General features: G+C 69.0%; 63 protein-coding genes and 1 tRNA gene (2 of these 64 running past the window's edge). 23 read left to right on the top strand and 41 right to left on the bottom strand.

What is annotated here, in order from left to right; all coding sequences use genetic code 11:
- Both gatA and gatC read right to left on the bottom strand, forming a co-directional pair.
- Window positions 1-447: the beginning of an Asp-tRNA(Asn)/Glu-tRNA(Gln) amidotransferase subunit GatA gene (gene gatA / locus H6927_04970; protein MCP5217445.1), read on the bottom strand. Its footprint begins 1,020 nt before the window's first position; 447 of the gene's 1,467 nt are visible here — the first part of the coding sequence; it begins with the start codon at window positions 445-447; the stop codon falls past the left edge of the window.
- Complete coding sequence (gene gatC, locus H6927_04965; protein MCP5217444.1) at window positions 444-743, bottom strand: Asp-tRNA(Asn)/Glu-tRNA(Gln) amidotransferase subunit GatC; 300 nt, start codon at window positions 741-743, stop codon at window positions 444-446. The genes gatA and gatC overlap by 4 nt, the downstream gene beginning before the upstream one ends.
- A 213-nt stretch (window positions 744-956) precedes the next feature.
- Here gatC and H6927_04960 point away from each other — a divergent pair, with 213 nt between their 5' ends.
- The 5 genes from H6927_04960 to H6927_04940 all read left to right on the top strand — a co-directional run bounded on the left by H6927_04960 (window position 957) and on the right by H6927_04940 (window position 7,388).
- Window positions 957-2,000, top strand: coding sequence for a rod shape-determining protein (locus tag H6927_04960; protein ID MCP5217443.1), 1,044 nt, complete (start codon window positions 957-959; stop codon window positions 1,998-2,000).
- A 170-nt stretch (window positions 2,001-2,170) separates the two neighbouring features.
- On the top strand, window positions 2,171-3,205 hold the full coding sequence (mreC, locus tag H6927_04955; protein MCP5217442.1) for a rod shape-determining protein MreC: 1,035 nt from the start codon (window positions 2,171-2,173) through the stop codon (window positions 3,203-3,205).
- Window positions 3,202-3,720, top strand: coding sequence for a rod shape-determining protein MreD (gene mreD, locus H6927_04950; GenBank protein MCP5217441.1), 519 nt, complete (start codon window positions 3,202-3,204; stop codon window positions 3,718-3,720). Before mreC ends, mreD begins: the two co-directional genes overlap by 4 nt.
- A gap of 65 nt (window positions 3,721-3,785) precedes the next feature.
- A complete protein-coding gene (gene mrdA, locus H6927_04945) occupies window positions 3,786-5,720 on the top strand; it encodes a penicillin-binding protein 2 (protein ID MCP5217440.1) in 1,935 nt (644 codons plus the stop codon).
- A gap of 138 nt (window positions 5,721-5,858) precedes the next feature.
- Window positions 5,859-7,388, top strand: a complete 1,530-nt coding sequence (locus H6927_04940) for a catalase (GenBank protein MCP5217439.1) — start codon at window positions 5,859-5,861, stop codon at window positions 7,386-7,388.
- Between the two features lie 184 nt (window positions 7,389-7,572).
- Here H6927_04940 and H6927_04935 read toward each other — a convergent pair.
- Window positions 7,573-7,648, bottom strand: a tRNA-Arg gene (locus H6927_04935).
- Window positions 7,649-7,676: 28 nt separating this feature from the next.
- Window positions 7,677-8,309, bottom strand: coding sequence for a TetR family transcriptional regulator (locus H6927_04930; GenBank protein MCP5217438.1), 633 nt, complete (start codon window positions 8,307-8,309; stop codon window positions 7,677-7,679).
- A gap of 225 nt (window positions 8,310-8,534) precedes the next feature.
- Here H6927_04930 and H6927_04925 point away from each other — a divergent pair, with 225 nt between their 5' ends.
- From H6927_04925 to H6927_04910, 4 genes are all read left to right on the top strand, one after another.
- Window positions 8,535-9,821 (top strand): efflux RND transporter periplasmic adaptor subunit, encoded by a 1,287-nt coding sequence (locus H6927_04925; protein MCP5217437.1) that lies wholly within the window; start codon window positions 8,535-8,537, stop codon window positions 9,819-9,821.
- A gap of 18 nt (window positions 9,822-9,839) precedes the next feature.
- Entirely contained in the window at window positions 9,840-13,103 is a 3,264-nt protein-coding gene (locus H6927_04920) for an efflux RND transporter permease subunit (GenBank protein ID MCP5217436.1), read from the top strand.
- Complete coding sequence (locus H6927_04915; GenBank protein ID MCP5217435.1) at window positions 13,100-14,599, top strand: efflux transporter outer membrane subunit; 1,500 nt, start codon at window positions 13,100-13,102, stop codon at window positions 14,597-14,599. Before H6927_04920 ends, H6927_04915 begins: the two co-directional genes overlap by 4 nt.
- Before the next feature lie 102 nt (window positions 14,600-14,701).
- Window positions 14,702-15,577, top strand: a complete 876-nt coding sequence (locus tag H6927_04910) for a cytochrome c5 family protein (GenBank protein MCP5217434.1) — start codon at window positions 14,702-14,704, stop codon at window positions 15,575-15,577.
- Between the two features lie 47 nt (window positions 15,578-15,624).
- Here the strand turns inward: H6927_04910 and H6927_04905 are convergent, their stop codons facing one another.
- Together H6927_04905 and H6927_04900 are read right to left on the bottom strand one after the other, a co-directional pair.
- Window positions 15,625-16,161, bottom strand: a complete 537-nt coding sequence (locus H6927_04905) for a DUF2946 family protein (protein MCP5217433.1) — start codon at window positions 16,159-16,161, stop codon at window positions 15,625-15,627.
- 3 nt (window positions 16,162-16,164) lie between these two features.
- The gene (locus H6927_04900) at window positions 16,165-16,611 is read right to left on the bottom strand and encodes a nuclear transport factor 2 family protein (protein ID MCP5217432.1); all 447 of its coding nucleotides are present in this window, start codon (window positions 16,609-16,611) and stop codon (window positions 16,165-16,167) included.
- Window positions 16,612-16,672: 61 nt separating this feature from the next.
- Here H6927_04900 and H6927_04895 point away from each other — a divergent pair, with 61 nt between their 5' ends.
- Genes H6927_04895 through H6927_04885 form a run of 3 tightly spaced genes read left to right on the top strand, consistent with a single transcriptional unit; the run spans window position 16,673 to window position 18,778 of the window.
- Window positions 16,673-17,311 carry a LemA family protein gene (locus tag H6927_04895; protein MCP5217431.1) on the top strand — a complete coding sequence of 213 codons (639 nt, stop codon included), beginning with the start codon at window positions 16,673-16,675 and terminating at the stop codon, window positions 17,309-17,311.
- A 22-nt stretch (window positions 17,312-17,333) separates the two neighbouring features.
- Window positions 17,334-18,236, top strand: a complete 903-nt coding sequence (locus H6927_04890) for a TPM domain-containing protein (GenBank protein ID MCP5217430.1) — start codon at window positions 17,334-17,336, stop codon at window positions 18,234-18,236.
- Between the two features lie 2 nt (window positions 18,237-18,238).
- Entirely contained in the window at window positions 18,239-18,778 is a 540-nt protein-coding gene (locus H6927_04885; protein ID MCP5217429.1) for a TPM domain-containing protein, read from the top strand.
- A 13-nt stretch (window positions 18,779-18,791) separates the two neighbouring features.
- Here the strand turns inward: H6927_04885 and H6927_04880 are convergent, their stop codons facing one another.
- The 10 genes from H6927_04880 to H6927_04835 form a co-directional block, all read right to left on the bottom strand.
- A complete protein-coding gene (locus H6927_04880) occupies window positions 18,792-19,391 on the bottom strand; it encodes a cyclic nucleotide-binding domain-containing protein (GenBank protein ID MCP5217428.1) in 600 nt (199 codons plus the stop codon).
- Window positions 19,392-19,485: 94 nt separating this feature from the next.
- Window positions 19,486-19,911 carry a F0F1 ATP synthase subunit epsilon gene (locus H6927_04875; protein MCP5217427.1) on the bottom strand — a complete coding sequence of 142 codons (426 nt, stop codon included), beginning with the start codon at window positions 19,909-19,911 and terminating at the stop codon, window positions 19,486-19,488.
- A gap of 96 nt (window positions 19,912-20,007) precedes the next feature.
- On the bottom strand, window positions 20,008-21,411 hold the full coding sequence (atpD, locus tag H6927_04870) for a F0F1 ATP synthase subunit beta (protein MCP5217426.1): 1,404 nt from the start codon (window positions 21,409-21,411) through the stop codon (window positions 20,008-20,010).
- A gap of 44 nt (window positions 21,412-21,455) precedes the next feature.
- The gene (gene atpG / locus H6927_04865) at window positions 21,456-22,334 is read right to left on the bottom strand and encodes a F0F1 ATP synthase subunit gamma (protein MCP5217425.1); all 879 of its coding nucleotides are present in this window, start codon (window positions 22,332-22,334) and stop codon (window positions 21,456-21,458) included.
- 22 nt (window positions 22,335-22,356) lie between these two features.
- The gene (locus H6927_04860) at window positions 22,357-23,916 is read right to left on the bottom strand and encodes a F0F1 ATP synthase subunit alpha (protein MCP5217424.1); all 1,560 of its coding nucleotides are present in this window, start codon (window positions 23,914-23,916) and stop codon (window positions 22,357-22,359) included.
- Window positions 23,917-23,976: 60 nt separating this feature from the next.
- Window positions 23,977-24,507: a F0F1 ATP synthase subunit delta gene (locus tag H6927_04855; protein MCP5217423.1), complete on the bottom strand. Its 531-nt coding sequence runs from the start codon at window positions 24,505-24,507 to the stop codon at window positions 23,977-23,979.
- A gap of 20 nt (window positions 24,508-24,527) precedes the next feature.
- Window positions 24,528-24,998, bottom strand: a complete 471-nt coding sequence (locus H6927_04850) for a F0F1 ATP synthase subunit B (protein MCP5217422.1) — start codon at window positions 24,996-24,998, stop codon at window positions 24,528-24,530.
- 101 nt (window positions 24,999-25,099) lie between these two features.
- Entirely contained in the window at window positions 25,100-25,366 is a 267-nt protein-coding gene (gene atpE / locus H6927_04845; protein MCP5217421.1) for a F0F1 ATP synthase subunit C, read from the bottom strand.
- An 85-nt stretch (window positions 25,367-25,451) separates the two neighbouring features.
- Window positions 25,452-26,351: a F0F1 ATP synthase subunit A gene (atpB, locus tag H6927_04840; protein MCP5217420.1), complete on the bottom strand. Its 900-nt coding sequence runs from the start codon at window positions 26,349-26,351 to the stop codon at window positions 25,452-25,454.
- A 6-nt stretch (window positions 26,352-26,357) separates the two neighbouring features.
- Entirely contained in the window at window positions 26,358-26,909 is a 552-nt protein-coding gene (locus H6927_04835) for an ATP synthase subunit I (protein MCP5217419.1), read from the bottom strand.
- Window positions 26,910-27,062: 153 nt separating this feature from the next.
- Between H6927_04835 and H6927_04830 the strand changes: the two genes are divergently transcribed.
- The 3 genes from H6927_04830 to lipB are packed head-to-tail and all read left to right on the top strand — an operon-like array spanning window position 27,063 to window position 29,048.
- Entirely contained in the window at window positions 27,063-27,971 is a 909-nt protein-coding gene (locus H6927_04830) for a D-amino acid aminotransferase (GenBank protein MCP5217418.1), read from the top strand.
- Window positions 27,972-28,029: 58 nt separating this feature from the next.
- Window positions 28,030-28,320, top strand: a complete 291-nt coding sequence (locus H6927_04825) for a DUF493 family protein (GenBank protein ID MCP5217417.1) — start codon at window positions 28,030-28,032, stop codon at window positions 28,318-28,320.
- Between the two features lie 32 nt (window positions 28,321-28,352).
- Window positions 28,353-29,048 (top strand): lipoyl(octanoyl) transferase LipB, encoded by a 696-nt coding sequence (lipB, locus tag H6927_04820; GenBank protein ID MCP5217416.1) that lies wholly within the window; start codon window positions 28,353-28,355, stop codon window positions 29,046-29,048.
- Window positions 29,049-29,069: 21 nt separating this feature from the next.
- On the opposite strand, the gene H6927_04815 is transcribed toward lipB, so the two are convergent.
- Window positions 29,070-29,957, bottom strand: coding sequence for an amino acid ABC transporter substrate-binding protein (locus tag H6927_04815; protein MCP5217415.1), 888 nt, complete (start codon window positions 29,955-29,957; stop codon window positions 29,070-29,072).
- A 185-nt stretch (window positions 29,958-30,142) separates the two neighbouring features.
- Between H6927_04815 and H6927_04810 the strand changes: the two genes are divergently transcribed.
- On the top strand, window positions 30,143-31,021 hold the full coding sequence (locus H6927_04810) for a DMT family transporter (GenBank protein ID MCP5217414.1): 879 nt from the start codon (window positions 30,143-30,145) through the stop codon (window positions 31,019-31,021).
- Between the two features lie 69 nt (window positions 31,022-31,090).
- On the opposite strand, the gene ptsP is transcribed toward H6927_04810, so the two are convergent.
- The 4 genes from ptsP to H6927_04790 are packed head-to-tail and all read right to left on the bottom strand — an operon-like array spanning window position 31,091 to window position 34,084.
- The gene (gene ptsP / locus H6927_04805; GenBank protein MCP5217413.1) at window positions 31,091-32,815 is read right to left on the bottom strand and encodes a phosphoenolpyruvate--protein phosphotransferase; all 1,725 of its coding nucleotides are present in this window, start codon (window positions 32,813-32,815) and stop codon (window positions 31,091-31,093) included.
- A 7-nt stretch (window positions 32,816-32,822) separates the two neighbouring features.
- Entirely contained in the window at window positions 32,823-33,092 is a 270-nt protein-coding gene (locus tag H6927_04800) for an HPr family phosphocarrier protein (protein ID MCP5217412.1), read from the bottom strand.
- Window positions 33,089-33,511: a PTS fructose transporter subunit IIA gene (locus H6927_04795; protein MCP5217411.1), complete on the bottom strand. Its 423-nt coding sequence runs from the start codon at window positions 33,509-33,511 to the stop codon at window positions 33,089-33,091. Before H6927_04795 ends, H6927_04800 begins: the two co-directional genes overlap by 4 nt.
- Window positions 33,512-33,547: 36 nt before the next feature.
- The gene (locus tag H6927_04790; GenBank protein ID MCP5217410.1) at window positions 33,548-34,084 is read right to left on the bottom strand and encodes a hypothetical protein; all 537 of its coding nucleotides are present in this window, start codon (window positions 34,082-34,084) and stop codon (window positions 33,548-33,550) included.
- Window positions 34,085-34,130: 46 nt separating this feature from the next.
- Between H6927_04790 and H6927_04785 the strand changes: the two genes are divergently transcribed.
- The 3 genes from H6927_04785 (at window position 34,131) to H6927_04775 (ending at window position 36,751) form a co-directional block, all read left to right on the top strand.
- Complete coding sequence (locus H6927_04785; GenBank protein ID MCP5217409.1) at window positions 34,131-35,366, top strand: CoA transferase; 1,236 nt, start codon at window positions 34,131-34,133, stop codon at window positions 35,364-35,366.
- A gap of 86 nt (window positions 35,367-35,452) precedes the next feature.
- The gene (locus H6927_04780; GenBank protein MCP5217408.1) at window positions 35,453-36,184 is read left to right on the top strand and encodes an alpha/beta hydrolase; all 732 of its coding nucleotides are present in this window, start codon (window positions 35,453-35,455) and stop codon (window positions 36,182-36,184) included.
- A gap of 72 nt (window positions 36,185-36,256) precedes the next feature.
- Window positions 36,257-36,751, top strand: coding sequence for a TlpA family protein disulfide reductase (locus H6927_04775; GenBank protein ID MCP5217407.1), 495 nt, complete (start codon window positions 36,257-36,259; stop codon window positions 36,749-36,751).
- Window positions 36,752-36,815: 64 nt separating this feature from the next.
- Here the strand turns inward: H6927_04775 and H6927_04770 are convergent, their stop codons facing one another.
- On the bottom strand, window positions 36,816-37,274 hold the full coding sequence (locus H6927_04770) for a cytochrome c (GenBank protein MCP5217406.1): 459 nt from the start codon (window positions 37,272-37,274) through the stop codon (window positions 36,816-36,818).
- 109 nt (window positions 37,275-37,383) lie between these two features.
- On the opposite strand from H6927_04770, the gene H6927_04765 reads away from it, so the two are divergent.
- Window positions 37,384-38,058 (top strand): cytochrome b/b6 domain-containing protein, encoded by a 675-nt coding sequence (locus H6927_04765; protein ID MCP5217405.1) that lies wholly within the window; start codon window positions 37,384-37,386, stop codon window positions 38,056-38,058.
- A gap of 57 nt (window positions 38,059-38,115) precedes the next feature.
- Window positions 38,116-38,616 (top strand): GNAT family N-acetyltransferase, encoded by a 501-nt coding sequence (locus H6927_04760; GenBank protein ID MCP5217404.1) that lies wholly within the window; start codon window positions 38,116-38,118, stop codon window positions 38,614-38,616.
- Window positions 38,617-38,691: 75 nt separating this feature from the next.
- Here the strand turns inward: H6927_04760 and H6927_04755 are convergent, their stop codons facing one another.
- The 17 genes from H6927_04755 to H6927_04675 form a co-directional block, all read right to left on the bottom strand.
- A complete protein-coding gene (locus H6927_04755; GenBank protein MCP5217403.1) occupies window positions 38,692-39,198 on the bottom strand; it encodes a peroxiredoxin in 507 nt (168 codons plus the stop codon).
- Between the two features lie 91 nt (window positions 39,199-39,289).
- The gene (rpsQ, locus tag H6927_04750) at window positions 39,290-39,559 is read right to left on the bottom strand and encodes a 30S ribosomal protein S17 (GenBank protein ID MCP5217402.1); all 270 of its coding nucleotides are present in this window, start codon (window positions 39,557-39,559) and stop codon (window positions 39,290-39,292) included.
- Between the two features lie 10 nt (window positions 39,560-39,569).
- A complete protein-coding gene (gene rpmC / locus H6927_04745; protein ID MCP5217401.1) occupies window positions 39,570-39,773 on the bottom strand; it encodes a 50S ribosomal protein L29 in 204 nt (67 codons plus the stop codon).
- 10 nt (window positions 39,774-39,783) lie between these two features.
- Entirely contained in the window at window positions 39,784-40,200 is a 417-nt protein-coding gene (gene rplP / locus H6927_04740; GenBank protein MCP5217400.1) for a 50S ribosomal protein L16, read from the bottom strand.
- Window positions 40,201-40,202: 2 nt separating this feature from the next.
- On the bottom strand, window positions 40,203-41,099 hold the full coding sequence (gene rpsC / locus H6927_04735; protein MCP5217399.1) for a 30S ribosomal protein S3: 897 nt from the start codon (window positions 41,097-41,099) through the stop codon (window positions 40,203-40,205).
- A gap of 19 nt (window positions 41,100-41,118) precedes the next feature.
- Window positions 41,119-41,448, bottom strand: coding sequence for a 50S ribosomal protein L22 (gene rplV, locus H6927_04730; protein ID MCP5217398.1), 330 nt, complete (start codon window positions 41,446-41,448; stop codon window positions 41,119-41,121).
- A gap of 11 nt (window positions 41,449-41,459) precedes the next feature.
- Window positions 41,460-41,735, bottom strand: coding sequence for a 30S ribosomal protein S19 (gene rpsS / locus H6927_04725; GenBank protein ID MCP5217397.1), 276 nt, complete (start codon window positions 41,733-41,735; stop codon window positions 41,460-41,462).
- A 12-nt stretch (window positions 41,736-41,747) separates the two neighbouring features.
- Window positions 41,748-42,572: a 50S ribosomal protein L2 gene (gene rplB, locus H6927_04720; protein MCP5217396.1), complete on the bottom strand. Its 825-nt coding sequence runs from the start codon at window positions 42,570-42,572 to the stop codon at window positions 41,748-41,750.
- A gap of 3 nt (window positions 42,573-42,575) precedes the next feature.
- Window positions 42,576-42,911 carry a 50S ribosomal protein L23 gene (gene rplW / locus H6927_04715; GenBank protein MCP5217395.1) on the bottom strand — a complete coding sequence of 112 codons (336 nt, stop codon included), beginning with the start codon at window positions 42,909-42,911 and terminating at the stop codon, window positions 42,576-42,578.
- On the bottom strand, window positions 42,908-43,528 hold the full coding sequence (gene rplD / locus H6927_04710) for a 50S ribosomal protein L4 (GenBank protein ID MCP5217394.1): 621 nt from the start codon (window positions 43,526-43,528) through the stop codon (window positions 42,908-42,910). Before rplD ends, rplW begins: the two co-directional genes overlap by 4 nt.
- A complete protein-coding gene (rplC, locus tag H6927_04705; GenBank protein MCP5217393.1) occupies window positions 43,528-44,205 on the bottom strand; it encodes a 50S ribosomal protein L3 in 678 nt (225 codons plus the stop codon). Before rplC ends, rplD begins: the two co-directional genes overlap by 1 nt.
- 178 nt (window positions 44,206-44,383) lie before the next feature.
- On the bottom strand, window positions 44,384-44,695 hold the full coding sequence (gene rpsJ / locus H6927_04700) for a 30S ribosomal protein S10 (protein ID MCP5217392.1): 312 nt from the start codon (window positions 44,693-44,695) through the stop codon (window positions 44,384-44,386).
- A gap of 11 nt (window positions 44,696-44,706) precedes the next feature.
- The gene (tuf, locus tag H6927_04695) at window positions 44,707-45,897 is read right to left on the bottom strand and encodes an elongation factor Tu (protein ID MCP5217391.1); all 1,191 of its coding nucleotides are present in this window, start codon (window positions 45,895-45,897) and stop codon (window positions 44,707-44,709) included.
- 167 nt (window positions 45,898-46,064) lie between these two features.
- On the bottom strand, window positions 46,065-48,173 hold the full coding sequence (gene fusA, locus H6927_04690; GenBank protein MCP5217390.1) for an elongation factor G: 2,109 nt from the start codon (window positions 48,171-48,173) through the stop codon (window positions 46,065-46,067).
- A gap of 84 nt (window positions 48,174-48,257) precedes the next feature.
- Window positions 48,258-48,728 (bottom strand): 30S ribosomal protein S7, encoded by a 471-nt coding sequence (gene rpsG / locus H6927_04685; GenBank protein MCP5217389.1) that lies wholly within the window; start codon window positions 48,726-48,728, stop codon window positions 48,258-48,260.
- A gap of 168 nt (window positions 48,729-48,896) precedes the next feature.
- The gene (rpsL, locus tag H6927_04680) at window positions 48,897-49,274 is read right to left on the bottom strand and encodes a 30S ribosomal protein S12 (GenBank protein ID MCP5217388.1); all 378 of its coding nucleotides are present in this window, start codon (window positions 49,272-49,274) and stop codon (window positions 48,897-48,899) included.
- A 256-nt stretch (window positions 49,275-49,530) separates the two neighbouring features.
- Entirely contained in the window at window positions 49,531-50,679 is a 1,149-nt protein-coding gene (locus tag H6927_04675) for an ABC transporter substrate-binding protein (GenBank protein MCP5217387.1), read from the bottom strand.
- A gap of 115 nt (window positions 50,680-50,794) precedes the next feature.
- On the opposite strand from H6927_04675, the gene mnmA reads away from it, so the two are divergent.
- Window positions 50,795-51,958, top strand: coding sequence for a tRNA 2-thiouridine(34) synthase MnmA (gene mnmA, locus H6927_04670; protein ID MCP5217386.1), 1,164 nt, complete (start codon window positions 50,795-50,797; stop codon window positions 51,956-51,958).
- 3 nt (window positions 51,959-51,961) lie between these two features.
- Here mnmA and H6927_04665 read toward each other — a convergent pair whose 3' ends face one another.
- Window positions 51,962-52,675: an RNA polymerase sigma factor gene (locus tag H6927_04665; protein ID MCP5217385.1), complete on the bottom strand. Its 714-nt coding sequence runs from the start codon at window positions 52,673-52,675 to the stop codon at window positions 51,962-51,964.
- Between the two features lie 119 nt (window positions 52,676-52,794).
- Window positions 52,795-53,811 carry a C4-dicarboxylate ABC transporter gene (locus H6927_04660; GenBank protein ID MCP5217384.1) on the bottom strand — a complete coding sequence of 339 codons (1,017 nt, stop codon included), beginning with the start codon at window positions 53,809-53,811 and terminating at the stop codon, window positions 52,795-52,797.
- Window positions 53,812-53,981: 170 nt separating this feature from the next.
- On the opposite strand from H6927_04660, the gene H6927_04655 reads away from it, so the two are divergent.
- A protein-coding gene (locus tag H6927_04655) for a hypothetical protein (GenBank protein MCP5217383.1) crosses the window boundary here: on the top strand, window positions 53,982-54,055 show its beginning. Its footprint extends 583 nt past the window's final position; the window shows 74 of its 657 coding nt (coding positions 1-74); its start codon is at window positions 53,982-53,984; the stop codon falls past the right edge of the window.

Here is a 54,055-nt window from a genome sequence, read left to right as displayed (position 1 = left end):
CGCCGGGTTCCAGGGGTTCTTGACCGGGCCGAACGCCGAGTTCTCGTTGGCCGAGCCCATGGCGAACTCATCGCAGTTGAGCTTGCCCAGGCCCACCATGCCGGCCTCGGCCAGGCGGCGCACCACGGTGGCGTCGAACGGCGAGCGGTAGCCCGCCAGCATGCGCGAGCCGGCGGTGGTGGGCCAGTCGCGGGTGACAAAGATGTCCTTGTGCGCCAGCGGCACGCCGGTCAGCAGGGGTGCGTCGCCGGCGGCCAGGCGCGTATCGGCGGCCTGGGCCTGGGCCAGGGTGACGGCCTCGTCCACGGCCAGGAAGGCGCCCAGGTCGGCGTGCCGTTGGATGCGGGCCAGGAAGTGCCGGGCCAGCTCGACGGCCGACACCTGGCGCGCGCGCAGGGCGGTGGCCAGTTGGGCTACGCTGGAGTGATGCAAGGCGGCGCCGCTCATTCGATCACCCGGGGCACCAGGAACAGCCCGTCTTCCACCGCCGGGGCGCTTTGCTGGTTGGCCTGGCGCTGGTCGCTTTCGCTGGCCACGTCCTCGCGCAGGCGCAGCTGCACGTCCTGCACGGCAGCCAGCGGGTGGGCCAGGGGCTCGACGCCGGTGGTGTCGACGGCGCGCATGGCCTCGACGAGGCCGAAGAATCCGTTCAGGCGCTCCAGCAGGGGCTGGCGCTCGCCGTCTTCGAGCGCCAGGCGCGCCAAATGCGCGATGCGGTCGATGTCAGTCAGGGTCAAAGCCATGTAACAAGCCGAAAAATCAGGGAAAAGGTCAGGTGTTTGGCGCCCGCGCACCGGTGACGCGGGCGGAGCGATGAAGTATTATCCCGCCTTCGCCCAAACGGCCTGAAAACGGCTGCTTTTGAGCGCAATCCCCTCCCATTTCGCATCGAACCCATCGCGCAAGGGCGGCGAAGGCTGGTGCCCACCGACGCGCCCCGCCCAAAAGGATATTTCATGTTTGGAGCATTCCGTCGGTACTTCTCCACCGACCTGGCCATCGACCTGGGCACCGCCAACACCCTGATCTACGTGCGGGGCAAGGGCATCGTGCTCAACGAGCCCTCGGTGGTCTCGATCCGCCACGAAGGCGGCCCCCAAGGCAAGAAGGCGATCCAGGCCGTGGGCAGCGAGGCCAAGGCCATGCTGGGCAAGGTACCGGGCAACATCGAGGCCATCCGCCCGATGAAGGACGGCGTGATCGCCGACTTCACCGTCACCGAGCAGATGCTCAAACAGTTCATCCGCATGGTGCACCCGCGCGGCCTGCTCAAGCCCAGCCCGCGCATCATCATCTGCGTGCCCTGCGGCTCCACGCAGGTGGAGCGCCGCGCCATCCGCGAGTCGGCGCTGGGCGCCGGCGCCAGCGAGGTCTACCTGATCGAGGAGCCGATGGCGGCGGCCATCGGCGCCGGCCTGCCCGTCAGCGAGGCCAGCGGCTCGATGGTGGTGGACATCGGCGGCGGCACCACCGAGGTGGGCGTGATCAGCCTGGGCGGCATGGTCTACAAGGGCAGCGCCCGCGTGGGCGGCGACAAGTTCGACGACGCCATCGTCAACTACATCCGCCGCAACTACGGCATGCTGATCGGCGACCCGACGGCCGAGTCCATCAAGAAGCAGATCGGCAGCGCGTTTCCGGGCAGCGAGGTGCGCGAGATGGAGGTCAAGGGCCGCAACCTGTCCGAGGGTGTGCCGCGCAGCTTCACCATCAGCAGCAACGAAATCCTCGAGGCGCTGACCGAGCCGCTCAACTCCATCGTCTCCGAGGTGAAGAAGGCGCTGGAGGAAACCCCGCCCGAGCTGGGCGCCGACATCGCCGAGCGCGGCATGATGCTGACCGGCGGCGGCGCGCTGCTGCGCGACCTGGAGCGCCTGCTGGCCGAGGAAACCGGCCTGCCCGTGCTGGTGGCCGAGGAGCCCCTGACCTGCGTGGTGCGCGGCTGCGGCATGGCGCTGGAGCGCATGGAGCGCCTGGGCAACATCTTCACCAATGAATGACGTCCACCCCTGAGGCGCTGGCGCGCCTTCCCCTCAAGGGGACGCGCCCAGTGGCCGGGGGGACCCCGGCCACGGGCGCACTGGCCTGGCCTGCTCCGCGGCCTTTCGACAGTGGGGTGCCGGTGCGCAGCGCGTGGGGCGACCGCCCCCACCTGGCACGCTGATCCGCCATGCCGCTCGAGACGCTCGACCGCACGCCCCCGCCCTTCTTCAAGCAGGGGCCCTCGGCGCTGTCCAAGCTGGTGCTGCTGAGCGCGCTGGCGCTGTTCCTGATGGTGGCCGACGCGCGCTTTCACCTGGTGCAGCCGCTGCGCGCGGCGATCGCCACCGTGCTGTATCCGGCGCAGTGGCTGGCGCTGCAGCCGGTGCAGGCGGCGCGCGAGTTCGGCGGCTACCTGACCGACCTGAAGACCGCGCGCAAGACCGAGGACGCGGCCCGCCGCAAGCTGGCCGAGCAGTCGCAGCGCGCCGGCCAGGTGGAGCAGCTGCTGCTGGAAAACACCCGCCTGCGTGGCCTGCTGGCGCTGCGCGAGCGCATCCCCGTGCCCTCGCAGGCGGCGCAGGTGCTGTACGACGCCACCGACCCCTACAGCCGCCGCGTGGTGATCGACAAGGGCCAGCTGCAGGGCATCGCCGCCGGCTCGCCGGTGCTCGACGGCGACGGCGTGCTGGGCCAGGTCACGCAGGTCTACCCCTTCGTGAGCGAGGTCACCCTGCTGATCGACCGCGACCAGGTGATCCCCGTGGTCAACACCCGCACCGGCACGCGCGGGGTGGCCTATGGCGACCCGACAGCGCAGGGCGGCCTGCTGGAACTGCGCTACATGCCCGCGGGCGAGGACGTGAAGGAGGGCGACCTGCTCACCACCAGCGGCATCGATGGCGTGTACCCGCCCGGCCTGCCGGTGGCGCGCGTGGCCAGCGTCGACCGGCAAAGCGACAGCAGCTTCGCCCACATCCTGTGCCAGCCCCTGGCGCAGCTGCAGGGCGTCACGCACGTGATGGTGCTGACGCCGATGGCGCAGGCGGCGCAGGCGGCGCAGGCCGCCACGGCCGCCTCCGCCCCCGTTCCTGCGCCCGACACCGCCGCCGCACCGCCCCAGGCCCCCGCCAAGCCCGCGGCCAAGCCCACCGGCAAAGCGGCGGGCAAGGGCCACGCCGCGGCGGCAGGCAAGCCCCCTGCGGCTCGAAGGAGCGCGCCATGATCATGCCCCGCGGCCAGCAACTGCTGCTGCCGGCGCGCCCCGGCTTCATCTGGGGCAGCCTGCTGGTGGCGCTGATGCTGGATTTGCTGCCGCTGGGGCGCGTGCCCTGGATGCCCGACTTCCTGGCGGTGGTGCTGGTGTTCTGGGCCATCCACCAGCCGCGCCGCGTGGGCCTGGTGGCGGCCTTCGTCTTCGGGCTGCTGCTGGACGTGCACCAGGCCGCGCGCCTGGGCCAGCACGCGCTGGCCTACTCGGTGCTGATCTACTTCGCCATCATGCTGCACCGGCGTATCCTGTGGTTCGGGGTGCCCGGCCAGGCGGTGCAGCTGTTTCCCCTGTTCGCGGCGGCGCACGCCATCACCATCGTGCTGCGGCTGATCGGCGGGGCGGCGCTGCCGGGCTGGACGCTGCTGCTGGCCCCCGTGCTGGAGGCCGCGCTGTGGTGGCCGGTGAGCGTGCTGCTGCTGGCGCCCCAGCGCCGCGCGCCCGACCCGGATGAGAACCGGCCCTTGTGAGTTTTCAGGTAAAAAAGCCGCTGGCCCGCATACAACAAGCGCGATAAGCTAGATAATTTATAGCAATGACCGAACTGCGCAACGTCGAAGCCGAGCTGACGCGCTTTCGCCTGCGCCTGCTGGCGCTGGCCGTGGTGATGCTGGGCGCCTTCGGGCTGCTGGGCTGGCGGCTGTACGTGCTGCAGGTGCTGCGCCACGACGACCTGGCGCGCCAGGCCGAGACCAACCGCACGGCGGTGGTGCCCATCGTGCCCAACCGCGGCGAGATCTTCGACCGCAACGGCATCGTGCTGGCCTCCAACTACCGCTCCTACACGCTGGAGATCACGCCCTCGCGCCTGGACCGTCCGGTGGACGAGGCGATCGACGCCATCGGCCAGGTGATCGAAATTTCCCCGCGCGACCGCCGCCGCTTCAAGCGCCTGCGCGAGGATTCGCGCAACTTCGAGTCGCTGCCCATCCGCATGCACCTGACGGACGAGGAGGTGGCGCGCTTTGCCGCGCAGCGCTGGCGCTTTCCGGGCGCGGAGATCAAGGCGCGGCTGTTTCGCACCTACCCGCTGGGCGAGACCGGCGCGCACCTGATCGGCTACATCGGCCGCATCAACCAGAAGGAAAAGGACCGCATCGAGGACTCGGACGACGCCGCCAACTACCGCGGCACCGACTACATCGGCAAGCTGGGCGTGGAGGCCAGCTACGAGAAGCTGCTGCACGGCACCACCGGCGTGCAGCGCATGGAAACCTCGGCCGGCGGCTACGCCGTGCGGCGCCTGGCCACCCAGCCGGCGGTGCCGGGCGAGTCGATCCAGCTGACCATCGACATCCGCCTGCAGAAGATGGTGGAAGACCTGTACGGCAGCCGCCGCGGCGCGCTGGTGGCCATCGACCCGCGCAACGGCGAGGTGCTGGCGCTGGTGAGCAAACCCACGTTCGACCCCAACCTGTTCGTCGACGGCATCGACCAGGAAAGCTGGGACGAGCTCAACGGCTCGCTGAACAAGCCCCTGCTCAACCGCGCGCTGCGCGGCACCTACCCGCCGGGCTCCACCTACAAGCCCTTCATGGGCCTGGCCGCGCTGGAAACCGGCAAGCGCGTGCCCTCCACCGTCGTCATGGACGGCGGCTCCTGGACCTTCGGCGGCCACACCTTCCGCTCGGGCCACGCGCTGGGGCCGGTGGACCTGCACCGCGCCATCGCCAAGTCCAGCAACGTGTACTTCTACCAGCTGGCCAACGACATGGGGGTCAACGCCATCCACGACTTCATGAAGCCGCTGGGCTTTGGCCAGATCACCGGCATCGACCTGCCGGGCGAGATGCGCGGCGTGCTGCCCTCCACCGCCTGGAAGCGCGCCACCTACCACCGCCCGCAGCAGCAGAAGTGGTACGCGGGCGAGACCATCTCGCTGGGCATCGGCCAGGGCTACAACAACTTCACCATGCTGCAGCTGGCCAGCGCCACCGCCACCCTGGCCGGCGGCGGCGTGCGGCACGTGCCGCATCTGCTCAAGGCCGAGCAGGACCCGCGCACCGGCCAGTTCCGGCCCGACGCCGAGCCCGCCGGCCAGCCCATGGGCTACCAGGCCGATCACCTCGCCACCATCCTGCGCGCCATGGTCGCGGTGACGCAGGAGGGCACCTCGCGCGCCGTGTTCGCCGGCGCGCCCTACGCGTCGGGCGGCAAGACCGGCACCGCGCAGGCCGTCACCATCGGGCAGAACAGCCACTACAACGCCGCCCGGCTGGCCGAATACCAGCGCGACCACTCGCTGTACATCGCCTTCGCGCCGGCCGAGCACCCCACCATCGCCGTCGCCGCCATCGTCGAGAACGCCGGCTTCGGCGCCACCGCCGCCGCCCCCATCGTGCGCCGCGTGATGGACTACTGGGTGGCCGGCCTGGTACCCAGCGAGGAAGACATGAAAGCCGTCGAGCGCGGCCAGGCCGGCACACCCATCGGCACGCCGCGCCACGTCACCGACCTGGCCACGCCCTGAGCGACGAAGCTGGCCACCCAATCTATCTATCGATAGGATAGATACGATTGAATTTACAAATCATCGGTCGATCTCCAGAATGGGGTTCATCGGGCGCACCCGCACCCGGTTCTTCCCATTCACGACTCGGAGATCACCATGACCGACACCCCCCGCAAGTGCCCCGTCACGCACCTGACCACCGACTTCGGCGCCCCCGTGCCCAGCAACCGCGACAGCCTGACCGCCGGCCCGCGCGGCCCGCTGCTGGCGCAGGACGTGTGGCTCAACGAAAAGCTGGCCAACTTCGTGCGCGAAGTGATCCCCGAGCGGCGCATGCACGCCAAGGGCTCGGGCGCCTTCGGCACCTTCACCGTCACCCACGACATCACGCGCTACACCCGCGCCCAATTGTTTGACAAGGTGGGCAAGCAGACCGAGCTGTTCGCGCGCTTCACCACCGTGGCCGGCGAGCGCGGCGCGGCCGACGCCGAGCGCGACATCCGCGGCTTCGCGCTCAAGTTCTATACCGAGGAGGGCAACTGGGACCTGGTGGGCAACAACACGCCGGTGTTCTTCATCCGCGACCCGCGCCAGTTCCCCGACCTGAACAAGGCCGTCAAGCGCGACCCGCGCACCAACCTGCGCAGCGCCACCTACAACTGGGACTACTGGACGCTGCTGCCCGAGGCCCTGCACCAGATCACCGTGGTGATGAGCGAGCGCGGCATTCCCGCCAGCTACCGCCACATGCACGGCTTCGGCTCGCACACCTACAGCTTCTGGAACGCGGCGGGCGAGCGCTTCTGGGTCAAGTTCCACTTCAAGACCCAGCAGGGCATCAAGAACCTGACCGACGCCGAGGCCGAGGCGCTGATCGGCCGCGACCGCGAAAGCCACCAGCGCGACCTGTACCAGGCCATCGAGCGCGGCGACTTCCCCAAGTGGACGATGTACGTGCAGGTCATGCCCGAGCAGGACGCCGAGAAGGTGCCCTACCACCCCTTCGACCTGACCAAGGTCTGGCCGCACGCCGACTACCCCTTGATCGAGGTCGGCGTGTTCGAGCTGAACAAGAACCCCGAGAACTTCTTCCTCGACGTGGAGCAAAGCGCCTTCGCCCCGAGCAACCTGGTGCCCGGCATCGGCGTCAGCCCCGACCGCATGCTGCAGGCGCGCCTCGTCAACTACGCCGACGCGCAGCGCTACCGCCTGGGCACCAACTACCAGCAGATCCCGGTGAATGCCGCGCGCTGCCCGGTGCACAGCAACCACCGCGACGGCCAGGGCCGGGTGGACGCCAACTACGGCGCCGCGCCGCACTACGAGCCCAACAGCTTCGGCCAGTGGCAGGCCCGGCCCGAGTTCGCCGAACCGCCGCTCAAAATCCACGGCGACGCCAAATTCTGGTCGTACCACCAGGACGACGCCAACTACTTCGAGCAGCCGCGCAAGCTGTTCCAGCTGATGACGCCCGAGCAGCAGCAGGCCCTGTTCGACAACACCGGCCGCGCCATGGGCGACGCGCCCGAGTTCGTCAAGTTCCGCCACATCCGCAACTGCCACGCGGCCGACCCGGCCTATGGTGCCGGCGTGGCCAGGGCGCTGGGGCTGGACCTGGCGCAGGCGCTGGCCTCGCAAAAAGACGACCCGATGCATGGCAACCCGCTGGTCGCCCTGCCCGTCTGACTTTTCGCGCCACCACCCAGGGACACGCTCATGAACCAGCAAGGCGGCACGGCACGCGAGCCGTGTCCGCTAGCGATCGGATTTGAGTCGAAATCGGACGCCAGCCCGCTTCCATAAAGCCAGAGAAGCTATTAATTTGAAAGCAAAAAGCCTCGATCGGAATCGAGGCTTTTTGTCGGGCGATTGGCGCGGCTGGCGGGGATCGAACCCACGACCCTCGGCTTCGGAGGCCGATACTCTATCCACTGAGCTACAGCCGCCTGGATGGGAGGCGCCGATTATCGCCCATCAGGCGCCGGCGCCCGGCGCCACGGCCAGGCCGATGCCGCGCAGGTAGGCCTCGATGGCCGCCTGGCCCGTGCTCTCCAGGTCGAAGCCGCGGTCGAGCAGCCAGTTGTAGATCAGGCCGCGCACCATGGCATCCAGCCCGTGCGCCAATTGCAGGGCGGGCGCGGGCAGCCGCACGTGCCGCGCGGCGGCGACGCGCTCGAGCAGCTGGCGCAGGCTGTCGATGCTCATGCGATGCCGGGCGACGTGGCGCTCCAGCACCGGCCCCAGGTCCTGCGCGTGCTCGGCCTTCTGCATGACGATCTGCAGCACCCGGCGGGCCCGCGCGTCGTGGGCGATCTGGTGCAGCACGTGGCGCATCTGCACGCACCAGGGCGCCAGCACGTCGCCCTCGCGGTTCAGCAGCTCTTCCAGCTCGGCGCTGAGCGGCAGCGCGACGCGGTCGAGCATGGCGCTGAACAGGGCGGCCTTGTCCTTGAAGTGCCAGTACAGCGCCCCGCGCGTGACGCTGGCGGCCTGGGCGATGTCGGCCAGCGAGGTGCGCGACACGCCCTGCTGCAGGAACACGCGCTCGGCCGCGTCCAGCAGCGCGGTGCGCGTGGCGAGGGCGTCTTCCTTGGTGCGGCGGGCCATGGTCGGAACAGGTGGAAATGAGAATAATCCGCAACAATGCGCGAAAGCGTCGATCGGCTAATTATATACATCTATGAATGTATGTATAATACCCCCGCTGCACATCGCACAATCGACCCTTTCGTCCGGAACCCACCCCAGACCGCGTGCCGTCACGCTGCGCCCACGCCTGGCGCCATCGGCCGATTCGGGTGCGGCCCTCTTTTGACCTTCATTCCAAGCACCATGACGTCCGAACCTCAAGCCGCTCGCCCCCATCCGACGCATCGCCTGGCCGCCGCCGGCGCCCTCGTCGCGCTGGCCGCCCTGCTCGCCGCCTGCGGTGACAAGTCCGCCACCGCGGCCACCGGGCCCGGCGCCGGCGGCGGCATGCCACCGCCCGAGGTGGCGGTGGTGACGGTGCAGCCCGGCACCGTGCACCTGAGCACCGAGCTGCCAGGCCGGCTGGAGGCCTCGCGCGTGGCGCAGGTACGCGCCCGGGCCACCGGCATCCTGCTCAAGCGCAACTTCGTCGAAGGCAGCGACGTCAAGGCCGGGCAGGCGCTCTACCAGATCGACGCGGCGCCCTACGACGCCGCCCTGCAAAGCGCGCAGGCCCAGGTGGCGCAGGCCCAGGCGCAGCTGGCGCAGGCCAGCAGCCTGGCGGCGCGCTACAAGCCGCTGGTGGCCGCCAAGGCCGTGAGCCAGCAGGACTACGACGCCGCGGTGGCGGCCGAAAAGGCCGCCCAGGCGCAGGTGGCCGCCGGCCAGGCGGCCGTGCGCACGGCGCGCATCAACCTGGGCTACGCCAGCGTGACGGCGCCCATCTCGGGGCGCATCGGCCGCTCGCTGGTGACCGAAGGCGCGCTGGTGAGCGCGCAGGAGGCCACGCAGCTGGCCACCATCCAGCAGATCAACCCGTTGTACTTGAACATCACCCAGCCCGCCGCCCAGGTGCTGCAGCTGCGCGAGGCGCTGCAGGCCGGCCAGTTGGAGCGCGCCGGCAAGACCGAGGCCGCGCGCGTGCAGGTGCTGCTGGAAAACGGCCAGCCCTACGGCGAGGCCGGACGCCTGCTGTTCACCGACCTGACGGTGGACCCCGCCACCGGCCAGGTCAACCTGCGCGCCGAGGTGCCCAACCCGCGCGGCCTGCTGCTGCCGGGCATGTACGTGCGCGCGCGCCTGCAGCAGGCCGAGGTGGAAGGCGCCATCCTGCTGCCGCAGCAGGCCGTCACGCGCGGCAGCGCCGGCGACAGCGTGATGGTGGTGGACGCCGAGGGCAAGGTGGCGCCGCGGCCCGTCAAGATTCGCGGCGCCCAAGGCGACGCCTGGATCGTCACCGACGGCCTGAAGGCGGGCGAGCAGGTGATGGTCGAAGGCGCCATGAAGCTGATGATGGGCGCCAAGGTGGTCAAACCCGTGCCCTGGCAGCCCAACAAGGCCGCGGCCGGCGCCCATCCTTCGCAAGCAGCTTCCAAATCAGTAGCTAACGCAGCCGCGCCGGCGGCCTCCGCAGCCTCGTCCGCGCGCTGATCGACCGGTTCTCACCCCATGGCCAAGTTCTTCATCGACCGGCCCATCTTCGCATGGGTCATTGCCTTGTTCATCATCGTGCTGGGCGCGGTGTCCATCACGCAGCTGCCGGTGGCGCAATACCCGCCGGTGGCGCCGCCCACCATCGTGCTGTCGGCCGCCTACCCTGGCGCCTCGGCGCAGACCATGGAAGACGCCGTGCTGTCGGTCATCGAGCGCGAGATGAACGGCTCGCCCGGCCTGGCCTACATGGAGTCGGTGGCGCAGGCCAACGGCACGGGCACCATCACGATCAGCTACGAGCCGGGCACCAACGCCGACCTGGCGCAGGTGGACGTGCAAAACCGCCTGTCGCGCGCCACGCCGCGCCTGCCCTCGGTGGTGGTGCAGCAGGGCGTGCGGGTGGACAAGTCGCGCTCCAACTTCCTGCTGTTCGTGATGCTGTCGTCCAGCGATCCGGACACCGACGTGACGGCCATCTCCGACTACGCCTCGCGCAACGTGCTGCCCGAGCTGCAGCGCCTGCCGGGCATCGGCCAGGTGCAGATGTTCGGCGCCGAGCGCGCCATGCGCATCTGGATCGAGCCGGCGCGGCTGCAGGGGCTGAACCTGTCGATCGCCGACGTCAACACCGCCATCGCGCAGCAGAACGCGCAGGTGGCGGGCGGCTCGATCGGCGACCTGCCGCTGGCCGCCGGGCAGACCATGAGCGCCACCGTGGTGGTGCCGGGCCAGCTCGCCACCGTCGAGCAGTTCGGCGACATCGTACTGCGCGCCAACCCCGACGGCAGCACGGTGCGCCTGAAGGACGTGGCGCGCATCGAGCTGGGCGCGCAAAGCTATTCGACCGCCGCGCGCCTGAACGGCAAGCCCGGCGCGGGCCTGGGCGTGCAGCTGTCGACCAGCGGCAACGCGCTGGCCGCCGCCCAGGCGGTGCGCACGCGCATGGACGAGCTGCAGAAGTACTTTCCCAAGGGCATGAGTTGGACCATTCCCTACGACTCGTCGGACTTCGTGCGCATCTCGATCCGCTCGGTGGTCGAGACGCTGTTCGAGGCGGTGGCGCTGGTGTTCCTGGTGATGTTCCTGTTCCTGCAGAACTGGCGCTACACGGTCATCCCCACCATCGTGGTGCCGATCGCGCTGCTGGGCACCTTCGGCGCGCTGCTGGCCTTCGGCATGTCGGTCAACGTGCTGACCATGTTCGGCATGGTGCTGGTGATCGGCATCGTGGTGGACGACGCCATCGTGGTGGTCGAGAACGTCGAGCGCATCATGAGCGAGGAGGGCCTGCCGCCCCTGCAGGCCGCGCGCAAGGGCATGAGCCAGATCTCGGGCGCCATCATCGGCGTGACCGTGGTGCTGATCTCGGTGTTCGTGCCGCTGGCCTTCTTCAAGGGCGCCACGGGCAACATCTACCGCCAGTTCGCCGCGGTGATGGGCGTGTCGATCTTCTTCTCGGCCTTCCTGGCGCTGTCGCTCACGCCGGCGCTGTGCGCCACGCTGCTCAAGCCGGTCGAGGCCGGCCACCATCACGAGAAGGGCGGCTTCTTCGGCTGGTTCAACCGGCGCTTTGCGCGCACCGCCAAGCGCTACGAGAGCTTCCTGGCACGCCTGCTGGGGCGCGCCGGCCGGCTGATGCTGATCTACGTCGCGCTGGGCCTGGCGGCGGCCTGGATGTACCAGCGCCTGCCCACCTCGTTCCTGCCGGAAGAAGACCAGGGCTCGCTGCTGGTCAACATCCAGCTGCCGCCGGGCGCCACGCTGGAGCGCACGCAGGCCGTGGTCGAGCAGACGGAAAACTACCTGCTCAAGCAGCCCGAGGTGGCCGGCATGGTGTCGGTCATGGGCTTCTCGTTCTCGGGCCAGGGGCAGAACGCCGGCCTGGCCTTCATCACGCTCAAGCCCTGGGACGAGCGCAAGGGCGAGCAGCACACCGCCATGGCGCTGGCCGGGCGCGCCATGGGGGCCTTGTCGGGCATCAAGGACGCCTTCATCTTCCCGGTCAACCCGCCGCCGATTCCGGAACTGGGCGTCAGCTCGGGCTTTACCTTCCGGCTGCAGGACCGCGGCGGCAAGGGGCACGCCGCCCTGGTGGCCGCGCGCAACCAGATGCTGGGCATGGCCATGCAAAGCAAGGTGCTGGCGGGCGTGCGCCCCGACGGGCTGGAGGACGCGCCCCAGCTGCAGGTGGACATCGACCGCGACAAGGCCGCTGCCCAGGGCGTCGGCTTTGCCGCCATCAACAGCACCATCTCGGCCGCGCTGGGCTCGGCCTACGTCAACGACTTTCCCAACCAGGGCCGCCTGCAGCGCGTGGTGGTGCAGGCCGACGCGCCCGCGCGCATGCAGGCCGAGGACATCCTCAAGCTGACCGCGCTCAACAACCAGGGCCAGCCGGTGCCGCTGGCCACCTTCGCCAGCACGCGCTGGATCACCGGGCCGATGCAGACCATCCGCTACAACGGCTATCCGGCCATGCGCATCGCCGGCGCCGCCGCGCCCGGCTACAGCACGGGCGACGCGATGGCCGAGATGGAGCAGCTGGCGGCCAAGCTGCCCGAGGGCTTCGGCTACGAGTGGACCGGCCAGTCGCGCGAGGAAAAGCTGGCCGGCAACCAGGCCATGATCCTGTACGGCTTCGCCGTCCTGGCGGTGGTGCTGGCGCTGGCCGCGCTGTACGAGAGTTGGTCGATCCCGCTGGCCGTGATCCTGGTGGTGCCGCTGGGCGTGCTGGGCGTGCTGCTGGCCATCACGGGGCGCGGCCTGGCCAACGACGTGTACTTCCAGGTCGGCCTGATCACCATCATCGGCCTGTCGGCCAAGAACGCCATCCTGATCATCGAGTACGCCAAGGACCTGCAGGCGCAGGGCCGCAGCGCCCTGCAGGCGGCGCTGGCGGCGGCGCACCTGCGGTTCCGCCCGATCATCATGACCTCGCTGGCCTTCACGCTGGGCGTGCTGCCCCTGGCCATCGCCAGCGGCGCCGGCGCGGCCAGCCAGCACGCCATCGGCACCGGCGTGATCGGCGGCATCGTCGTCGGCACGCTACTGGCGGTGCTCTTCGTGCCCACCTTCTACGTCGTGGTGCGCCACTTCTTCAAGGGCTCGGCGCGCCAGCAGCAGCGCTACGCCGAGCACGCGGCACAGGCCGGCATCAGCAGCGAGGCGGCGCGGCATGCCGTGGACGAAGCCGAGGCCGGGATGACGCCCGAGCAGCGCCGCGCGCTAGAAGACCCGTCGTCGTCGGCCCCCGCACCGGATCCGAAGGACCCCTCATGAAACCCGTTTCGATCCCCCCCGCGGGCCGGCTGACGGCCCTGGCCCTGGCCGCGCTGCTGGCCGGCTGCTCCTTCGTCCCGCCCTACCAGCAACCGGCGGCCCCCGTCGCCAGCCAGTGGCCCGCGGCCACCGGCGCCGACCCGGCCGGCGCCACGCGCGCCGCCGCCGACCTGCCGTGGCAGGACTTCGTGCAGGACGAATCGCTGCGCGAGCTGGTGGCGCTGGCGCTGCAGAACAACCGCGACCTGCGCGTGGCGGTGCAAAACATCGAGCAGGCCCGCGCGCAATACCAGATCCGGCGCGCCGACCAGGTGCCCACCGTGGCCGGCGCCCTGAACGGGCAGCGCACGGTGCCGAACGCCAATGCCAACGGGCAGCCCAAGGTGTCCTCGCTCTACACCGTCGGCGTGGGCGTCTCCAGCTGGGAGCTGGACTTCTTCGGCCGCGTGGCCGCGCTCAAGGACGTGGCCCTGAGCAACTTCCTGGCCACCGAGGAAGTGCTCAAGACCACGCAGATGAGCCTGATCGCCAACGTCATCGCCACCGGCCTGCAGCTCAAGACCGACACCGAGCTGCTGGGCCTGGCCGAGCGCACCCTGGCCACGCGCCAGCAGTCGCTGGATCTGATCCAGCTGCGCTTCGACCACGGCGCCTCCTCGGCGCTGGACCTGCAGCTGGCTCAGTCGCTGATCGCCAGCGCCCAGGCCGCGCGCGCGCAGCAGCAGCGCCTGCGGGCGCAGGACATCAACCTGCTGACCCTGCTGGTCGGCCAGCCGCTGCCCGAGCGCCTGCTGCCCGCCGTGCCCGCCGCCGTGGCACCGGCGCCGCAGCCCGAGCTGACGCAAACGGCAACAGTGCCCGCGCCGGTGGCGGCCCTGCCCGCCTTCGCCCCGGTGCCGGCCGGCCTGCCCTCGGACCTGCTGCTGCGCCGCCCCGACATCCGCGCCGCCGAGCAGCAGCTGATCGGCGCCAACGCCAACATCGGCGCGGCGCGCGCCAACTTCTTTCCGCGCATCACGCTCACCGCCAGCCTGGGCCGCGTCAGCACCGACCTGGACGGCCTGCTGGGCTCGCACGGCTTCGGCGCCTGGTCGTTCGCGCCGGCCCTCACCTTGCCGATCTTCGACGGCGGCCGCAACCAGGCCAACCTGGAGGCCGCCCAGGCCGGGCGCGCCATCGCCGTGGCGCAGTACGAGAAAGCCATCCAGGGCGCCTTCCGCGAGGTCGCCGACGCACTGGCCGGGCGCGCCACGCTGACCGCGCAACTGACCGCCCTGCAGGCTCAGGCCACGGCCGAGCGTGAGCGCTACCGCCTGACCGAGCTGCGCTACCGCAACGGCGTGGCCAGCCACCTGGACCTGCTGGACGCCCAGCGCTCGCTGTTCGCCATCGAGCAGGCGCTGGCGCAGGGGCAGCTGGCCGAGCGCAGCAACGAGGTGCAGCTGTACAAGGCCCTGGGCGGCGGCTGGAGCGAGCCGGCGCCGGCTGCAAATTGAGCGCCGTCAGGTGCGCCCTATAATCGAAAACCGCCGCGCGCGGGCCGCCGCAGCTGCCCGCGCCGCCCGCAGAACATTCACGAACAAGCCCCCGAGGACGCCATGAGCGAGAGCATGCACGAGGAAGAACACACCGGCCTCATGAAGACCCCATCCCAGGTGTTCTGGGTCAGCGCCGCCGCTTTCGTGGTCCCCATCTTCACCATCATCGGCCTGGTCACCTACTTCAGCTCGGGCAAGGACCAGTCGCCCGGCGAGACCGACGCGGCGCAAAAGATCGCGGCGCGCATCCAGAAGGTCGGCACCGTGGAAATCCGCGACGCCAACCGCCCGCTGGCCAGCGGCGAGGACGTGTACAAGGCCCAGTGCTCGGCCTGCCACGCCACCGGCGTGTCGGGCGCACCCAAGTTCGGCAACGCCGGCGACTGGGCGCCGCGCATCAAGCAGGGCTTCGACACGCTGCTGCACTCGGCCCTCAAGGGCAAGAACGCCATGCCCCCGCAAGGCGGCGGCAACTTCTCCGATGTCGAGATCGGCCGCGCCGTGGTGTACATGGCCAACGCCGGCGGCGCCAAGTTTGCCGAGCCGGCCGCTCCGGCCGCCGCTGCAGCCGCCTCCGAAGCCCCGGCCGCCGCCGCAGCGGCACCCGCCGCTCCGGCGCCAGCAGCTGCCGCGGCCCCCGCACCGGCGGCAGCCCCCGCGCCGGCCGCCACGGCCGCGCCCGCAGGCGGCGCCGACCTGGCCGCCGGCAAGAAGCTCTACGACACCGTCTGCGTGGCCTGCCACGGCACCGGCGTGGCTGGCGCGCCCAAGTTCGGCGACAGGGCCGCCTGGGCTCCCCGCCTGGCCGCCGGCTTCGACGAAGTGCTGAAGATCGCCACCGCGGGCAAGGGCGCCATGCCGCCCAAGGGCGGCTCCACGGCCTCGGACGCCGACTTCAAGGCCGCCGTCCAGTACCTGACCGACGCGGCCAAGTAAACCCGCCAGACCCCGGCCAGGAGCCGCCTTCGGGCGGCTTTTTGGTTTCAGGCGCCGTGCTGCTGCGGGCTGGGCACGAAGCCGAAGCGCGCCGGCACCGCGGCCGCCTCGATCGGCTCGGGCGTCCAGCGCCCCTGCTCCACGGCCTGCGCCACCAGGGCCACGTCCTGGCTGTGCACCAGGCCCAGGCCCAGGTCGGCCAGCAGGTACACGCGCCCGGCCTCGTCCAGCCACAGGCCGCGTGCCTGCGCCGGGCGGCCTGTGTGGGACTCGACGCGGCCGTCCTCGTGCAGGCGCCACACCCAGGGCGCCGCTTCCAGCTCCACGTACACGCGCTGCGGGCCGTTCTGGAAGAACCACTGGCCCTGGGCGTCAGCCTCGTAATTGCGGCCGATGAAGGCGATCAGCCCCTCGTGCTGCAGCAGGCTGCCGCGCGCGCCGGGCACGCCGCCGGCAAACGCGCCCAGCGCCTGCGCGGCGGCGTCGCGCAGCCACCAGCGCCCGCGCGCGTCCAGCCCCAGCCAGCCCCGGCAGTGGGGCACCCGGGGCCACTTGGCCATGGCTTGCCTGACGATGTCGTCCATGCTTCAGTGGAGCAGCTGCCCGGGGATGGTCACCTCCGCCACCTCGCTGCGCCCGGGGCTGGCGTGGTGCGCCGCCAGGCGCCAGCCCTGCGTGGTCTTGAGGTAGACGTTGGTGGCCACCACCCAGGCGTGCTGCGGGCCTTCGGTGGTCAGCAGGTCGACGCGCTCGAGCACGTTGTGCACGGCAGCGCCCAGGGCGTCGATGCGGCGCACGCGCTCGGGCGTGGCGCGGATCGTGCCCCGCCCGAACATGGCCTCGAAGGCGCCGCGGATGGCCACCGCCCCCACCAGGCGCGGGCCGCCCGGGTGCACGCAGACGATGTCGTCCTCGTCCGCCCAGCAGGCCATCAGGGCGTCGATGTCGCCATGCTGCAGCGCTTCGTAGAAAGCCGCTTCGACGTCGTCGGCACTGCCGCCCAGCACGGCGGCGCGATGGCGGGACTTGGGCATGGGTGCATTGTGCCGGCGAAATGGCGCCATGGGCGCGCCGCGTGCTATCTTGCGCCCCTGTATGTCCACCACCGGAGCCTGGCTCATGAAACATTGGCTTGTTCGCCTCACCACCCTCCTGGCGCTGGCACTGACGCTCAGCGGCTGCGGCTACAACGACTTCCAGCGGCTGGACGAACAGACCAAGTCCGCCTGGAGCGAAGTGGTCAACCAGTACCAGCGCCGCGCCGACCTGATCGACAACCTGGTCAACACCGTCAAGGGCGAGACCAGCTTCGAGCAGGACACGCTGACCAAGGTGATCGAGGCGCGCGCCAAGGCCACCAGCATCCAGGTGTCGCCCGAGACGCTGAACAACCCCGAGCAGTTCAAGCAGTTCCAGGCTGCGCAGGGCGAGCTCACGGGCGCGCTCAGCCGCCTGATGGTGACGGTGGAGCGCTACCCCGACCTGAAGGCCAACAAGGCGTTCTCCGACCTGCGGGTGGCGCTGGAAGGCACCGAGAACCGCATCGCCGTGGCGCGCGGGCGCTACATCGAGGCGGTCAAGGAATACAACGTGCTGGTGCGCAGCTTTCCCAGCAACCTGACGGCCATGGTGTTCCACTACCAACCCAAGGAGAACTTCACCGTCGCCAACGAGGCGGCCATCTCGACCGCGCCCAAGGTCAATTTCGGGCCCGGCCCGGCGCCCGCCCGCTGAGCCGACGATTTTTAAGTAAAGCATGCCTGTTGCCCGCATCCGTAAAGCGCTGATAGCTATTGTTTTGATAGTTATCGGCCTGCTCTCGGCGCAGGCGCAGGGCGTGCAGCCGGTGCCGCCGCTGACCGGCCACGTGATCGACACCACCGGCACGCTGGATGCCGCGCAGGCCGCGGCGCTGGAAGCCAAGCTGGCCGCGCTGGAAGCGGACAAGGGCTCGCAGGTGGTGGTGCTGATGGTGCCCAGCACCGCGCCCGAGGACATTGCCTCGTACGCCAACCGCGTGGGCAATGCCTGGAAGATCGGCCGCAGGGACGTCGGCGACGGCCTGATCGTGCTGGTGGCCAAGAACGACCGGCGCATGCGCATCGAGGTGGCCAAGACGCTGGAGGGCGCGGTGCCCGACATCGCGGCCAGCCACATCATCGACGAGGTGATGACGCCGGCGTTTCGGCGCGGCGATTTCACCGGCGGGCTGGACGCCGCGGTCGACCAGCTCGCCGCGCGCATCCGGGGCGAGGTCCTGCCGCCGGTGCGGGCCCCGTCCGAGTCGCTGGACGCCAGGCTGGGCAACGGCCATTTCGAGTTGATCGTGTTCGCCCTGTTCGCCGCGCCGATCGTGGCGGCGCTGCTGCGCGGCATCCTGGGGCGCAAGCTGGGCGCGCTGGCGATGGGGGTGAGCGTGGGCGGTCTGGTGTTCTGGATCGGCCTGGGCGCCGTGCTGGCCGTGCTGGCGGGTGCCGGCGCCTTCCTGTTCGCCCTGGTCGGCAACCTGGCCAGCGCCCTGCCCGGCGGACGCTCGCACGGCGGCGGCTGGGGCGGCGGCTTCAGCTCGGGTGGCGGCGGCTTCGGCGGCGGCGGCGGGGGTTTCAGCTCGGGCGGCGGCGGCGACTTCGGCGGCGGTGGTGCCAGCGGGAGTTGGTGATCATGCTGGCCACCCTGCGCCGCCTGTGGCGCCATCACTGGATGGACGAATCGGACACGCGCCGGCTGGTGCCGCCGGACGCGCTCGAGCGCCTGCGCCGGCGCGTGGCCGAGAGCGAGGCGCGGCACACCGGGCAGCTGCGCATCTGCGTCGAGGCGGGCCTGCCCTCCAGCTACCTGTGGCGGCACCTGCGCCGGCACCTGCCCATGCGGCGCATCGTGCGCGAACGCGCGCTGATGATGTTCGCCAAGCTGGGCGTGTGGGACACCGAGCACAACAATGGCGTGCTGATCTACCTGCTGCTGGCCGAGCACGCCATCGAGGTGGTGGCCGACCGGGGCGTGGCGCGTGCGGTCGAGCCCGCAGCCTGGCAGGCGCTGGCCGACCGCCTGGGCAGCAGCCTGCATGCCGGCGATGTCGAGCAGGGCCTGTCGCAGGCGGTGGACGACGTGTCGGCGCGGCTGGCCGCCCTGTTTCCCGCCGCCGGTGGCCGCTCGACGCAGGCCTCCAACGAGCTGCCCGACGAACCGGTGTTGTTGTAGGCGAAGCCGGCGCTCAGGCGCCCGGCCCGGTGGCGGGCGGCGCCGCCTGGTCGAGCCGCTGCAGCAGGCGCCGATTGACCGCGTGCGCGGCGTCCAGCTCCTGCTTGAGCGCCTTGGTGACTCGCGTCAGCGCCAGCAGCTTGCGGTTGGTCTCGCGCAGGTGGCCGGCCACGCGCTGGGTGATGGCCAGCAGCAGGCGCGCGGCCACGGCGGGCTGCTCGGCCATCAGCTGCTCGAAGGCCTCGCGCGTGAGCACCGCCAGCGCCAGGTCGCTGGCCGCCGTGCAGGTGGCCGAGCGCGCCGCCTGGTCGATCAGGCCCAGCTCGCCGATCAGGCTGCCCGGCCCCAGCACCGACACCACCAGGTCCTCGCTGGCCGAGACACCCTCGACCGTCACCTCGCCGCTGAGGATCAGGGCCATCGAACAGTCGCCCTCGCCATGCTCGCCCTGGCGCATCAGCACGGTGCCCGCGGCGGTGCGGTGCGGGCGCATGCGGGCCACCACCGCCAGGGCATCGGCCTGGCTCAGCGCGACCAGCGCGCCCTCGGTCACCAGCAAGGATGCCGCGTGCTCCTGGACGCCACGATCGTCACGGGGTTTGCGTCCAAACATAAGCTGCCTATTATGGGGACCTCCGCCAGCCGCGCCAAGGGCGTGGGCCAAAAAAAACCCACCGGCCGGTGGGTTCTCGGATGCGCGGGCCTGATCAGTGCTTGGGCCGCTCGCGGTACTTGCGCAGCGCGGCCAGCTCGGCCGCCAGGATAGCCAGCTCGGACGTGGCACGCGCCACGTCGATCTCGCTCTTGGCGTTGCGCAGCGCTTCCTCGGCGGCCTTCTTGGCGGCGTTGGCGCGCTCGTCGTCCAGGTCCTTGCCGCGGATGGCGGTGTCGGACAGCACGGTGACGACGTGGGGCTGCACCTCCAGGATGCCGCCGGCCACGAACACGAACTCCTCGCCGCCGTCGGCCTTCTGGATGCGCACCGAGCCGGGCTTGATGCGCGTGATCAGCGGCGTGTGGCGCGGGTACACGCCCAGCTCGCCGGCCTCGCCGGGCAGGGCGACAAACGTCGCCTCGCCCGAGAAGATGGACTCCTCGGCGCTGACGACATCGACATGAATGGTATTGGCCATATGCAATCCTGGTTGGGCGTTGGACGTTGGGCGTTGGGCGTCAACCGATGACAGGCCCCACGCTCAACGCTCAACGCTGAACGCCGAACCCCGAAATCAGACCTTCTTGGCCTTTTCCATGGCTTCGTCGATGGTGCCGACCATGTAGAAGGCCTGCTCGGGCAGGTGGTCGCACTCGCCGTCCACGATCATCTTGAAGCCCTGGATGGTGTCCTTGAGCGAGACGTACTTGCCCGGCGTGCCGGTGAACACCTCGGCCACGTGGAAGGGCTGCGACAGGAAGCGCTGGATCTTGCGCGCGCGCGCCACGGCCAGCTTGTCCTCGGGCGCCAGCTCGTCCATGCCCAGGATGGCGATGATGTCGCGCAGCTCCTTGTAGCGCTGCAGCGTGCCCTGCACGGCGCGGGCGACGGTGTAGTGGTCCTCGCCGACCACGTGCGGGTCGAGCTGGCGGCTGGTGGAGTCCAGCGGATCGACGGCCGGGTAGATGCCCAGCGCGGCGATGTCGCGCGACAGCACCACGGTGGAGTCCAGGTGGGCGAAGGTGGTGGCGGGCGAGGGGTCGGTCAGGTCGTCCGCCGGCACGTACACGGCCTGGATCGAGGTGATCGAGCCCACCTTGGTGGAGGTGATGCGCTCCTGCAGCTTGCCCATTTCCTCGGCCAGCGTCGGCTGGTAGCCCACGGCCGACGGCATGCGGCCCAGCAGCGCGGACACTTCGGTGCCGGCCAGGGTGTAGCGGTAGATGTTGTCGACGAAGAACAGCACGTCGCGGCCTTCGTCGCGGAAGGATTCGGCAATCGTCAGGCCCGTCAGCGCCACGCGCAGGCGGTTGCCCGGCGGCTCGTTCATCTGGCCGTAGACCATGGCCACCTTGGACTGGCCCAGGTCTTCCTGCACCACGACCTTGGAGTCGCTCATCTCATGGTAGAAGTCGTTGCCCTCGCGGGTGCGCTCGCCCACGCCGGCAAACACCGACAGGCCCGAGTGCGCCTTGGCGATGTTGTTGATCAGCTCCATCATGTTCACGGTCTTGCCGACGCCGGCGCCGCCGAACAGGCCCACCTTGCCGCCCTTGGCGAACGGGCAGATCAGGTCGATCACCTTGATGCCGGTCTCCAGCAGCTCCTGCGAGGGCGAGAGCTCGTCATAGGCCGGGGCCTTGCGGTGGATGGCAGCGAGGTTCTTCTGGTCGATCGGGCCGCGCTCGTCGATGGGGTTGCCCAGCACGTCCATGATGCGCCCCAGCGTGGCCGGGCCGACCGGCACGGTGATGGGCTGGTTGGTGTTGACCACCATCATGCCGCGGCGCAGGCCGTCGGACGAGCCCAGCGCGATGGTGCGCACGATGCCGTCGCCCAGCTGCTGCTGCACTTCCAGCGTCAGGGTCGAGCCGTCCATCTTGAGGGCGTCGTAGACCTTGGGCATGTGCTCGCGGGGGAACTCGACGTCAACGACGGCGCCGATGCACTGAACGATTTTTCCTTGGACTTGAGCCATGTCTTGCTCCAATAACTTGATTCGTGTGTAAACGGGTGGCGACGTCAGACTGCGGCGGCACCGGCGACGATTTCGGACAGTTCCTTGGTGATCGCGGCCTGGCGGGTCTTGTTGTAGACCAGCTTGAGCTCGTTGATCACGTTGCCCGCGTTGTCGGTGGCGGCCTTCATGGCCACCATGCGCGCCGACTGCTCGGACGCCATGTTCTCGGCCACGGCCTGGTAGACCAGGGCCTCGACGTAGCGCGTGAGCAGCTCGTCGATGACGGTGGGCGCATCGGGTTCGTAGATGTAGTCCCAGGCGTGCCCGGCGCCGCTGTCGCGCGTCTGCTGCTGCATGGCCTCGGACGACAGGGGCAGCAGCGTCTCAATCACCGAGTCCTGCTTCATGGTGTTGATGAAGCGGGTGTAGGCGATGTAGACGGCGCTGAGCTCGCCCTTGGCGTAGGCGTCCAGCAGGGTCTTGACCGGGCCGATCAGCTTGTCCAGGTGCGGCGTGTCGCCCAGCTGGGTGGTCTGCGCCACCACGCGCGCGCCCACCCGGGTGAGAAAGCCCAGCCCCTTGTTGCCGATGGCCACCGCGTCGATGGCCATGCCGGCGGCCTGCAGGTCCTTGAGCTTGGTGGTCACGCCACGCAGCACGTTGGTGTTCATGCCGCCGCACAGGCCCTTGTCCGTCGTCACCACGATGAAGCCGACGCGCTTGGCGTCGTTGGCCTTCATGTAGGGGTGCGTGTACTCGGGGTTGGCCTCGCCCAGGTGGGTGGCGACGTTGCGCACCTTCTCGGCGTAGGGGCGCGCCGCGCGCATGCGATCCTGCGCCTTGCGCATCTTGCTCGCCGCGACCATTTCCATCGCCTTGGTGATCTTCTTGGTGTTCTCCACCGATTTGATCTTGCCGCGAATTTCCTTGCCGACTGCCATGGCGGATGCTCCTTATGGACGATCAGGCGAAGGACTTCTTGAACGCCTCGATGGCGGCGGTCAGCTCGGCCTCGGCTTCCTTGTCCTTGTCCAGCGCCTTGCCCGCCTCCATGCGCTGCAGCAGCGCGGCGTGCTTGTCCTTCAGGTGGGCGTGCAGGCCGGCCTCGAAGGGCAGCACCTGCTTGATCTCCAGGCTGTCCATGTAGCCCTTGTTGGCAGCAAACAGCGAGGCGGCCATCAGGCTGATGGGCAGCGGGCTGTACTGGGCCTGCTTGAGCAGCTCGGTCACGCGACCGCCGCGGTCCAGCTGCTTGCGGGTGGCCTCGTCCAGGTCGGAGGCGAACTGCGCGAAGGCGGCCAGCTCGCGGTACTGCGCCAGGTCGGTACGGATGCCGCCCGACAGCTTCTTGATCAGGTCGGTCTGCGCCGCCGAGCCCACGCGCGACACCGAGATACCGGCGTTGATGGCGGGGCGGATGCCGGCGTTGAACAGGTTGGTTTCCAGGAAGATCTGGCCGTCGGTGATCGAGATCACGTTGGTCGGCACGAAGGCGGACACGTCGCCGGCCTGCGTCTCGATGATAGGCAGCGCGGTCAGCGAGCCGGTCTTGCCCTTGACCTCGCCCTTGGTGAAGGCCTCGACGTAGTCGGCGTTGACGCGCGCGGCGCGCTCCAGCAGGCGGCTGTGGAGATAGAACACGTCGCCGGGGTAGGCTTCGCGGCCCGGCGGGCGGCGCAGCAGCAGCGAGACCTGGCGGTAGGCCACGGCCTGCTTGGACAGGTCGTCATAGATGATCAGCGCGTCCTGGCCGCGGTCGCGGAAGTACTCGCCCATGGTGCAGCCCGAGTAGGCCGACACGTACTGCATGGCGGCGGACTCGGAGGCGGAAGCGGCCACCACGATGGTGTAAGCCATGGCGCCGGCCTGCTCCAGCGCGCGCACCACGTTCTTGATGGACGACGCCTTCTGGCCGATGGCGACGTACACGCAGGTCATGTTCTGACCCTTCTGGTTGATGATCGTGTCGATCGCCACCGCGGTCTTGCCGGTCTGGCGGTCGCCGATGATCAGCTCGCGCTGGCCGCGGCCGATCGGCACCATCGAGTCGATCGACTTCAGGCCGGTCTGCACCGGCTGGCTGACCGACTGGCGCGCGATCACGCCCGGGGCGACCTTCTCGATCACGTCGGTCATCTTGGCGTTGATGGGACCCTTGCCGTCGATCGGCTGGCCCAGCGCGTTGACCACGCGGCCGATCAGCTCGGGGCCGACCGGCACTTCCAGGATGCGGCCCGTGCACTTGACGGTGTCGCCCTCGGAGATGTGCTCGTACTCGCCCAGAATCACGGCGCCGACGGAGTCGCGCTCGAGGTTCAGCGCCAGGCCGAAGGTGGGCTGGCCGTCGGCGGTGGCCGGAAACTCCAGCATCTCGCCCTGCATCGCGTCGGACAGGCCGTGGATGCGCACGATGCCGTCGGTGACCGACACCACGGTGCCCTGGTTGCGCACGTCGGCGCTGACGCCCAGGCCCTCGATGCGGCTCTTGATCAGTTCAGAAATTTCGGTGGGATTGAGCTGCATGACTCTTTCCTTAAAGGTCTTGGGGATTGCCGAGGGCTCTCGTGCCGGCGCGCGGGCGCGTCAGGCGGTGAGGGCCGCTTTCATTTGTTGCAGGCGCGCGCGCACCGAGGTGTCCAGCACCTCGTCACCCACGACCACGCGCACGCCGCCGATCAGCTCGGGGGCGATGTGCACCTGGGTTTCCAGCTGGCGGCCAAAGCGCTTTTCGAGCACGGTCTTCAGTTGCGCCAGCTCGCCGCTCTCGATCGGGAACGCGCTGTAGATCTGCGCGTCCGAGCGCCCGCTCTGGGCGTTGGCGAGCGCGCGAAACTGCGCCGCCACCTCGGGCATCGCCGCCAGGCGACCGTTGTCGATCACCGTGCGCAGGAAGTTGGCGCCGCGCTCGGGCAGGGCCTGCGGCAGCACGGACGTCAGCAGCTTGAAGATCTCGCCGGCCTGCACCTTCGGGTCGGCGGCAAACTGCAGCAGCTGGGGCGTCGCGCAAGCGGCGGCAAGGGTGTCGAGCCAGCCCTGCGTGCCCGCGGCATCGCCGCGGCAGGTCTCGAACAGCGCTTCGGCGTAGGGCCGGGCGATGGTGGCAAGTTCAGCCATGGGGATGTGTCCTTGCGCGATCAGAGCTCGGTTTTCAGGCGGCTCAGCAGGTCGGCATGCACGGCGGGATTGACTTCCTTGCGCAGGATCTGCTCGGCGCCACGCACGGCCAGCTTGGCCACCTCGTCGCGCAGCGCCTCGCGCGCCTGCACCGCCTGCTGCTGCGCCTCGGCGCGGGCGGCGGCAATGATCTTGGCGCCTTCGTCGTTGGCACGCGCCTTGGCCTCTTCGATGATGGCCTGCGCGCGGCGCTCGGCATCGGCCTGGCGCTGGGCGTTCTCGGCGCGCGCCTGGGCCAGCTGCTGCTCCACGCGCTGGTTGGCGTCGGCCAGCTCGCTCTTGGCCTTGTCCGCGGCAGCCAGGCCTTCAGCGACCTTCTGAGCGCGCTCGTCCAGTGCGTTGGCGATCGGCGGCCACACGAACTTCATCGTGAACGCCACCAGCAGCAGGAACACGATGATCTGGATGATTAGGGTACCGGTGATGCTCACGGTTGTTCCTTGGAATGCAGCGGCGCGGGGCCGCCAAACTCATATGCGGGAGAGCGGCGGCGCCCCGGGGGCGTCCGCCGCATCCCAACCCACCCGCAACCTTACTTGGCGATTTGCGCGAGTTGACCCAGGAACGGGTTGGCCGTGGCGAACCACAGGGCGATACCCACGCCGATGATGAAGGCCGCGTCGATCAGGCCGACCAGCAGGAACATCTTGGTTTGCAGCTCGCCCATCAATTCGGGCTGGCGGGCGGCCGACTCGAGGAACTTGCTGCCCATGAGGCCGATGCCGATACAGGCGCCGACGGCACCCAGGCCAATGATCAGGCCGGCGGCCAGGGCGACAAAGCTGATAACTTCCATGATGACTCCTAAAGGGACGTGGTGGGTTGATGGATAAAAGGAAAGGGAAAACGAAACCGGTACAAAAGCGGGCGATGCGGCCGCGGCCTCAGTGATGATCGTGCGCCTGGCCGATGTAGACCAGCGCCAGCATCATGAAGATGAAGGCCTGCAGGATGATGATCAGGATGTGGAAGATGGCCCAGGCCAGGCCGGCGATGACGTGGCCGATGGCCAGACCGATGCCGGTGCCGGTGAAGGCGAAGGCGCCGCCCATCAGGGCGATCAGCATGAAGATCAGCTCGCCGGCGTACATGTTGCCGAACAACCGCAGGCCGTGCGAGAGCGTCTTGGAGGCGAATTCGATGATCTGCATCGCGAAGTTGACGATGCCCAGCACGAAGGCCATCAGCGGGTTCTTGCTGGTGCCGAACGGCGCCGTCACCAGCTCATGCGCCCAGCCGCCCAGGCCCTTGATCTTGACGTTGTAGTACAGGCAGATCAGCAGCACCGCCACCGACAGGCCCATGGCGCCCGACACGTCGGCCGTGGGCAGCACGCGCATGTAGGCATGCGCCGGCTCGCCGCCGGTGGCGCCCACCAGCTTGGCCCACAGGGTGGGGATCAGGTCGACCGGCAGCAGGTCCATGGTGTTCATCAGCGTGACCCACACGAAGATGGCCAGGCCCAGCGGCGCCACGAACTTGCGGCTGTTGGCGTTGTGGACGATGCCCTTGGCCTCGTTGTCGACGAACTCGACCAGCATCTCGACGGCGGCCTGGAAGCGCCCCGGCACGCCCGGGCTGGCCTTGCGCGCGGCGGCCCACAGCAGCCAGAACGTCAGCGCGGCCAGCAGCGCCGAGAAGAGGATGGTGTCGATGTGGAAGACCGAGAAGTCGACCACCGCGTTGGACGCCTTGTTCTGCCAGAAGTGCAGGTGGTGGACGACGTATTCGCCCGCGGTGAGCCCGTGCTCCGCGGTGGTTTCAACAGCGTTTTCAGCAGCCATCGGTGTTTACTCTTCGTGCGCCCGTCCGGATTCGGACTTTTTCGACCGCGCCCACAACAGGCCCAGCCAGTACATCTTGATCGTCAGTGCCAGGCCGATCAGCAACGCTGGCCAGCTGGGCACCCCCAAAAATCTCGGGGCCGCCATCAGCATCCCCACGGTCAAGGCCAGCTTGACCCCCTCCCACAACAACAAGCCTGCCAGGGCCGCCGCCGGCGGAAACCCCGGCCGCGCCCAGCGCACCGTGCCGCGCGCGGCCACCGCCGCCGGCAGCACCCCCGCCAACGCGCCGTAGGCAGCCGACCAGGCCACCTCGGGGCGCCGCGTCAGCAGCCAGGCCAAACCTGTCACCACCAGGCCGGTGAGCGCCTGCGCCAGCAGGGCTCGCCACACCGGCAACTGCGGATGCCGCGCCCGCCATTGGCGGGCCTGCTCGGCCGTCAGCGGGGCGGACTCCTGCGGATCGGGTTCATCCACCCAGCCCCACTGCCTGCCCGATTCCGCGCCCGAAGACCGCTGCCCTGCATCGCGCGCCGCGCCGGAGTTGATGTTGCTCATTCCAACTGACGCCACGATTACACGCGCGGCCTTCGCCAGCAAATCCATGGAATTATACGATGGATAACCCGCATTCCAGCCACTCGCGCCGATCATGCCTGGCGGGGCTGGTTCAAAATGCGGGCTTCCCACAGCCACACCCGCGATCGACCCATGCCAGCCTACCGCACCGACCACCTGCCCGCCCTGCCCTGCTACCTGAACGGCGAGATGACCACGCTGGACGCGGCGCGCATCAGCCCGCTGGATCGCGGCTTCATCTTCGGCGACGGCATCTACGAGGGCATCGCCGTCTATGGCCGGCCGGGCCAGGCGCCGCGCCCGTTCCGCTTCGAGCAGCATATGGCGCGGCTGGAGCGCAGCCTGAAGGAAACGCGCATCGCCAACCCGCACACGCGCGAGCAGTGGCGGCAGATCGCGCTCGACCTGATCGCCGCCCACCCCGAGCACGCCAGCGTGGCCGACTGGTTCTATTACTTCCAGGTCACGCGCGGCGTGGCGCTGCGCGACCACCCGATGCTCGAAGGCCTGACGCCCACGGTGTTCGCCACCTGCCTGCCGATGAAGCCGCCCTCGGCCGAGCAGCGCGCCCAGGGTGTCGCCTGCGTGACCGCCGACGACTTTCGCTGGCAGAAGGCGCACATCAAGTCGATCAGCCTGCTGGGGGCGGTGTTCGCGCGCCAGATCAGCTTCGACGCCGGCGCGCTGGAGACGGTGATGTTCCGCGACGGCTTCCTGAGCGAGGCGGCCTCCAGCAACGTGTGGGTCGTCAAGAACGGCCGGGTGTTCGGCCCGCCCAAGGACAACCTGGTGCTGGAGGGCATCCGCTACGGCGCCATCGAGGAGCTGTGCCGCCAGGAAGGCATCGGCTTCGAGCTGCGGCGCATTCCCAAGGCCGAGGTGCTGGCCGCCGACGAGCTGATGCTGTCCTCGGCCACCAAGGAGGTGCTGCCCATCACCACGCTGGACGGCCAGCCGGTCGGCAGCGGCAAGCCCGGCCCGGTGACGCAAAAGCTGTACGCCGCCTACCAGCGCGCCAAGGACGCGCTGTTCGCCGCATGAGCGCGCCGGGCCGTTCCCAAGCGCGAATCCCGCAGCGCGCAGCGCGGAGGGTCGTCCAGTGAGCACATCTCCCAACCCCGGCGCCGGGCGCCGCGCCTCGCTGATCGAGTACCCGGTGCGCTTTCCCATCAAGGTGGTGGGCGAAAACGCCGACGGCTTCGTGCACGCCATCACCCACCTGGCGCGGCAGTTCGACCCCACGTTCGACGCCGCCACCATCGAGCTGCGCGAAAGCGGCGGCGGCAAGTACCTGGGCGTGACCATCACCGTGCTGGCCACCAGCCGCGAGCAGCTCGACGAGCTGTACCGCGCGCTCAGCACGCACCCGATGGCGCACTGGGTGCTGTGACGGAGCAACGCCAGCCCCCGCAATCGACCGGCATGGACACGCGCTTGCTGGGCCGGGTGGACTACGCCCCCACCTTCCAGGCCATGAGGGATTTCGCCCACCAGCCCGCATCAAACGAGCGCGAAGAGCTATGGATTTGCGAGCATCCGCCGGTGTTCACGCTGGGCCTGGCCGGCCGGCCCGAGCACGTGCTGGCGCCGGGCGACATCCCGGTGGTGGCCACCGACCGCGGCGGGCAGGTGACCTACCACGGCCCCGGCCAGGTGGTGGCCTACCCGCTGATCGACCTGCAGCGGCACGGCATCTTCGTCAAGGAATACGTGTACCGGCTGGAGGAGGCGGCGATCCGCACGCTGCGCGCCTTCGGCGTTACCGGCCACCGCGTGGCCGGCGCGCCCGGCATCTACGTGCGGGTGGATGACCCGTTCAGCCACGCCCTGCTGCCCCAGCGCCCGCAGCGGCGCGAGCCGGGCGCGCCCGCGCCGCAGCCCGACTTCACCGGCCTGGGCAAGATCGCCGCGCTGGGCATCAAGGTCAGCCGCCACCGCAGCTACCACGGCTTGGCGCTGAACGTGGCGATGGACCTGCAGCCGTTCGAGCGCATCAACCCCTGCGGCTACCCCGGCCTGCGCACGGTGGACCTGGCCAGCCTGGGCGTGGTCGCCTCGTGGGACGAGGTGGCGCACGAGCTGGCCGGGCAGCTGCAGCGGCTGCTGGCGATCTCGTAGCGCCCGGCCCGCGTCGACCCGTCAGGTCGCCGGCTTGTCGCTCATCGCCTTCAGGTTGTCCTCCAGCTCCTTGCTCATCGGCAGCCCGATGGCCTGGTTGCGCGGGGGGATGGGCTCCATGAACCACTTGTTGTAGAGCTTGGTGAAGGCGCCGGACTTCATCATGTCGTTGATGACGCCGTCGACCAGGGCCTTGAACTTGGGGTCGTCCTTGCGCACCATGCAGGCGTAGGGCTCGACCTGCAGCGACTCGCCCACCACGTCCAGCGCCGCCGGGTCCTTCGCGTTGGCCTTCAGGCCGAACAGCAGGATGTCGTCCATGGCGAAGGCGTCGGCGCGGCCGGTCTCGACCAGCATGGCGGCGTCGGCGTGGTCCTTGGTGCCGACGATGTCCAGGTTCAGGCTCTTCTCGTCGTTGTAGCGGCGCACCACCTGCATGTTGGTGGTGCCGGTGGTGATGGCCACCTTCTTGCCCTTCAGGTCGGCCCAGTTGTGGATGCCCGAGCTCTTTTTGACCATCAGCCGCGTGCCGGTGTAGAAGTAGTTGGTGGCAAAGCTGACTTCCTTGCCGCGCGCGCTGTTGTTGGTGGTGGAGCCGCACTCCAGGTCGATGGTGCCGTTGACCAGCAGCGGAATGCGGTTGGCCGAGGTGACCGACTGCCAGCCGACCTGGATGTCGTTCTTGCCCAGCGCCTTCTGCACGGCGGCCAGCACGGCGTTGGAGATCTCGACCCCGAAGCCGACCGGCTTGTCGGCCCCGGCCAGGTAGCTGAAGGGCACGGACGAGTCGCGGTAGGCGAAGGTGATCTTGTTGTCGGCGGCGACCTTGGCCAGGGTGTCGGCGGCCTGGGCCGGGATGCTCAGGGCACAGGCCAGCGCGGCGCCGGTCAGCAAAAAGGCATGTTTCATGGAACCGGTCCTTTGACAGGTGGGAAGGTTGACGAAGAATGGGCCCACACGGAGCGGGCTGCGAAGGATGCTGCCGGCACGCCGCGCGCTTGGCAAGCAGGAAAGCCCGCAGATCGCGGGGCAGGCACGCCACGGCGGGCCCCGTAAGATCAAGGATTTCACGGCCTGGCCGTTTTCCCGCCCCCATGCACACGCCCGCCTCCAACCGCCTGGCCAACACACTGGCCCTGGCCACCATCGTCCTGTGGGCCTCGCTGGCCACGCTGGGCGCGGCGCTGGGGCACGTGCCGCCCTTTCTGCTGACGGGCCTGGGCCTGCTGGCCGGCAGCCTGATCGCGCTGCCGATGGTGCGCTTCGACGTGCGGCGCCTGGTGGTTCCCTGGCGCACGCTGGCGCTGGGGGTGTACGGGCTGTTCGGCTACCACTTCCTGCTGTTCACCGCGCTGGGGCAGGCGCCCGCGGTGGAGGCCAACCTGGTCAACTACCTGTGGCCGCTGGGCATCGTGCTGATGGCGCCGCTGCTGCTGCCGGGCGTGCGCCTGGGCGCGGCGCACGTGGGCGCGGCGCTGGCGGGGTTTGCCGGCGCCGCCATCGCCATCCTGGGGCGCGGCGGCGCGGCGGCCGAGGCGCCGGGCCACGCGGCGCTGGGCTTTGCCTGCGCGGCGGGCGCGGCCTTCATCTGGTCCAGCTACTCGCTGCTGACCAAGCGCCTGGCGCTGACGGGGCGCGACTTTCCGACCGCGGCGATCGGCGGCTTCGGCCTGGTGTCGGGCCTGCTGGCGCTGGCCTGCCACGCGCTGCTGGAGCCGGCCGTGAGCCTGTCGGGGCGCGACGTGCTGCTGATCGCGGCGCTGGGCCTGGGCCCGCTGGGTGGCGCGTTCTTCTTGTGGGACAAGGCGCTGAAGCTGGGCGACGCGCGCCAGATCGGCGTGCTGAGCTACCTGACGCCGCTGCTGTCCACCGCGCTGCTGCTGTGGAGCACGGGGCGCGCCATCAGCGGCTCGGTGCTGCTGGCCACGGTGCTGATCCTGGGCGCCGCCGTGATCGGCACGCGCGCCCGGTAGACTATCGATTCGATAGCTGTTTACGCATGATCGATGCGGGCCACAGATCGATTTGGCTTGAAAACGCCGTCACTCGGCCAGCAGCGCCGCCGGCTCGTCGCTCGCGATCACGACCTGCGCCCACGGCGCCAGCTTGCCGGCGTCGGCGCGCAGGATTTCCTGCTTGACGGTGAGGATCTGCGCCGGGTGCATCGAGAAGCTGCGCAGGCCCAGGCCCAGCAGCAGCCGCGTCATGGCCGGGTCGCCCGCCATCTCGCCGCACACGGTGACGGGCTTGCCCTGCTCGCGGCCGGCGGCGATGGTGGCGGCCAGCAGGTGCAGCACCGCCGGGTGCAGCGGGTCGTACAGGTGCGCCACCGAATCGTCGGCGCGGTCGATGGCCAGGGTGTACTGCGTGAGGTCGTTGGTGCCCACCGACAGGAAGTCGAAGTGGCGCAGGAACATCCTGACCGTCAGCGCGGCGGCGGGCACCTCGATCATGGCGCCCAGCTTGACCGCGCCGTACACCTGGCCGCGCGCGTCCAGCTGCGCGCGCGCCTGCGCCAGCAGCTCCAGCGTCTGGCGGATCTCGCTGGCGTGCGCCAGCATGGGGATGAGCACGTGCACCTGGCCGTGCGCGGCGGCGCGCAGCAGGGCGCGCAGCTGGGTCAGGAACATGGCCGGCTCGGACAGGCTCCAGCGGATGGCGCGCAGGCCCAGGGCGGGGTTCAGGTGCGTGCTCTCGCGCCGGTCGTCCAGCGGCTTGTCGGCGCCGACGTCGATGGTGCGGATGGTGACCGGCATGCCGTGCATGCCCTCCACCGCGCGCCGGTAGGCCTGGTACTGCTCTTCCTCGTCGGGCAGCTTGCCCTCGCGCCCCATGAACAGGAATTCGCTGCGAAACAGCCCCACGCCCACCGCGCCCGCGTCCAGCGCGGCGGGGGTGTCGTCGGGCTGCTCGATGTTGGCCAGCAGCTCGATGCGCTCGCCGTCCAGCGTCAGCGCCGGGGTGTGCTTCAGGCGCGCCAGGCGCCCGCGCTCCAGCTCGGCCTGGCGCTGCTTGTAGGCGTATTCGTCGCGGATGATGGGCGAGGGGTCGACCAGGATCACGCCGGCGTCGCCGTCGATGATGAGCACGTCGTCCTGGCGCACCAGGTCGCTGGCCACGCGCGCGCCCACCACGGCCGGGATGTCCATGCTGCGCGCGACGATGGCGGTGTGGCTGGTCTTGCCGCCCAGGTCGGTGACGAAGCCGGCGAACACGCTCTTCTTGAACTGCAGCATGTCGGCCGGCGACAGGTCGTGCGCCACCAGCACCAGCGCCTCGCCCTCGGCGCGCGCGGCGCGCGGCGCGGCCAGCGCCACCGGCGGCGCCTGGCCCTTGAGGCGCCGCAGCACACGCTCGACCACCTGCTCCAGGTCGGCCTTGCGCTCGCGCAGGTAGGCGTCCTCCATCTCGTCGAACTGGCGCGTCAGCACCTCGAGCTGGCTGACCAGCGCCCACTCGGCGTTGTAGTGGCGCTCGGTGATCCACTGGCGCACGCCGGCGGTGATGACCTCGTCCTGCAGCAGCATCAGGTGCACGTCCAGCAGCGCCGTGAGCTCGGGCGGCACGTCGCGCGGCAGCTCGCGCTGCATGCGCTGCAGCTCGGCCACCACGGCGCCGCGCGCGGCGCGCAGGCGCGCCACCTCGGCCTCCACCTGGCCGGGCTCGATGAAGTCGTGCACCACCTCGACCCGGCTGGACGCCACCATCACCGCGCGGCCGATGGCGATGCCGCGCGCGACGGGCAACCCGTGGATGGCGATGGTCATGACGGCCTCACTGCCCTTCCCCGAACTTGTCGTTGATCAGCCCCAGCAGCGCGTCCATGGCCTCCTGCTCGCGCTCGCCCTCGGTCTCGATCTGCACCACGCTGCCGATGCCGGCGGCCAGCATCATCACGCCCATGATGCTCTTGGCGTTGATGCGCCGCTCGCCGCGGCTCATCCACACCTCGCAGGGGTAGCTGGCGGCCAGCTTGGTCAGCTTGGCCGAGGCGCGGGCATGCAGGCCCAGCTTGTTGGAGATGGTGACTTCGCTGCGCGTCATGGTGCGGTGGGGTTGGCGGGTTGATCAGCGGGCGGCGCCGGCACCTCGACCACGCCGCCGGCGCCGCCGGCCAGCGCGCGCTGGGCCAGGGCGGCCAGCGGCTCGTGGCGATAGCACAGCGAGCGCAGCAGCATGGGCAGGTTGACGCCGGCCAGCAACCGCGTGCGCTCGCCCGCCAGCAGGCGCGTGGCCACGTTGCAGGGCGTGGCGCCCAGCACGTCGGCCAGGATCAGCACGCCCTCGCTGCCGGCGCAGCGCGCCAGCGCGGCCCGCGCGTCGGCCAGGCTGGCCTCGGGCGCATCGCTGGCCTGCACGTCCACCGCCTGCAGGTCGGGCGCGCAGTCGGCCAGCACGTGCAGCGCGGCCTCGCGCAGGGCGCTGGCCAGCGGGGCATGGGCAATCACGATCACGGCGTTCATGGAGACTCGATTATCGGTGCGTCCCAGAGCGTCATTTCACCAACCCAGGCCGCCGAAGAAGGCGTCGGCCGCCGCCGGATCGGGGCGGTCGGCGTACATCACGGCGTGCAGCAGCTCAACGCCGCCGCCCTCGGGCGCGGTCCGCGCGCTCCACACCGCCTGCGCCGCCACCGCGCGGCCGTCGCCGCGCCGGCCCTGGGCCGCGATGCGCTGCGCATGCGCCAGCGGCAGGCCGCCGGTGGGGCGGAAGTCGCTGCGCCGCGCCTGGGCGGCATCGGCCTGCATGTTGGCCAGCGTGGCCTGCTGCCAGCCGGCCAGCACGGCGTCGGGCGCCTGGCCGGCCGGCACGGTGGCCGTCATGACGGCGAAGGTGGCGCCCGCGGCCTCGCAGCCGACCACCGCCAGGTCGGTGGCCACGCCGCCCAGCGGCACGCTGCGCGTCGCGCGCTCGGGCTTGCACGGCAGCAGCGCGTGCGCGCTGGAGCGCTCCAGCGCCACCTCGCGCCAGTTCAGCGCCGGGCTGCAGGCCAGCAGCAGCGTCAAGACAGGGGCCGCCAGGGCCGCGCGCAGCATCGTCATGCGGGCGATTATGGGCTGGTGGGCGCACCATAATCGGCCCATGAACTCACTGGATGGCATTCGCGTTCTGGACCTGTCCCGCATCCTGGCCGGCCCCTGGTGCACCCAGACCCTGGCCGACCTGGGCGCCGACGTGATCAAGATCGAGCGGCCGGGCAGCGGCGACGACACGCGCGGCTGGGGCCCGCCCTTCCTGGTGGGCGACGACGGCCGGGAGACGCCCGACGCGGCCTACTACCTCAGCGCCAACCGCAACAAGCGCTCCGTCGGCTGCGACATCGCGCGGCCCGAGGGCCAGCAGCTGATCCGCGCGCTGGTGGCGCACTGCGACGTGTTCATCGAGAACTTCAAGGTCGGCGACATGGCGCGCTACGGGCTGGATTACGCCAGCCTGGCGGCCATCAACCCGCGCCTGGTGTACTGCAGCCTGACCGGCTTTGGCCAGACCGGCCCCTACGCCGCGCGCGCCGGCTACGACTACGCCGTGCAGGGCATGGGCGGACTGATGAGCGTGACCGGCGAGCGCGACGACCGGGGCGGCGGCCCGCAAAAGGTGGGCGTGGCGGTGGCCGACCTGTTCACCGGCATGTACAGCGCGGTCGGCATCCTGGCCGCGCTGCGCCACGCCGAGCGCACCGGCCGCGGCCAGCACCTGGACATGGCCCTGCTCGACACCCAGGCCGCCATGCTGGCCAACCTGGGCGCCAACTACCTGGTCAGCGGCAAGGTGCCGGGCCGCGCCGGCAACGCGCACCAGAACATCGTGCCCTACCAGGTGTTCGAGGTGGCGCCCAAGCCCGACGGCAGCGCCGACCACATCATCCTGGCGGTGGGCAACGACGGCCAGTACGCCAAGTTCTGCCAGGTGGCCGGACGGCCCGAGCTGGCGCAGGACGCGCGCTTCGCCAAGAACCGCGACCGCGTGACGCACCGCGCCATCCTGGTGCCGCTGCTGGAGGCCGTGATGAAAACCCGCGCCAAGGCCGACTGGCTGACCGCGCTCGAGGCGGCCCAGGTGCCCTGCGGCGCCATCAACAACCTGGCCGAGGTGTTCAGCGACCCGCAGGTGCAGGAGCGCGCCATGGTGGACACCTGGCAGCACCCCGCCAAGCGCGATCTGCGCCTGGTGGCCAGCCCGCTCAAGCTGAGCCGCACGCCCGTGCGCCGCGACCGGCCGCCACCGCTGCTGGGCCAGCACACCGAGGAGGTGCTGGGCGAGCTGCTGGGCTGGGACGCCGAGCGCATCGCGGCGCTGCGCGCGCAAGGCGCGATTTGATCGATACTATTGATTCAATAGCTGGTCGCGCAGATTGCATCGGGGCCAGCGGCACATTTCACCCATAAACCGAAGGATGGCAAGCCATGGCCAACTACCTGCTCGTGCACGGCGCCTGGGGCGGCGCGTGGTACTGGCGGCCGGTGCAGCACGCGCTGATCCGCGCCGGCCACAACGCGCACGCCGTCACCCTCACCGGCCTGGGCGAGCGCGCGCACCTGCTCTCGAGCGGCATCACGCTGGAGACGCACATCGCCGACGTGCGCGGCGCGCTGGCGGCCGAAGAGCTTGCCGACTGCATCCTGGTCGTGCACTCCTACGCCGGCATGCTGGGCACCGCCGTGGCCGACCGCGAGCCGGCGGGGACACTCAGGCACCTGGTCTACGTCGACGCCGTGGTGCCGCGCCCCGGCGAGAGCTGGAGCAGCACGCACGGCCGCGCCACCCGCCAGGCGCGCCTGGCCGCGGCCGCCGCCACGCCCGACTTCGGCTTTCCGCCGCCCGACCCGGGGGTGTTCGGCCTGCAGGACGCGGACTACGAGTGGGTCAGGCGCCGCCAGACGCCGCACCCCGGCCACACCTACGAGGCGCCGCTCGCCTTCGACCCCGCGCGCGTGGCCCGCGTGCCGCGCACCTTCATCGACTGCACCCAGCCGGCGCTGGCCACCATCGACGCCATCCGCCCGCGCGTGCGCGACGCCGGCTTCTGGGACGGCGCCTGGCTGCCGGGCAGCCGCGTCGTCGAGCTGGCCACCGGGCACGACCCCATGCTCAGCGAGCGCGCCGCCATGACGCGCCTGCTGCTGGAGCTGGCCTGAACTTTTGCCGGCGGGCGGTTTCCAACGGTGCTGCACAAACAGGCAGCCCGTCCTAAAATACCCTCCGTGAACATCGCATCCCCCACCCGCCGCATCGCCCTGGCCGCCCTGGTCGGCGCCAGCGCGCTGCTGGCCGGCTGCGGCAACGACGCCGCGCCGCTGTCCACCTTCGTGCTGCTGGACGGCTCCAGCCAGACCACCCAGCAGCTCAAGGGCAAGGTCACCCTGGTCAATTTCTGGGCCACCAGCTGCACCACCTGCGTGGGCGAGATGCCGCAGGTGATCGCCACCTACGACAAGTACAAGGACAAGGGCTACGACACCATTGCCGTGGCCATGCAGTACGACCCGCCCAGCTACGTCGTCAACTTCGCGCAGACGCGCAAGCTGCCCTTCAAGGTCGCCATCGACAACACCGGCGCGGTGGCCAAGGCCTGGGGCGACGTGCAGCTCACGCCCACCACCTACGTCGTCGACAAGCAGGGCCAGATCGTCAAGAAATACGTGGGCGCGCCCGACTTTGCCGAGCTGCACAAGCTGATCGAAAAGCTGCTGGCCGAAGCCTGATCACGCGCTGAAGCCAACGGAAAAGGGGCTCCATCGAGCCCCTTTTTGCATTCCGTGCGCCAGCTCACTTGCGGCGGAAGTCGTCGTGGCAGGCCTTGCAGCTTTGCGCCGTGGGGCCGAAGGCGGCTTTCAGTTGATCGAGGTTGCCGCTCCTGGCGGCCGGCAGCAGGGTTTGCGCCACGGTGGCCTGCATCTTCTCGGCGCGCTCCTTGAACTTGGCCTGCTCCTGCCAGATCTCGGGGCGGGCCGCGGTCTCGCGGCCCTTGTCGGTGCCGGGGCCGAAGCCCTGCCAGGGCAGGTGGGACATGAAGGCCACCACCTCGGCATTCGATGCCGCGGCCGCGGCGTCGTACGGCAGCTTGCCATTGGCCATGGCGCCCAGGCGCGCAAAGGACGCGCCCATCACGGTGAGCGCGCTCTGGCGGTATTTGATGGCGTCTTCGGGCTTGGCGAACTGGGCGGATGCCGAGACAGAAACGAGCGAGGCCGCCAGGGCCAGCGAAACGATGACGGGGGTTTTCATGGGATGGAAACTCCTGGTGGTGGTGAAACGAGCCGGGGTCGCTTAGACTGGCCGGCCGCAGCATACCGGGTTTGCGGCCGATTCGAACCCTCCCCAATCTGTGACAACCATGCAAAGCGTGCGCATCTGGGATTTGCCCACCCGCCTGTTCCACTGGCTGCTGGCGCTGGCCGTGGTCGCCATGCTGGCCACCGGCATGATCGGGGGCGAGGCCCTGAACCTGCACATGCGCATCGGCTACGGGGTGTTCGCCCTGCTGCTGTTTCGCCTGGCCTGGGGCGTGGTGGGCGGGCGCTGGTCACGCTTTGCCAGCTTCGTGCCAACCCCGGCGCGACTGGCGCGCTACCTGAAGGGCGGCGCCAGCGCGGCCGAGCTGGCGGGGCACAACCCGCTGGGCGCGCTGTCGGTGCTGGCCATGCTGGCGGCGCTGGGCCTGCAGGTGGGCGCGGGCCTTTTTTCGGACGACGAAATCGCCTACTCGGGGCCGCTGGCCGCGCGGGTGTCGAGCGCGGCCGTCAAGCTGGCCACGCGCTACCACACCACGCTGGGCAAGCTGCTGGTGATCGCCCTGGTGATCCTGCACGTGGCCGCGATCGTCTGGTACCAGCGGCATGGCCGCAAGCTGGTGCGCCCCATGGTGAGCGGCGACAAGGCGCTGGCCGAGCCGGTGCCGGCAGCGCGCGACGACGCCCTCACGCGGGCCGCCGCGCTCGTCCTGCTGGCCCTGGCCGGCGGCGTGGTCTATGCGGTGGTGCAATGGGGCAACGCGGCGGGACTGGGATAGACTGCGCCGCATCATCCGCCCTGCGCGGGCCTGCCTCCTGCATTTTTTTCGCACGCCGTGGATACGCGCCCTCCCATCGACCTGATCGTCGCCCAAAGCCCCGAGGAGCTGGCCGGCGCGCGCGCCCTGTTCCAGGAATACGCCGAGCAACTGGGCGTCGATCTGGACTTCCAGCACTTCGAGGCCGAGCTGGCCGAGCTTCCGGGCGACTACGCCGCGCCGCGCGGCACGCTGCTGCTGGCGCGGGTCGACGGCGAGCTGGCGGGCTGCTGCGCGCTGCGCCCGATCGACGACGTGGACTACGCCAACGCCGCCGAGATGAAACGCCTGTACGTGCGCAAGGCGTTTCGCGGCTTCGGCCTGGGCCGCCAGCTGGCCGAAGCCATCCTGGAGGCGGCCCTGCAGATCGGCTACGGCTGCGTGCTGCTGGACACGCTGGACGACATGGAGTCGGCACGCGCGCTGTACGAGGACCTGGGGTTCGAGGAAATCCCGCCCTACTACCACAACCCGCTGCCGGGGGCGCACTACCTGAAGGTGGACCTGGACGCCTTGTGAGCATCCAGGATTTCAAGTCATTTCAGGCTGTAGCCCGCACCAATCAAGCGTGGAAAGCTATGATTTTTATACCAATCAGCCCTTGGCCTGCGCCAGCAGCGTGGCGCCGTCGCTGACCTCGAACTTGCCCGGCCCCTCGATGTTGAGGGTGGCGACCTTGCCGTCCTTGACCAGCATCGAGTAGCGGTTGCTGCGCAGGCCCAGGCCCTTGCCGGTCAGGTCCAGCGTCAGGCCCGCGGCCTTGGCGAAGGCCGCGTCGCCGTCGGCCAGCATGCGGATCTTGCCGGCGGTCTTCTCGTCGCGCGCCCAGGCGCCCATCACGAAGGCGTCGTTGACCGCCAGGCACCAGATCTCGTCCACGCCGGCGGCCTTCAGCGCCTCGGCGTTCTGCAGGTAGCTGGGCACGTGCTTGGCCGAGCAGGTGGGCGTGAAGGCGCCGGGCACGGCAAACAGCGCGATGGTCTTACCGGCGGCGGCCTGCGCCACGGCAACCGGATTGGGGCCGATGCTGCAGCCGTTGCCCTCGACCTCGACGTACTCGGCCAGCGTGACGGCGGGCAGTGTGTCTCCAACCTTGATCATGAAAAACTCCTTTGGGATAAAGCCAACAAAAACGGCCCACATTGTGGGCCGTTTCTGAAATCCGCGCCGGGCAGCGCGGACTTGGGGGGGATCAGACCTGCGCGGCCTTCTGCACCAGGCGCGTGGCCACCCAGTTCTTGGTCTTGGACAGCGGGCGGCTTTCGGTGATCTCGATGGTGTCGCCCAGCTTGAACTCGCCCTTTTCGTCGTGGGCGTGGTACTTGCTGGAGCGCATCACGATCTTGTCGTAGATCGGGTGCTTGACCCGGCGCTCGATCAGCACCGTCACGGTCTTGGCGCGCTTGTCGCTCACCACCTTGCCGATCAGGGTGCGCTTGAGGGATGGTTTGGCTTCCGTCATGGTCGGGTCCTTACTTGGCCGCAGCCTGCTTTTCGGCCAGCACGGTCTTGGCGCGCGCGATGGAGCGGCGCGTCTGGGCGAGCTGAGCCGTGTTGTTGAGCTGCTGCGTGGCCTTCTGCATGCGCAGGTTGAAGTGAGCCTTTTGCAGCTCCTTCACCTCGGCCTGCAGGCCGGCGACGTCCTTCTGGCGCAATTCAGCGGTTTTCATCGTCATGTTCCTTCGCTTACTGGCCGATCATGCGGGCGACGAAGGTCGTACGCAGCGGCAGCTTGGCGGCGGCCAGGGCAAACGCCTCGCGCGCCAGGGCCTCGGGCACGCCGACGATCTCGTACAGCACCTTGCCGGGCTGAATCTCGGCCACGTAGTACTCGGGGTTGCCCTTGCCGTTGCCCATGCGGACTTCGGCCGGCTTGGTGGAAATGGGCTTGTCCGGAAACACGCGGATCCAGATGCGGCCGCCGCGCTTGACGTGGCGCGAGATGGCACGACGGGCGGACTCGATCTGGCGCGCCGTCAGGCGGCCGCGGTCGGTGGACTTGAGGCCGAAGTCGCCAAAAGCCACCGAATTGCCGCGCGTGGCAATGCCGGTGTTGCGGCCCTTGTGCTCCTTGCGGTACTTTCTGCGAGCGGGTTGCAGCATGCTTATTCTCCTTTGGCGCCGTCCGCTGCTGCAGCGGGCGCGGCGGCTTTGCGGACGCGCTTAACGGCGGGTTGTGCGTCGGCGCCCTGGCCTTCCGCGGGTTTGTCGCTGCCGTCGGCCGGCGCGCCGGCGCCACCACGGGCATCGCGGCGCGGGCCGCCACGGCGATCGCCGCCGGGGCCGCCGCGGCCGTCACGGCGCGGGCCACGCGGACCGCGGCGCTCCTCGCCCTCGGGGCGCGGCGTGCTGTCCAGCGAGGGCGCGTCGGTGCGGCCCAGGTTGTCGCCCTTGTAGACCCACACCTTGACGCCGATGACGCCGTAGGTGGTCTTGGCTTCGGAGAAGCCGTAGTCGATCTCGGCGCGCAGCGTGTGCAGCGGCACGCGGCCTTCGCGGTACCACTCGGTGCGGGCGATCTCGATGCCGTTCAGGCGGCCGGCGGACATGATCTTGATGCCCTGCGCGCCCAGGCGCATGGCGTTCTGCATGGCGCGCTTCATGGCGCGGCGGAACATGATGCGCTTTTCGAGCTGCTGGGTGATCGAGTCGGCGATCAGCTGGGCGTCAACCTCGGGCTTGCGGATTTCCTCGATGTTGACGGCCACCGGCACGCCGAGCTGGCCCGCCAGTTCCTTCTTGAGCTTCTCGATGTCCTCGCCCTTCTTGCCGATCACCACGCCCGGACGCGCCGAGTAGATGGTGATGCGGGCGTTCTTGGCGGGGCGCTCGATCAGCACGCGCGAGACGGCGGCGTTCTTGAGCTTGGCCTTGAGCAGCTCGCGCACCTTGATATCTTCGGCCAGCATGCCGGCAAAGTCACGGTTGCTGGCGTACCAGCGGCTGGCCCAGTTGCGGCTGACGGCGAGGCGAAAGCCGGTCGGATGGATTTTTTGTCCCATAGTCTTTCCAGGCCTTTGTTTAGTTGCCCACCGTCACGTACACATGGCACGTGGGCTTGACCAGGCGCGCGCCGCGGCCCTTGGCGCGGGCGGCCGAGCGCTTGAGCGTGGCGCCCTGCTCGACGTAGATGGTCTTGACACGCAGCTCGTCGATGTCGGCGCCGTCGTTGTGCTCGGCGTTGGCGATCGCCGACTCGAGCACCTTGCGCACGATGGGCGCGGCCTTCTTCTGCGTGAAGTTGAGGATGTTCAGGGCCTGGTCCACCTTCTTGCCGCGGATCAGGTCGGCCACCAGACGGCCCTTGTCGGCCGACAGGCGCACACCCCGGAGGACTGCACGAGTTTCCATGAGTCTTCTCCTTATTTCTTGGCTTTTTTGTCTGCCGCGTGACCCTTGAAGGTGCGCGTCAGGGCAAATTCGCCGAGTTTGTGGCCCACCATCTGGTCGGTCACGTACACGGGCACGTGCTGCTTGCCGTTGTGCACGGCAATGGTCAGACCGATGAAGTCCGGCAGCACCATCGAGCGGCGCGACCAGGTCTTGATGGGTTTTTTGTCCTTGTTGGCCACGGCTTTGTCGACCTTGGCCAGCAAGTGATGGTCGACAAACGGACCCTTTTTGAGCGAACGAGTCATTTGCGAGATCCCTTATTTCTTGCGACGCGACACGATCATGTTCTGCGTGCGGCGGTTGCTGCGGGTGCGATAGCCCTTGGTCAGGTTGCCCCATGGGTCTACGGCCGCGCGGCCCTCGCCGGTGCGGCCTTCGCCGCCGCCGTGCGGGTGATCGATCGGGTTCATGGCCACGCCGCGCACCGTCGGGCGAATGCCCATCCAGCGCTTGACGCCGGCCTTGCCCAACTGGCGCAGGCTGTGCTCTTCGTTGGCGACTTCGCCAATGGTGGCACGGCACTCGATGTGGATCTTGCGCACTTCACCCGAGCGCATGCGCACCTGGGCGTAGGTGCCCTCGCGCGCCAGCAGCGTGGCCGAGGTGCCGGCCGAGCGGGCGATCTGCGCACCGGCACCGGGCTTGAGCTCGATGCAGTGGATGGTCGAGCCCACCGGGATGTTGCGGATCGGCAGCGTGTTGCCCACGCGGATCGGCGCCTCGGCGCCGCTCAGCAGCTGGCTGCCCACCTCGACGCCGCGCGGCGCGATGATGTAGCGGCGCTCGCCGTCGGCATAGCACACCAGCGCGATGTGGGCCGAGCGGTTGGGGTCGTACTCGATGCGCTCGACCTTGGCGGCGATGCCGTCCTTGTCGCGCCGGAAATCGACCACGCGGTAGTGGTGCTTGTGGCCACCGCCTTTGTGGCGGACGGTGATGCGTCCGTTGTTGTTGCGGCCAGACTGCTGGAACTGCGGCTCCAGCAGGGGAGCAAAGCCCGCGCCCTTGTGCAGGTGATCGCGGGTGATCTTGACCATGCCGCGGCGGCCCGCGGAAGTCGGTTTGATCTTGATGACAGCCATGATTTACGCAGCCTCCCCGGACAGGTTCAGCTCTTGACCTTCCTTGAGCACGACGTAGGCCTTGCGAACATGGTCGCGGCGGCCCACGGTGCGGCCAAAGCGCTTGGTCTTGCCCTTGATGTTGGCGACCGAGACGCTCTTGACCTGGACCTTGAACAGCAGCTCGACCGCTGCCTTGATCTCGGGCTTGGTCGCGCCTTGCAGCACCTTGAAGGTGACGGCGTTGGACTTCTCGCCCACCAGGGTGGCCTTCTCGGACACGATGGGCGCCACCAGCACCTGCATCAGGCGGCCTTCGTCGAATTGGCGCTCGGCCGGAGTCGGATTGATGCGGCTCATGCGAACATCTCCTTCAGCTGGTCGATGGCACCCTTGGTGACCAGCACCTTCTTGTAGTGCACCAGCGACACCGGATCGGCGTAGCGCGGCTCGATGACCAGCACGTGGCCGAGGTTGCGCGAGGCCAGGTACAGGTTCTCGTCGACCTCGTCGGCGATCACCAGCACCGAGTCGAGCCCCATGGACTTGAAACGGGCGGCCAGCTGCTTGGTCTTGGGCGAATCGACCTTCATCGACTCGACCACCGCCAGGCGGCCGTCGCGGGCCAGCTGCGACAGGATCGACGCCATGCCGGCGCGGTACATCTTCTTGTTCAGCTTCTGGCTGAAGTTTTCCAGCGGGCTGTTGGGGAAGATGCGGCCGCCCCCGCGCCACAGCGGCGAGGAGGTCATGCCGGCGCGGGCGTTGCCGGTGCCTTTCTGGCGGAACGGCTTCTTGGTCGAGTGCTTGACCGTCGCGCGGTCTTTCTGCGCGCGGGTGCCCTGGCGGGCGTTGGCCTGGTAGGCCACCACCAGCTGGTGCACCAGCGCTTCGTTGTAGTCACGGCCGAACACGGTCTCGGGGGCGTCCACCTTGGACGCGGCCTGACCCTGCTCGTTCAGGAGTTCGAGCTGCATTACTGGGCCTCCTGCTTGGCGGGCTTGGCCTTGACGGCCGGGCGCACGGTGACGAAGCCGCCGCGCGAACCGGGCACGGCGCCCTTGATCAGCAGCAGCTGGCGCGCTTCGTCGACGCGGACGACGTCCAGGTTCTGGGTGGTGACGGTCTCGTCGCCCATGTGGCCGGTCATCTTCTTGCCCGGAAACACGCGGCCCGGGTCCTGCGCCATCGAGATCGAGCCCGGCACGTTGTGCGAACGGCTGTTGCCGTGCGAGGCGCGCTGCGAGCTGAAATTGTGGCGCTTGATGGTGCCGGCGTAGCCCTTGCCGATGGAGGTGCCTTGCACGTCCACCTTCTGGCCGGCGGCAAACACGTCGCTGGCGGGCACGGTGGCGCCGGCGGCATATTTGCCCGCCACGTCATCGGCGACACGGAATTCCTGGGTGATTTCACCGGCTTGCACGCCCGCCTTGGCGAGGTGGCCAGCTTGCGGCTTGGTCACGCGCGAAGCCTTGCGCGAACCGAACGTGACCTGCAGGGCCACGTAGCCGTCGTTGTCCTGGGTCTTGACCTGGGTGACGCGGTTGTTCGACACATCGACCACCGTGACGGGCACTGAATCGCCGTCATCGGTGAACAGACGCATCATGCCCACCTTGCGCCCCAGCAACCCCAATCGATTGCTTTGACTCATGTTTTTACTCCTTGGCTTTCACCGCGCGGCGCTGCAATTGGCCCGTGCGTTTGGTGTGTGAAAGAGGGTTGAAAATCTTGCCAGAAACCGGCAAGCCTTAAATCATAACGCAAAAACGCTGCCGTGGCAACGGGTGCCACGGCAGCAGGCCCGGCTCAAGCCCGGGCCAATGGGGCCGTCACTGCAGCTTGATCTCGACGTCCACGCCTGCGGGCAAATCGAGCTTCATCAGCGCATCCACCGTCTTGTCGGTGGGATCGACGATGTCCATCAGGCGCTGATGGGTGCGGATTTCGAGCTGGTCGCGGCTGGACTTGTTGACGTGCGGCGAGCGCAGGATGTCGAAGCGCTTCATGCGCGTGGGCAGGGGCACGGGGCCCTTGACCACGGCGCCGGTGCGCTTGGCGGTGTCCACGATCTCGGCGGCCGACTGGTCGATCAGCTTGTAGTCGAACGCCTTCAGGCGGATGCGGATTTTTTGCTGTGCCATGAATCCGCTCCTTATTCGATGATCTTGGCCACCACGCCGGCGCCCACGGTGCGGCCACCCTCGCGGATGGCAAAGCGCAGGCCTTCTTCCATGGCGATGGGGGCAATCAGCTTGACCGTGATGCTCACGTTGTCGCCCGGCATCACCATCTCCTTGTCCTGGGGCAGCTCGATGGAGCCCGTGACGTCGGTGGTGCGGAAGTAGAACTGCGGACGGTAGTTGTTGAAGAACGGCGTGTGACGCCCGCCCTCGTCCTTGCTCAGCACGTACACCTCGCCGGTGAAGTGGGTGTGCGGCTTGATGGAGCCGGGCTTGCACAGCACCTGGCCGCGCTCGACGTCCTCGCGCTTGGTGCCGCGCAGCAGGATGCCGACGTTGTCGCCCGCCTGGCCCTGGTCCAGGAGCTTCCTGAACATCTCGACGCCGGTGACGGTGGTCTTTTGCGTGGCCTTGATGCCGACGATCTCGATTTCCTCGCCGACCTTGATGATGCCGCGCTCGACGCGGCCGGTGACGACGGTGCCGCGCCCGGAGATGGAGAAGACGTCTTCGACGGGCATCAGGAAGGTGCCGTCGATGGCGCGCTCGGGGGTGGGGATGTAGCTGTCCAGGGCGTCGGCCAGGTTCATGATGGCCACTTCGCCCAGCTCGCCGGTGTCGCCTTCGAGGGCCAGCTTGGCGCTGCCCTTGATGATGGGGGTGTCGTCACCCGGGAATTCGTACTTGGACAGCAGCTCGCGCACTTCCATCTCGACGAGCTCGAGCAGTTCGGCATCGTCGACCATGTCGCACTTGTTGAGGAAGACGATGATGTAGGGCACGCCGACCTGACGGGCCAGCAGGATGTGCTCGCGGGTCTGGGGCATGGGGCCGTCGGCGGCGCTGACGACCAGGATGGCGCCGTCCATCTGGGCGGCGCCGGTGATCATGTTCTTGACGTAGTCGGCGTGGCCGGGGCAGTCGACGTGGGCGTAGTGGCGGTTGGCGGTCTCGTACTCGACGTGCGAGGTGTTGATGGTGATGCCGCGCGCTTTTTCTTCGGGGGCGTTGTCGATCTGGTCGTAGGCCTTGGCCTGGCCGCCAAATTTCTTGGCCAGCACGGTGGCAATGGCCGCCGTCAGGGTGGTCTTGCCGTGATCGACGTGACCAATGGTGCCCACGTTCACGTGCGGCTTGCTGCGCTCGAATTTTTCCTTAGCCATATCCATCTCTCCAAAGAGCAATGCCTGTGTGGGGGTTTAAGGTCTGCACCCGGTTGCTCGATCGTCCCGCACAGGGCGACAGGACGGCACCGGGTCGCAGACCGCAAAGTGATTAACTTCAAAAAACATAGCTGCCGGCGCTGGTTGGACGCCGGCCAGCCATGGATTTACTTGGCGCGCGCCGCCACGATGGCCTCGGCCACGTTCTTCGGCGCTTCGCTGTAGTGCTTGAACTCCATCGTGTAGGTGGCGCGGCCCTGCGTCATGGAACGCAGCGTGGTGGCGTAGCCGAACATCTCGGACAGCGGCACCTCGGCCTTGATGGCCTTGCCGCCGCCCACCATGTCGTCCATGCCCTGCACCATACCGCGGCGGCTGGACAAGTCGCCCATCACCGTGCCGGCGTAGTCCTCGGGCGTTTCCACCTCGACGGCCATCATCGGCTCCAGGATCACGGGGCTGGCCTTGCGGGCCGCTTCCTTGAAGCCGAAGATGGCGGCCATCTTGAAGGCCTGCTCCGACGAGTCCACGTCGTGGTAGGAGCCGAAGGTCAGGCGCACCTTGACGTCGACCACCGGATAGCCCGCCAGCACGCCCGAGGTCAGGGCCTCGACCACGCCCTTTTCCACCGCCGGGATGTACTCGCGCGGCACCACGCCGCCCTTGATCTCGTCGACGAACTCGAAGCCCTTGCCGGACTCCTGCGGCTCCAGCGTGAAGACGACGTGACCGTACTGGCCCTTGCCGCCCGACTGGCGCACGAACTTGCCTTCGACGTCGGTCACGGTCTTGCGCACGGTCTCGCGGTAGGCCACCTGGGGCTTGCCCACGTTGGCCTCGACGTTGAACTCGCGCTTCATGCGGTCGACGATGATTTCCAGGTGCAGCTCGCCCATGCCGGCGATGATGGTCTGGCCCGATTCCTCGTCGGTGCGCACGCGGAACGACGGGTCCTCGGCGGCCAGGCGCGACAAGGCCAGGCCCATCTTTTCCTGGTCGGCCTTGGACTTGGGCTCGACGGCCTGCGCGATCACGGGCTCGGGGAACACCATCTTTTCCAGCATGATGGGCGCGTCGACGTCGCACAGGGTTTCGCCCGTGGTGACGTCCTTCAGGCCCACGCAGGCGGCGATGTCGCCGGCACGGATCTCTTCGATCTCGATGCGCTCGTTGGCGTGCATCTGCACGATCCGGCCGATGCGCTCCTTCTTGCCCTTGACGGCGTTGAACACGGTGTCGCCCTTGGTCAGCACGCCCGAGTACACACGCACGAAGGTCAGCTGACCGACGAAGGGGTCGGTCATCAGCTTGAACGCCAGCGCCGAGAACTTCTCGCCGTCGTCGGCCTTGCGCGACAGGTGCTTGTCGTGGTCGTCCGGATCGGTGCCGTCCACGTCGGGAATGTCCACCGGCGAGGGCAGGTAGTCGATCACGGCGTCCAGCATGCGCTGCACGCCCTTGTTCTTGAAGGCCGTGCCGCACAGCATGGGCTGGATCTCGGTGGCGATGGTGCGCGTGCGCAGGCCGAGCTTGAGGTCGCCCTCGGAGAGGTCGCCCTCCTCCAGGTACTTGTTCATCAGCTCTTCGCTGGCTTCGGCCGCGGCCTCCACCATGTTCTCGCGCCACTTCTTGGCATCGGCGGCCAACTCGGCCGGGATGTCCTGGTACTCGAACTTCATGCCCTGGGAGGCCTCGTCCCAGATGATGGCCTTCATCTTGACCAGGTCGACCACGCCCTTGAAGTTGTCCTCGGCGCCGATCGGGATCACGATGGGCACCGGGTTGGCCTTCAGGCGCAGCTTCATCTGGTCGTAGACCTTGAAGAAGTTGGCGCCCGTGCGGTCCATCTTGTTGACGAAGGCCAGACGCGGCACCTTGTACTTGTTGGCCTGGCGCCAGACGGTTTCGGACTGCGGCTGCACGCCGCCCACGGCGCAGTACACCATGCAGGCGCCGTCGAGCACGCGCATGGAGCGCTCCACCTCGATGGTGAAGTCCACGTGGCCGGGGGTGTCGATGATGTTGAAGCGGTGCTCGGGGTAGGACATGTCCATGCCCTTCCAGAAGCAGGTCACGGCCGCCGAGGTGATGGTGATGCCGCGCTCCTGCTCCTGCTCCATCCAGTCGGTGGTGGCGGCGCCGTCATGCACCTCGCCCAGCTTGTGGGTCACGCCGGTGTAGAACAGGATGCGTTCGGTCGTCGTGGTCTTGCCAGCGTCGATGTGGGCCGAGATACCGATGTTGCGGTAGCGCTCGATGGGGGTTTTGCGTGCCATGATGTGCTTTCTTTAACGGCCAATGGCCCGCCCACCGCAACCGGCAGGTCGGGCCGCAGGCCTTCAAAACGGGATGCTGCGCCTTTAGAAGCGGAAGTGGCTGAAGGCCTTGTTGGCTTCGGCCATGCGGTGCACTTCGTCACGGCGCTTCATCGCGCCGCCGCGGCCTTCGGTGGCCTCCAGCAGCTCGTTGGCCAGGCGCATCGCCATCGACTTCTCGCCGCGCTTGCGGGCGGCTTCCTTGATCCAGCGCATCGACAGGGCCAGGCGGCGCACCGGGCGCACCTCGACCGGCACCTGGTAGTTGGCGCCGCCCACGCGACGGCTCTTGACCTCGACCATCGGCTTGACGTTGTTGATGGCAACGGTGAAGAGCTCCAGCGGATCCTTGCCGCTTTTCTTCTCCATGGTCTCGAGCGCGCCGTAGATGATGCGCTCGGCAACCGCCTTCTTGCCGCCTTCCATGATGACGTTCATGAACTTGGACAGCTCGACATTGCCGTACTTGGGATCCGGCAGGATTTCACGTTTGGGGACTTCGCGACGACGTGGCATTTCTTCACCTCTTCATATGCTTCAGTTGGCAAGCGCCGTGACGGTTCACCGGCCTGGCTTGCCGCGCAGATTCATCAAAACCTGCACTTACTCGACCCGAACACCGGGCCACCTTGCTCGCTGCAGCCTGCCATCGGCCGGCCTCGAGCACCAAAAATTGATTGACGATCAGGCCTTCTTGGGCCGCTTGGCACCGTACTTGGAGCGCGACTGCTTGCGATCCTTGACGCCCTGCAAGTCGAGCGAGCCGCGCACGATGTGGTAGCGCACGCCCGGCAGGTCCTTGACCCGGCCGCCGCGCACCAGCACGACGCTGTGCTCCTGCAGGTTGTGGCCTTCGCCGCCGATGTACGAGATGACCTCGAAACCGTTGGTCAGGCGCACCTTGGCGACCTTGCGCAGGGCCGAGTTCGGCTTTTTCGGCGTGGTGGTGTACACACGCGTGCACACACCGCGGCGCTGCGGCGAGTTTTGCATCGCGGGGCTCTTGGACTTGGTCGTCTCGACCGTCCGCCCGTGACGCACCAGTTGACTGATGGTTGGCATGAATATCCCTAGAACGTGAAAACACGTGGCATCCCACGTGGCGGATCGCGCCGCCCGCAAGCCCATGGCATGCAGGCCGGCGCGCTGATTCCCCGCAAGGCCCAAGGCAAAACGCCGCGCAAAACAAGATGCGCGGCCATGCCAAAAGCCTCCCAAAGCGGGAAAAGCCTTAAATTATAGTACGCCCGCGCCGGGGCCACAAGCGCCGCCGTACGCAGCGCGCGGGGCAAGCCCGACCCGGCGCCGCGGCAGGCCTTCAGCGCATGAACTTGCCGCTGCGGTCGATCATGGACAGCTCGACGAACTTCAGTCCGGTATGGTTGCCCGGACTGAAGCTGAGCTCCAGCCCCCCCAGATCGAAGTCGGTGATGCCGTTGAGTGCCGCAATCACGCGATCGCGCGAGGGCTTGGGGCCGGCGCGCCGCAGCGCCTCCACCAGCACCTTGGCGCTGGCGAAACCTTCCATCAATTGCGGCGACAGCTCGATGTCGCCCCGGGCCTTGGCCAGGGCGGCCGCCTCGCGGTTGATGCCATAGCCCATGGCGTGCACATTGGGAAACACCTGCGTGACGACGACGCCGCGCGAGGCCCCATCCAGCTGCTTGATGAAGCCACTCGATGCGTTGTTGGACAAGGTCACGATCTGCGCGGCCGAGCCGGCCTTGCGCAAGGCCTTCACGCCCTCGCTGACGGCCGTGCTGGAGCCGATCCACAACACCGCCTGGGCGTGGGCGGCCAGCAGCTGCGGCACGATGGCCGTGTAGTCGGGCTTGTTGCGGTCGGCCTTGATGACCGCGGCCGGCTGGAACTTCAAGCGCTCGAAACCCCTCATGGCGCCGGTCAGGCAGTCGGCGCCGAAGCTGTCGTCCGCATGCACCACGGCGATGCGCTCCTGGCTGGTGGTGTGCAAGTGCTCGATGGCCTTCTCGCTCTCGGCCTGATAGCTGGAGCGCACGTTGAACACATAGGGGTTGACCGGTCGGTGAAAGACCATGGCCCCGGTGGACGGCGCGATCAGCGCGATCCGGTATTGCGCCAGCAGGGGCAGGATGGCCTGGTTGTTCGGCGTGGCCCGGGTCATGAACAGCGCCACCACCTTGTGGTCCTCGATCAGCTTGCGCGCATTGTCGGCGGTCAGCCGGGGATCGAACTTGTCGTCCAGCGTGATCAGCTTGATCTGCTCGCCGTTGACGCCACCCTGGGCGTTGACATGGTCGAGGTACAGGTGGATGCCCTGCAGGTTCTCGCCCACGCCGGCCGCCACGGGGCCGGTGACCCCGGTGGTCTGGCCGATCAGGATCTGCGCCTGCGCGGCGCCGGCCAACCCCAGAACCAGCAGCGCCACCGCCGCGCGGCGCGCGCCCGACAGCCACCTGGCCAGATAGCGTGTTGCCTTGCTTGTCATGCCGACCTCTTCGCTTACGTTTTAGTACAAAGGATTGAGTTTGCGATGGTGATCATCGAGCGTCAATTAGGGGCCTTCCCTGCCCCGCGACACAGGCGCAGGGATAATTTGGCGCGTGAACCCAAGCAAACATCGCATCGTGGTCGGCCTGTCGGGCGGCGTGGACTCGGCCGTCAGCGCCTGGCTGCTCAAGCGCGCCGGGCACGAGGTGGTGGGCATCTTCATGAAGAACTGGGAGGACGACGACGACAGCGAATACTGCTCGTCCAACCAGGACTTCATCGACGCCGCCGCCGTGGCCGACGTGCTGGGCATCGAGATCGAGCACGTCAACTTCGCCGCCGAATACAAGGACCGGGTGTTTGCCGAGTTCCTGCGCGAATACCAGGCCGGCCGCACGCCCAACCCGGACGTGCTGTGCAACGCCGAGATCAAGTTCAAGGCCTTCCTGGACCACGCCATGCGCCTGGGCGCCGACCGGATCGCCACCGGACACTACGCCCGCGCGCGCTGGAATGAATCAACCGAACTGCACGAGCTGCTCAAGGGCCTGGACCCGTCCAAGGACCAGAGCTACTTCCTGCATCGCCTGAACCAGGCGCAACTGGGCAAGACGCTGTTTCCGGTGGGCGAGCTGCACAAGAGCGAGGTGCGCCGCATCGCCGCCGAGATCGGGCTGCCGAATGCGAAGAAAAAAGACTCCACCGGCATCTGCTTCATCGGCGAGCGGCCGTTTCGCGAATTTCTGGGCCGCTACCTGAAATCCCAGCCCGGCCCCATCAAGGACGAGCGCGGGCGCACCCTCGGCCGGCACGTGGGCCTGTCCTTCTACACCCTGGGCCAGCGCCAGGGCCTGGGCATCGGCGGCATCAAGGACAAGGGAGCCGCGCGCGGCGGCGGCACGCACGAGCCGTGGTTCGTGGCGCGCAAGGACATCGCCGCCAACACCCTGGTGGTGGTGCAGGGGCACGAGCACCCCTGGCTGCTGTCGCACCGGCTGACGTTCGACGACTGCGCCTGGGTGGCCGGCGCACCACCGGCCGCCGGCGCACATGCCGCCAAGACGCGCTACCGCCAGCAGGATGCCGCCTGCGAGCTGTCCGCCGGTGATCGCCCGGGCGTCTTCACGCTGGCGTTCCCCCAGCCCCAGTGGGCCGTCACGCCCGGCCAGAGCGCCGTGCTGTACGACGGCGAGGTCTGCCTGGGCGGCGGCGTGATCGCCACGGCATCCGCGCTGCCGCAGCAGCGGCCAGCGCCTGCGGTGGCGCCTGGGGCCTGAGCCTCAGTCCCGGCGCGACAGCCCCTCGGCGGCGGCCCGGCTGAGCACGCCGGCCACGATGCGGTCGCAGCGCGCGCCGTCGAAGGCAAAGGCATCGCCCAGCGTGGCGTCGATCTGGCTGGCCAGCCCCTCGCGCAGCAGGCTGCGGGCACGGAAAAAGCGCGTGCGCACGGTGGCTTCGGGAATGCCCAGGGCCTGCGCGACCTCCTCCACGCTCATTTCCTCCACCGCGCGCAGCATGAAGACGGTGCGAAAGACGTCGGGCAGCCGGTCGATGCGCGACTCCAGCAACTGGCGCAGCTCGGCGCGCATGGCGGCCGGCTCGGGCTGGCGGTTGGGTTCGTCGGTCAGGGCGGCCTGAATGGCGGGTTCGGGCGAGATCATGGCGGCGTCCAGTGGAATGACGGGTGCCTGCTTGCGGCGCAGGCGCCCGAAGGCCTCGTTGGCGACGATGCGCACCAGCCAGGTGGAGAGCTTGGCGTCGGCGCGAAAACTGCCCAGCGCCCGCCAGGCGCGCAAATAGGCCTCCTGCACCACATCCTCGGCCTCCGCGTCGTTCTTGACGATGCTGCGCGCGGTGCGAAACAGCAACTGGTTGTGGCGGCGCATGATGGCCTCGAAGGCGACCTCATCGCCGCGCGCGCCCCGGGCCGCCAATTCGGCGTCGCCGGTCTGGGCGTTGATGGGGGCGGCGCTTGGGCGCAAGGCGTTCAACATGGGCCTCTCCTTTGGGGCATTGGATGCGGGCGCGATGCAGGGCGTTCCCGGATTTCAAATAAAAACCGGGTATAGCCCGCATCCAGAGAGCGCGAGCAGCTATCGAATCAGGAGAAATCTCAAGGCGCGCGGTCGCCGCGGCTGGCCGTGATCGACTTGACGGGCGCGGCCTCGGGCGCCAGCAGCGTGCCCTGGCGCCAGCTCTTCCAGCTGGCCAGCGCCAGCCACAGCACCACCAGGCTGGCCAGCGCCAGCGCCACCACGGCCAGCATCTGCGCGGCAGGGTTCATGAAGGCCAGCCGCAGCGTGAGCGCCGCGAACGCCGCCAGCGGAAAGCCCAGCGCCCAGAAGCCGATGCCGAAGGGCTGCGCCAGGATGCGGCGCATCAGCGGCGCGCACCACAGCAGCATCAGCAGGGCCACGCCCCAGGCCATCCAGGCCAGCACGGGCGAGGCGCCCAGCTGCAGCGCGCCGCTGCCGACCAGCGCCGGCGGCGTGACGGCGATGAAGCTGGCCGGCAGCAGCCGATCGGGCCACAGGCCCTGCGTGGCAATGCGCGCCAGCAGCAGCGCCAGCACCACCGGCCACAGCAGCACGCCCATGCCGAACTGCGCCGCCGCCCAGCCGCCCGCGCCCAGCGGCACGCCCGCCAGCGGCGCCAGCACGTTGCCGACGACGGGGATGAACAGCACCGGCGTGAGCGCGGCCCAGCTCAGGCCCTGCTCGCGGTCGGCGCGCAGCCAGCGCCCCAGCGCCCACAGCGTGACCGCCAGCTGCAGCAGCGAGCCGGCCCACCACAGCGCCGCCAGCGGCGCCGACGTGCCGAACAGCGACACCCCCGCCGTGGCCAGCAGCAGCACCGACACCGGCACCGCGCCCAGAAAGGCATGCCGCGCCGGGTGCGCCAGCTCGGCCGCCACCGCCTCGGCCTGCACCTGCCAGCGAATCCAGGACAGCACCGCCAGCGCCACAAAGGCCAGCGCCGCCACGCCCGCCAGCACCAGCGCCACGCCGGTCGCCGTGTCGCCCAGCATCGGCATGGCCTGCAGCCAGGCCAGCGACAGCCCGGCCACGCCCATCACGATGGCGAACCAGTTGAAGGACAGGTGCTGGAGGTTTTCGGGGTGGCTGGACATGGCGCGGCGATGATACGGCCCGCGCCAAAGCCCTTGCAGTGGCCCAAGCGCGGTCAAAACTGATTCAGGTCAAGCTCCAAGCCGGGCGGCCCGGGGTAAATTGCACGGGTGGCCAGCGGTGGTGGTGCGGGCCGCGCTCTGTTCCACCCCGATCATGAGGTGTCCGCACCATGAGCAAGAAACCGGCCTCGCCTGCGCGTCCGCATTTCGTCTTTGCCAAGGACGGCTTCTACGGCGACATCGC

The organism is Burkholderiaceae bacterium (genome assembly GCA_024235995.1).
Lineage (GTDB): Bacteria > Pseudomonadota > Gammaproteobacteria > Burkholderiales > Burkholderiaceae_C > Ottowia.
The sequence above is the reverse complement of the archived record's forward strand: the minus strand, read 5'-3'. Positions and strand labels throughout refer to the sequence as shown.

Coding starts and splice junctions, on each gene's coding strand:
- H6927_04880 (MCP5217428.1), bottom strand. CDS start 19,391: ATGTTTGGACGCAAACCCCGTGACGATCGTGGCGTCCAGGAGCACGCG.
- ptsP (MCP5217413.1), bottom strand. CDS start 32,815: ATGACCATCGCCATCCACGGGTTGCCCGTCGCGCGCGGCATCGCCATC.
- H6927_04780 (MCP5217408.1), top strand. CDS start 35,453: ATGGCCAACTACCTGCTCGTGCACGGCGCCTGGGGCGGCGCGTGGTAC.
- H6927_04885 (MCP5217429.1), top strand. CDS start 18,239: ATGCTGGCCACCCTGCGCCGCCTGTGGCGCCATCACTGGATGGACGAA.
- rplC (MCP5217393.1), bottom strand. CDS start 44,205: ATGAGTCAAAGCAATCGATTGGGGTTGCTGGGGCGCAAGGTGGGCATG.
- rpsG (MCP5217389.1), bottom strand. CDS start 48,728: ATGCCACGTCGTCGCGAAGTCCCCAAACGTGAAATCCTGCCGGATCCC.
- H6927_04675 (MCP5217387.1), bottom strand. CDS start 50,679: ATGACAAGCAAGGCAACACGCTATCTGGCCAGGTGGCTGTCGGGCGCG.
- H6927_04920 (MCP5217436.1), top strand. CDS start 9,840: ATGGCCAAGTTCTTCATCGACCGGCCCATCTTCGCATGGGTCATTGCC.
- H6927_04785 (MCP5217409.1), top strand. CDS start 34,131: ATGAACTCACTGGATGGCATTCGCGTTCTGGACCTGTCCCGCATCCTG.
- rpsL (MCP5217388.1), bottom strand. CDS start 49,274: ATGCCAACCATCAGTCAACTGGTGCGTCACGGGCGGACGGTCGAGACG.
- H6927_04835 (MCP5217419.1), bottom strand. CDS start 26,909: ATGAGCAACATCAACTCCGGCGCGGCGCGCGATGCAGGGCAGCGGTCT.
- H6927_04855 (MCP5217423.1), bottom strand. CDS start 24,507: ATGGCTGAACTTGCCACCATCGCCCGGCCCTACGCCGAAGCGCTGTTC.
- mreC (MCP5217442.1), top strand. CDS start 2,171: ATGCCGCTCGAGACGCTCGACCGCACGCCCCCGCCCTTCTTCAAGCAG.
- H6927_04890 (MCP5217430.1), top strand. CDS start 17,334: ATGCCTGTTGCCCGCATCCGTAAAGCGCTGATAGCTATTGTTTTGATA.
- rplB (MCP5217396.1), bottom strand. CDS start 42,572: ATGGCTGTCATCAAGATCAAACCGACTTCCGCGGGCCGCCGCGGCATG.
- rpsC (MCP5217399.1), bottom strand. CDS start 41,099: ATGGGACAAAAAATCCATCCGACCGGCTTTCGCCTCGCCGTCAGCCGC.
- tuf (MCP5217391.1), bottom strand. CDS start 45,897: ATGGCTAAGGAAAAATTCGAGCGCAGCAAGCCGCACGTGAACGTGGGC.
- H6927_04910 (MCP5217434.1), top strand. CDS start 14,702: ATGAGCGAGAGCATGCACGAGGAAGAACACACCGGCCTCATGAAGACC.
- rplW (MCP5217395.1), bottom strand. CDS start 42,911: ATGAGCCGCATCAATCCGACTCCGGCCGAGCGCCAATTCGACGAAGGC.
- H6927_04800 (MCP5217412.1), bottom strand. CDS start 33,092: ATGACGCGCAGCGAAGTCACCATCTCCAACAAGCTGGGCCTGCATGCC.
- rpmC (MCP5217401.1), bottom strand. CDS start 39,773: ATGACGATGAAAACCGCTGAATTGCGCCAGAAGGACGTCGCCGGCCTG.
- H6927_04665 (MCP5217385.1), bottom strand. CDS start 52,675: ATGTTGAACGCCTTGCGCCCAAGCGCCGCCCCCATCAACGCCCAGACC.
- H6927_04905 (MCP5217433.1), bottom strand. CDS start 16,161: ATGGACGACATCGTCAGGCAAGCCATGGCCAAGTGGCCCCGGGTGCCC.
- H6927_04930 (MCP5217438.1), bottom strand. CDS start 8,309: ATGGCCCGCCGCACCAAGGAAGACGCCCTCGCCACGCGCACCGCGCTG.
- H6927_04795 (MCP5217411.1), bottom strand. CDS start 33,511: ATGAACGCCGTGATCGTGATTGCCCATGCCCCGCTGGCCAGCGCCCTG.
- H6927_04900 (MCP5217432.1), bottom strand. CDS start 16,611: ATGCCCAAGTCCCGCCATCGCGCCGCCGTGCTGGGCGGCAGTGCCGAC.
- rplV (MCP5217398.1), bottom strand. CDS start 41,448: ATGGAAACTCGTGCAGTCCTCCGGGGTGTGCGCCTGTCGGCCGACAAG.
- H6927_04940 (MCP5217439.1), top strand. CDS start 5,859: ATGACCGACACCCCCCGCAAGTGCCCCGTCACGCACCTGACCACCGAC.
- atpD (MCP5217426.1), bottom strand. CDS start 21,411: ATGGCTCAAGTCCAAGGAAAAATCGTTCAGTGCATCGGCGCCGTCGTT.
- rpsQ (MCP5217402.1), bottom strand. CDS start 39,559: ATGACGGAAGCCAAACCATCCCTCAAGCGCACCCTGATCGGCAAGGTG.
- H6927_04915 (MCP5217435.1), top strand. CDS start 13,100: ATGAAACCCGTTTCGATCCCCCCCGCGGGCCGGCTGACGGCCCTGGCC.
- H6927_04895 (MCP5217431.1), top strand. CDS start 16,673: ATGTCCACCACCGGAGCCTGGCTCATGAAACATTGGCTTGTTCGCCTC.
- H6927_04925 (MCP5217437.1), top strand. CDS start 8,535: ATGACGTCCGAACCTCAAGCCGCTCGCCCCCATCCGACGCATCGCCTG.
- H6927_04765 (MCP5217405.1), top strand. CDS start 37,384: ATGCAAAGCGTGCGCATCTGGGATTTGCCCACCCGCCTGTTCCACTGG.
- H6927_04815 (MCP5217415.1), bottom strand. CDS start 29,957: ATGAAACATGCCTTTTTGCTGACCGGCGCCGCGCTGGCCTGTGCCCTG.
- H6927_04830 (MCP5217418.1), top strand. CDS start 27,063: ATGCCAGCCTACCGCACCGACCACCTGCCCGCCCTGCCCTGCTACCTG.
- atpG (MCP5217425.1), bottom strand. CDS start 22,334: ATGGCAGTCGGCAAGGAAATTCGCGGCAAGATCAAATCGGTGGAGAAC.
- lipB (MCP5217416.1), top strand. CDS start 28,353: ATGGACACGCGCTTGCTGGGCCGGGTGGACTACGCCCCCACCTTCCAG.
- gatC (MCP5217444.1), bottom strand. CDS start 743: ATGGCTTTGACCCTGACTGACATCGACCGCATCGCGCATTTGGCGCGC.
- atpB (MCP5217420.1), bottom strand. CDS start 26,351: ATGGCTGCTGAAAACGCTGTTGAAACCACCGCGGAGCACGGGCTCACC.
- rpsS (MCP5217397.1), bottom strand. CDS start 41,735: ATGACTCGTTCGCTCAAAAAGGGTCCGTTTGTCGACCATCACTTGCTG.
- fusA (MCP5217390.1), bottom strand. CDS start 48,173: ATGGCACGCAAAACCCCCATCGAGCGCTACCGCAACATCGGTATCTCG.
- H6927_04860 (MCP5217424.1), bottom strand. CDS start 23,916: ATGCAGCTCAATCCCACCGAAATTTCTGAACTGATCAAGAGCCGCATC.
- H6927_04660 (MCP5217384.1), bottom strand. CDS start 53,811: ATGTCCAGCCACCCCGAAAACCTCCAGCACCTGTCCTTCAACTGGTTC.
- H6927_04810 (MCP5217414.1), top strand. CDS start 30,143: ATGCACACGCCCGCCTCCAACCGCCTGGCCAACACACTGGCCCTGGCC.
- H6927_04755 (MCP5217403.1), bottom strand. CDS start 39,198: ATGATCAAGGTTGGAGACACACTGCCCGCCGTCACGCTGGCCGAGTAC.
- H6927_04770 (MCP5217406.1), bottom strand. CDS start 37,274: ATGAAAACCCCCGTCATCGTTTCGCTGGCCCTGGCGGCCTCGCTCGTT.
- mrdA (MCP5217440.1), top strand. CDS start 3,786: ATGACCGAACTGCGCAACGTCGAAGCCGAGCTGACGCGCTTTCGCCTG.
- rplD (MCP5217394.1), bottom strand. CDS start 43,528: ATGCAGCTCGAACTCCTGAACGAGCAGGGTCAGGCCGCGTCCAAGGTG.
- H6927_04875 (MCP5217427.1), bottom strand. CDS start 19,911: ATGGCCAATACCATTCATGTCGATGTCGTCAGCGCCGAGGAGTCCATC.
- rplP (MCP5217400.1), bottom strand. CDS start 40,200: ATGCTGCAACCCGCTCGCAGAAAGTACCGCAAGGAGCACAAGGGCCGC.
- rpsJ (MCP5217392.1), bottom strand. CDS start 44,695: ATGGCACAGCAAAAAATCCGCATCCGCCTGAAGGCGTTCGACTACAAG.
- mreD (MCP5217441.1), top strand. CDS start 3,202: ATGATCATGCCCCGCGGCCAGCAACTGCTGCTGCCGGCGCGCCCCGGC.
- H6927_04960 (MCP5217443.1), top strand. CDS start 957: ATGTTTGGAGCATTCCGTCGGTACTTCTCCACCGACCTGGCCATCGAC.
- H6927_04790 (MCP5217410.1), bottom strand. CDS start 34,084: ATGCTGCGCGCGGCCCTGGCGGCCCCTGTCTTGACGCTGCTGCTGGCC.